This is a genomic window from Methylobacterium sp. Leaf87 (assembly GCF_001422775.1).
Classification (GTDB): Bacteria; Pseudomonadota; Alphaproteobacteria; order Rhizobiales; family Beijerinckiaceae; genus Methylobacterium.
The window spans coordinates 1-54,693 of record NZ_LMMI01000002.1; the positions used below are offsets into that span (position 1 = coordinate 1).

A 54,693-nucleotide genomic window follows, 5' to 3' on the forward strand; every position below is an offset into this window, starting at 1 on the left:
CGCACGGCTATGCTGCCGGCGAGTGGTCGGGGTCCACATGGCACGTCCAGATGAGGCTTCAGCACCCTTCTGGAATCACCGCCATCCCGGCCACTCAACCCCGGCCGGACATTATCGGACGGGCTCTAAGGAACGGTCACCACCGTCCGTCCGCGTACGCCGCCCGAAAGGATCCGTTCGGCGAGGCGATCCACCTCGGCCAGGGGCACCGTCGTGGTCATCGCGGCCAAGGCCGTGCGGTCGAGGTCGCTGGCGAGGCGCGCCCACGCCGCGCGGCGTTTCGGCAGCGGCGTGGTCACGCTGTTGATGCCGAGGAGCGACACGCCGCGCAGGATGAACGGTGCCACGGAGGTCGGCAGGTCCATGCCCTGGGCGAGCCCGCAGGCGGCGACGGCGCCGTCCGCCTTGGTCCCTGCGAGCACGTTGGCGAGGGTCACGGAGCCGACGGCGTCGACGGCGACGGCCCAACGCTCCTTCGCCAGGGGTTTGCCCGGGGACGAGAGTTCGGCACGGTCGAGGATCTCCGTGGCGCCGAGGCCGCGGAGGTAATCCTCCTCGCCGGTCCGGCCCGTGGAGGCGATGACCTGCCAGCCGGCCCGGGCGAGCAGCGCCACGGCGACGGAGCCGACGCCGCCGGATGCGCCGGTGACCAAGGCGGGACCGTCGCCGGGCCGAGCGCCGTGATGTTCAAGGGCCATGAGACACAGCATCGCCGTGTAGCCCGCGGTGCCGATGGCCATGGCGTCGGCTGCATCGAGCCCTTCCGGCAGGGGCACGAGCCAGTCGCCCTTCACCCGCGCCCGCTCCGCATAGGCGCCGAGATGGGTCTCACCAACGCCCCAGCCCGTGAGGATCACCGCATCGCCGGGGGCGTAATTCGGGTGATCCGACGCCTCGACCACACCGGAGAAGTCGATGCCGGGGATCATCGGGAAGCGGCGCACCACCGGCGAGCGTCCGGTCATGGCCAGTCCGTCCTTGTAGTTCACGGTGGAATGGGTGACCCGGACGGTGACGTCGCCGTCCATGAGGTCGGCCGCGTCGAAATCGCGGAACGTCAGGGCTTGCCCCGTCTCGGTCTTCTCGACCACCCACGCCTTGAACCGGTCCATGCGCACCTCCCGCGTCAGCAGGGAGGTGTGGCATGGCCGGGCGGAATCAACCGCCCCGGCCGGTCGGCCGGGGCGTCAGGCGTCTCAGTACCCGTCGTAGATGCTGCCCGTGGAGAAACCGAGGCCGACGCCGATATCCGCCGAGCTGGCGCCGGCGATGCCGACGGCATCCGGGATCGAGCCGATGCGGGGTCCGTAGACGCCCGGATAGCCGCCGCCGTTGCCGTAATTGGCCGGGACCCATCCGGCGCGGGCCGGCTGCACGAGGACGCGGCGGCGGATGCTTGCGTACTCGGCCGGGATCGTCTCGGGGATCGATTGGGCCGGCTGGACCAGCACCCGGCGATGGCGCACAGAGTATTGCGGCGGCACGTCGACCCAGCAGCCGACGAGCGCGCCGTAGGGATCGCGACGGGTCTGCCAGACACGGCCGCCCGGGCTGACGACGACGCGCTCGGACACGGTCTCGTAGATCGGCGGGATCGTGCGGTAGACGGTCTCGGCCGGGCGCACGAGGACGCGCTCGGACACGGCGCCGTAGACCGGCGGGGTCGAGACGTGGCGGTAGCATTCGGCACCGCCACAGCCGCCCGCCTGGGCGGAGGCTGCGAACAGAACGGCGCCGGCGATGGCGGAGGCAAACGGGATCAATCGGGTGACCGGCGCGGTCATGCGGGCTTCCTCGGGCTGTGACGCGGATACTGGCGGGATGGCGCCGTTGTGGTGCGCGCATCTCGACGTATCAGAGGCAGCCAAGTTGCCGCTCGGGCAAGCCGAATTCAGACTCAGGGTAAAATTAACCTAAGCTTAGGACTACTTAGATCTTCGCCTACTTAGGTAGAATTCGATGGAACCGGATCACTTTTGCTCATTGGTTTGCGCTCGACCGGCCTTCAGGTCTGCCCGCGCTTGAGCTGGTAGAAGATGTGCCGCCCGATGACGTCCATCTTGCGCAGGCGCCGCGACCAGCCGGGTTTCACGTAATCGGCATGGTAATGCGTCGCCCCGCCGACCTCGCTGAGGTACGTCCGTCCCTCGATCACCGCGCTGGCGATTCGGGTGGCCGATTGCCACGACGGCCCGTCGGTGATGCGCAGGGACTTGCCCTCGCAGGCGAAGGAGAACTGGCAGCCCATGTAGCGGTGGCGGTTCTGGTAGACCACACCGCAGACGTTGCTGGGGTAGAGCCCGCTCTTGACCCGGTTCAGCACCACCTGTGCCACGGCGGCCTGGCCGTCCTCGGGCTCGCTGCGGGCTTCGAAGTAAACGGCTTCGGCGAGGCAGCGCTGTTCGCGATCGAGGGCGTCGGGACCGATGAGGTCGGCGTAGCGATGGCGGGCGCTGTCGCCGACCAGCCCCTCGGCGTCGCGGCGCGGCGAGAACCCCGGAATGGCGAGCCCGCCCGGAATGGCGAGGTTCGCGGCCGCAACCTCGATGGGAGTCGCATCGGCCGGGGCCGGGGTCGTCGACGACAGGGCAACGGCGCGGGGGATCGCGGGCGTCGCACCGTCGCTCGTCTCGATGGTCTCCTCCCCGTCGGCCGGGGGCGGGACGAAGCCGAGATCCGGTTCGAGCTCCGGATTCCAGACGGCCGGTCCCGGCAGGAGGGCGCCGTTGGCCGAGCCGGAGAGGTTGGCATGCAGAACCGAAGCAGTGCCGCGGTCGAGCTCGGCAGGAAGCCCCGCCCGCATCCGCTCGGTGCTCACCCGTCCACCGATGAGGGGGACCCCGTGCGGCAAGGCCGAGGCGATCCGCACATCGTGCGCGAGTGATCGGGTCGTGCCGTCGGTGCCGGCGCTGGCCGTAAAGGAGACAAGGAAGCCCATGCCGGCGGCCCAAGGCGCCATGGCGGCGCTGAACCAGCGCAGGCTCGAATCGCGTCGTACCCGTTTCGTGCCCACGCCCAACCGATCCACGTTCCGCAACACCGTTCCGGTCGGCCGATCAGGTCACCCGAAGGGGTTCCCTATGCGGCAGCCGGTTCAGGCATATTTGCGTGGCATGGTTGCGGAGCGGTTAAGCCCGTTCCGCAACGGTTGGTTCAGAATGTGCCGGGGCGTCCGTGGGCGACGGCAAACGCCTTGACCAGGGCGGAGGGTGCGCTGTCGCCGCCCGTCCGCATCTCGGAGATCCGCTCCGCATCCGCACCGCTCTGGGTGGCGACGGCGAACACGAACAGCGCTAGGGTAGCGAGGCCGCCGAATGTCCAGAGGGAGGCCTGCTGGACCACCTTCGGGATCGGGGTGACGGCGGAATTTTCGTTGAGGTAGAGCGGGGTGGGCGTCGTATCGATCATGGCCGGCGTTCCCACGCGATGGCAGCCGCCCCAATGAGCTGGAATGCTCGCGCAATGGATCGGCACTAGCACTGAACGTGCCGGCACGAAATCGGTTCGCCGCGTTTTCGACAATTTGTTGAACGGATTTCGCCGCGACTCTCCCGGGCGGCGCGAAGCCACCCGGAAGAGTTCGGATCGAGCCTCCGGATCAGGCCTTGTTGACGGCGTCCTTGGCGGCGTCGCGGGCGGCCAGAGCCGCCTGTGCCGCAGCGAGGCGGGCGATCGGCACGCGGTAGGGCGAGCACGACACGTAGTCGAGGCCGACCTCCTGGCAGAAGCCGATGGAGGCCGGGTCGCCGCCGTGCTCGCCGCAGATGCCGAGCTTGATGTCCGGACGCACGGCCCGGCCGCGCTCAACGCCGATGCGCACGAGTTCGCCGACCCCCTCCTGATCGATGGAGATGAACGGGTCGGCCGCGAGAATCCCCTTCTGGGTGTAGGCCCCGAGGAAGGTCGCGGCGTCGTCGCGGGAAATGCCGAGCGCCGTCTGGGTCAGGTCGTTCGTGCCGAAGGAGAAGAACTCCGCCGTCTCGGCGATGTCGCCCGCCCGCAGGGCGGCGCGGGGCAGCTCGATCATGGTGCCGACCTGATAGTCGACCGCGCTGCCGGTCTCCTCGGAGACGGCCTTCGCCATGGCGTCGATGCGCGCCTTGACGATGTCGAACTCCATCTTGGTGAAGACCAGCGGGACCATCACCTCCGAGGTCACCGGGGCGCCGGTCTCCTTGGCGGCCTGGACGGCGGCCTCGAAGATGGCGCGGGCCTGCATCTCGGCGATCTCCGGGAACGCGATGGCGAGGCGGCACCCACGGAAGCCCAGCATCGGGTTGAACTCGTGCAGTTCCGTCATCCGACGGCGCAGCTTGTCCTCCGACACGCCCATGCTGCTGGCGACGTCCCGCACCTCCACGTCGGTATGCGGCAGGAACTCGTGCAGCGGCGGATCGAGCAGGCGGATCGTGACGGGCAGACCCGACATGATCGTGAACAGCTCGACGAAGTCCTGGCGCTGGTAGGGCAGGATCTTGGCCAGCGCCGAGCGGCGTCCTTCGGCGTCGTCGGCGAGGATCATCTCACGCACGGCGACGATGCGGTCGCCCTCGAAGAACATGTGCTCGGTGCGGCACAGGCCGATGCCCTCGGCGCCGAAGTTGCGGGCGGCGCGGGCGTCGGTCGGCGTGTCGGCGTTGGTTCGGACCTTCATGGTGCGGACCTTGTCGGCCCAACCCATCAGGGTCGCGAACTCGCCCGACAGGGACGGCTCCAGCATCGCCACCTCGCCCAGCAGCACCTGACCGGTGGACCCGTCGATGGTGATCTTGTCACCGGCCTTCAGAACCGTGCCGGCCACCGACAGGGTGCCGGCCTTGTAATCGACCCGGACGGTGCCGCAGCCCGAAACGCAGGGCTTGCCCATGCCGCGCGCCACCACGGCTGCGTGCGAGGTCATGCCGCCGCGCGTGGTGAGGATGCCCTCGGAGGCGTGCATGCCGTGGATGTCCTCGGGCGAGGTCTCCACGCGCACCAGGATACACTTGCGCTCGGCCTTGCGGGCGGCCTCGGCATCCTCGGAATTGAACACGATCTCGCCCGTGGCGGCGCCCGGCGAAGCGGGCAGGCCCGACGCGATCACCTTGCGCTCAGCCTTCGGGTCGATGGTCGGGTGCAGGAGCTGGTCGAGGGCCGCCGGTTCGATCCGGCCGATGGCCTCCTCCTGGGTGATCAGACCCTCCGCCGCGAGATCGACGGCGATGCGCAAAGCGGCCTTGGCCGTGCGCTTGCCGTTGCGGGTCTGAAGCATCCAGAGCTTGCCGCTCTCGATGGTGAACTCCATGTCCTGCATGTCGCGGTAGTGGTTCTCGAGGAGACCGTAGATCCGGACCAACTCGGCGTAGGATTCGGGCATCGCCCGCTCCATCGACGGCTTTTCGGACTTGGCCTCAAGCCGAGCCTTCTCGGTGATGTCCTGTGGGGTGCGGATGCCCGCCACCACGTCCTCGCCCTGGGCGTTGATCAGGAACTCGCCGTAGAGGGCGCGCTCGCCGGTGGACGGGTTGCGGGTGAACGCGACGCCCGTGGCCGAGGTGTCGCCCATGTTGCCGAACACCATGGCCTGGACGTTGACGGCCGTGCCCCAGCTCTCGGGGATGTTGTTCAACTCGCGATATTTCTTGGCGCGCGGGATCATCCACGAATCGAACACGGCACCGATGGCACCCCAGAGCTGGTCCTCCGCGCCCTGCGGGAAGTCGGAACCGTGCTCGGCCTTCACGATGGCCTTGTAGCGCCCGACGAGATGCTTCCAGTCGTCTGCCCCGAGTTCGGTGTCGAGGCTGACGCCCTTCTCCTCCTTGTAATGCTCCAAAGCCTCCTCGAAGGCGTGGTGCTCCACGCCCAGAACCACGTTGGAATACATGGTGATGAAGCGCCGGTAGGAATCGTAGGCGAAGCGCGGGTCACCGGCGCCCGTCGCCAGGGCCTCGACGGTGACGTCGTTGAGGCCGAGGTTGAGCACCGTGTCCATCATGCCGGGCATCGAGGCGCGGGCGCCCGAGCGGACCGAGACGAGGAGCGGGTTCTTCGGATCGCCGAAACCGCGACCGGTGAGCTTGCCGACGGCCTCCAGGGCTGCGGCCACCTCGGCCTTCAGCTCGGCCGGGTAGGTCTGCGCGTTGTCGTAGTAAGCGGTGCAGACTTCCGTCGTGATGGTGAAGCCCGGGGGCACCGGAAGGCCGAGATTGGACATCTCGGCGAGGTTCGCGCCCTTGCCGCCGAGCAGGTTGCGCATGGACGACTGGCCTTCGGCCCTGCCGTCACCGAAGGAATAGACCCACTTGCCCATCGTCACCCGTCCGGTTGCTGGAATGAAACGCGAATTGCGCGCCTATCGTACCCGGCGGGTTGGACCATCTCATGCTGCAACGCAAGATGAACGCCGCGCGGACTGGGGGCCCGCGTGACGGTTCTGTACCTCTGTCACCGACCGCCGTCGCGCCGGCTCACGATAGCGCGCGAAACACCCCGAGGCCAATCAGCCCGACGAGGATGAGGTAGGCCGCGACGATGAAATTCAGCAGCCGGGGGATCAGCAGGATCAGCACCCCGGCGCCGAGGGCGACGAGGGGCTGCAGGTGGGCGATGGTGATGGTCATGGCCGAACGGTCCTCGTCTTACACCCGATACTTGCCGTTGCGCTTCACCAGCACCTGGGTGCCGACGGGGACGCGCTCGTAGAGGTCGACGATGTCCTCGTTCAGCATCCGCACGCAGCCGGACGACAGTTGCTCGCCGATGCTCCAGGGCTCGTTGGTGCCGTGGATGCGAAACAGCGTGTCGCGGTTGCCCTGGTAGAGGTAGAGCGCGCGGGCGCCGAGCGGGTTGTCGAGGCCGCCCTTGCGGGTGCGCGGCAGATCGGGATTGAGCGAGACCATGGTGGTGGTCGGGCTCCAATCCGGCCACACGCCCTTGCGGGCGATGCGGGCCTCGCCCTTCCACGAGAAGCCGGCCTTGCCGACGCCGACGCCGTACTGAACGGCGGTGCCGTCCTCCTGCACCAGGGCGATCTGCCGATTGTCGATGTCGACCACGATGGTGCCGGGCTTCTCCGGCCCGGTGTAGCGCACGATCTGGCGCCGGTACTTCGGATCGAGGCGCGACTTGTCGACGATGGGCACGTCGAACGGCTTGTCCGGCATGGTGCCGGTGTACCAGGCGGCATCGTCGTCGGCCGCGACGTTGACGGGGCCGCGCGCGTTGCAGGCCGCCAGGGGGGCGATGAGGAGCAGGCCGAAGATGAGGCGGCGGGTGGACATGGCTGGCTCCGCGGGGTGTGGGTTGAGGAGGGCGGGTTGCAGGATTCTTCCCCCTGACTAGCCGTCCCGGACCGCCGAGGGTGTATCTTTCCCGCCGCAGGTGTGGGGAAGCGTCGCCCCCGCACCGCCATATTCAGGCGAGGCTGCGAGGCAACCGCGGCTCGATCAGGCGATCCGCGGTGTTGCGTCGGCGTCGCGCTTGATCGCATCATGAACGCCGCACGAGGATCCGCCCATGGCCGACACCCAGACCCTGCCCGTCTCCGACGCAGGCGACGTCCTCGACAACCTCGCCCCGGCGATCCATCTCGATCATTGCGTGATCCACGTCTCCGATTGGGCACGTTCGACGGCCTTCTACCGCGACGTGCTCGGGGCCGAGATCGTGGAGCGCCCCGTCGGGGCCGCCTTTCGCTTCGGTGGCGTGCAGCTCAATGTCCATGGTCCGGGCATCGAGGCGACGCCGCTTGCCGAGAAGCCGGTGATGCCCGGCAACAGCGACCTGTGCTTTCGCTGGTCCGGACCCATTGAGGGGGCCATGGCGCATCTCGCGACGCACGGCGTGCCGGTCGAGCGCGGGCCCGTGGAACGCGACGGTGCGGCCGGTCGGGGCCTCAGCGTCTATTTCCGGGATCCGGACGGATCGCTGATGGAGTTCATCACCTACCCGGAGTGAACGTCAGCTCCGGCTCTGCGCCAATTGCTGGTTGGTCTGCTCGAGGCGCAGGGCGAGTTCACGCATGACCGCGATGCCGATCTGCGGGAACTGGGCGAGGAGTTCGAGGAAGACAGTGCGGTCGATGCGCAGGGCCGTCAGGGGTGTCAGAGCCGCGACCGTGGCCGAGCGGGGCTGGTCGGCCAGGATTCCCATCTCGCCGAGGAGGGCGTTTGCGCCGAGGAGCGCCAGCCGAAACGGTCCCTGCGGCCCTTCGATGGAAACCTCGGCTTCGCCTTCGAGAATCAGATAGGCCGCATCGGCGGTATCGCCGCGCGCGAAAAGCTCTTGGGTGGCCTCGAAATGAACCCGCTCGCTGGTGAAGGCGAGGAGCTTCAGGCGCGACGGTTCGACGCCTCGAAACAGCGGCACCTGCCGTAACGACGAGACCTCGGTGTCGAGGGTCATTGGTGCACCCCAGCGTCGCGCGGCGGCATCGAACGGTTTTCCATGCCGCATCCATGCGGGTCGCACACGGATTGTCCAGTCCCGGCAAAGCCACGGGGCGGGAGAGCCGCCGCGCCTGAGGCCGTCGAAGTGCCCTGTACGCGAGCGTTTCCTATACCCATGCTTATAGCCACGCTTGCCCCGCTCTACGCTGATCAGCCCGGGTTTCCCTAAGGAACCATCGATATTGGTGAAGGTTGTCTTGGCAGTGAGAGCAAATCTGAGGAGGCGCTGATGGCATCGAACTCCACCTCGAAGCGGGGCTTTGCCTCGATGGATCTGGAGCGGCAGCGGGAGATCGCGAGCAAGGGCGGGCGCAGTGTGCCGGCCGAGAAGCGCTCGTTCTCCCAGGATCGCGAACTGGCGTCGTCCGCCGGTCGCAAGGGTGGTCAGTCCACCGGCACCGGTCGCCCAGGCGAGGACTGATACCGGTCATTGGAGCCCCTTCGGGGGTTCCAAGCTCAATCGAAACAAAAAGGCCTCGTCCGAAATGGACGAGGCCTTTTTCATGCTCCTTCAGCGTCTTCTCATCCAAGAATCGGTTCTTGGCGCTGTCGACCTATGCGCGACCATGACGAAGGTTGTGCTGGAGCGACTCCCGGTCGACGAAAATCAGGAAATGCAACGACCCGGGAGCATGCGGCGCGCCTCCGGTCCGGCCAGTGAGCTGATGGCGCCTTCGCAGCCTTCGCGCATCGAGCGGCGAACCTTCGGCTGATCCTTCTCACTCGCGGTCCGGCCGCTCTGTCCGAGTACACCGGGCTTCGGGGGGGATGACGGGCGGCTCACGGACGCGAAGCGCACCGGACTGATCGCCGTCGATGCCACGCGCTGCCCGGGAAGATCCGGTCCCGACAAGGTGACCTGAATGACGGTCGATGGTGCTGCCCGGAGTGCCCTCTGGTCGGCAGCCTGCTGGACGGTCGGCTGGATCAGCAATGTCAGGAGCGCTGCCGGTGCACTGACACTGAGGAGGAGGCCTGACCGAAACATCGTCGTAATCTCCGATGAGGAGCTTGACAGGATATCGAGCAAACGCGTCTCGCAGTCTCGGGTTCCTCGACTGTTTCGAATTGAGCAATCTCCAGTACAGCTCGAAGTACGGATCGTTACGATTTGACGGAAATCCTGCTTCCGCCGAGCTGCAGGTGTGGCGCAAAAACCGCTGTGCGCAAAAAATTCGAGCCGCCCATGCCGGGAGACGGAACGACAGCGAGGTCGGATCGTTGTCTTGTCACCCCGGCCGCCTGGTCCTCCCCCCGCATCCCCTTGTGCATAGGCCGGAACCTTTTCGACGGGCTGGAGAGCGATCTCCGGCCCGTTTTTTTGGTCCTTCAGCCGCCACGGGCCCGGTCCGAACAGGTCAGCAAAAAGGCCCCGGCATGTGACGGGGCCTTTCGTCGGTTGTTGCCGAGGATCGTGGGGTCGAGGGGCGTTCAGGCCGACTTGACCTCGCGGCGGCGTGCGCTCTGCTGGAAGAACAGCGCCTGGCTGATCACCGCGGAGACGTTCGCGGGCTGGAACGGCTTGGCGATGAGGAAGGCCGGCTCCGGACGCTCGCCGGTGAGGAAGCGCTCGGGGTAGGCGGTGATGAAGATCACCGGCACCTCGAAGGTCTTCAGGAGGTCGTTGACCGCATCGAGGCCCGAGCTTCCGTCGGCGAGCTGAATGTCCGCCAGGATGAGGCCGGGGCGGGTCCCCTCGGAGGCGATCTTGATCGCCTCCGTGCGGGTGCGGGCCACGCCGATGACGTTGTGGCCGAGCCCTTCCACCAGGGCTTCGAGGTCCATGGCGATGAGCGGCTCGTCCTCGATGATGAGGATCTCGGTCGCCATGTCGGCCGCGAGCTCACGGCCGGCCTCGTCGACGAGGTCGCGAACCTGGCTGACGTCGACGTCGAGGATGATTGCAGCGTCTTCCTCCGAGAACCCTTCGAGGCACGAGAGAAGGAAGGCCTGGCGCGGCAGGGGCGTGATCTGGCCGAGCCGGACTTCGGCCGGCAGGTCGTGCTGCACCTGCTCGCTCTGGCCGTTCACCGACAGGGAATTCCAGATGCGCGTGAACACGCGAAAGAGATCGGCCTTGACGTTGGCACTGCGGCCGAGCGTCTCGGGCTCGTTCACGAGGGTCTCGAGGGTGGCGGCGACGTAAGCGTCTCCGGCGACCTGACTACCCGTGAGCGCCCGAGCGTAGCGGCGCAGATACGGCAGGTGCTGCACCACGAGTTGGGCTGTCGACATACTATCCCCTTGGCTTTGCCGTTCTTGGCCGCGTGCCTTGGCCGCTTCCGCCACAACGCGGATTGGAGAGCTCCGTTCCGCCTGACGGGAACCGACTGATCGCATCGGCGTTGCAGCTGCAGCCATGACCTATGTCAAGCCGCAAAACAATCGCGGCGATGCCGGTGTCCGGCATCAAGGGGAATCGACGCATGAACACACACGACAAGGGCGATCCCGCCCTAGGGGATCGTACCGTGCGTGCCGACGAGGACACCCGTGGCCGTGGCCTCAGCGACCACACCCAGAAGCGCATCGGTCTGCACCTTCGGGCCATGTACGATACGGTCGTGCAGCAACCGGTACCCGACCGCTTCCGCGATCTCATTGCCCAGCTCGAAGCGTCCCCGCCGGACGAAGCGACGTCCTGAGGCGCCGATCCGGCGCCCGTACCATCCGAATCGATGAGAGCCGCACGGCAATGCGCCGGCGGCCCTCATCGATCGCTTCGGGCGGGCCGATGCCCACCCGGCCGGTGCCGTGCGGACCGGCGCCCGTCAGAGGGTCGGGGAACGTCCGCGCATCAGGCCGATGACGGCGGAGATGGCGAACAGAACGATGGCGACGAAGAACACGAGCTTTGCGGCTTCCATGGCGGTGCCGGCAATACCGCCGAAACCGAGCAGAGCTGCCACGAGGGCGACGACGAGGAATGTTACGGCCCAACCGAGCATCTGACTCTATCCTTCGAAAGATTTGGCGCAGCGTCAGGCTGCGACCTCATTGCAGCAATAACGCCAAGTTTTCGCCCCGGTTCCGGCGCTGTCCGGTCGGATTCACAGCGACCGCGAAGGATTTTCGCGCACGGCTCGTTTCAAACCTCAACGGCCGTGCGCCGCCTTGCCGGACCGGTGCTCGGCGTGCCAGATTTACCGTCAAGCTCACGGCCCAGGGGGCAGCTGAGGGCGCAGCGGCGTGATGGTGCGACGGATCGACCTCCGGTCCTGCGCAGGCACGACATCGCTCCTTACCTGTCTCTCAACCGTCATCGGAACCGGCCCGTCGCCGGTCGCGTTCGGTACTCGTCGCTGATCAAGGAGCCCGTCATGAGTACATCGTTCGTCGGATCGATCGTGCGGCGCCTCGTGAAGGCAGCGGGTTCGGTTGGCGAAGCCGTGTCCCGTGGACTCGGCGCCCTGGTGGAAGGGTCGGCCCCCGCGCCGCAGCTCGTACCCGTGCGCGTTCGCCCCACGCGTCGGCGGTCGTGATCGCCTCGATCCGGGACGCGTCCGGTCAGTAGACCAGGGTCGAACGCATCCCGAAGACGAAACCACCCTTGATCCGTGTGTTGGGGCGCTCGGGGTCCGCGAGTCCGCCCCCGGGGTTGAAGATGTACTGAAGATCCGGCTGCACGGTCCAGCCGGGTCTGATCTGGGCCTGATACGACAGTTCGAAGGTCGCTTCCGCCGTGCGGACCGGCTCCCCACTCGCCTGCAGGTCGACTCGGTCGCGGTCGAAGCCGCGCGCGGCCTCACTGATCCGGGCGTAGATCACGCTGGCGCCGAACAGATCGTCCGGCCGCCCCGGGATCAAGCCGGCGACGACGACACCGCCATCCGCCCACAGGTCGATCGGGTTGCGGTCCGAGGGGCTCGCCGAGACGCGGGCGTAGACCGACACACCGCTCGATGGACCGCCCCCGTCCGGGCGGTAGAGTTGCTGATCGGCGACGGCGTAGATCCCGCTGGTCCCGCGCAAGCGCCGCGCCGTCCCGAGGCTGGATCGATCCGCGAGGCGTAGGCCGTCCGCGCCGAAGCGCAGATCGTCGAACCGGCCGAAATGCCGGTATCCCCCGAGTTTCAGGGTTCCCGCGAACGCAGGTGTCTCCGTCTCCTGGTTCCGCCGCATCTGGATCTCGGCCATCACCAGGGGCGGGTCGCCGACGCGAAAGTTCGTTCCGTACCGGTTGACCACGCGCTGGTCGCCGGGATCGCCGTTGAACACCGCCACCAGAGCCGAGAGGTCCGCGCCGGCTTCGTAGCGCAGGCGGATGCCGGGGGTGGCCAGGGGATAGGCCGGTCCGCCGCTCGGAAGGTTGGCGCCGGTGATCGTCGGCCAGTCGTTGCTGAGAAACGGCTTGCCCGTCTCGGAGGCGAAGAACTCCCCGTCGGCGGCGAGCTGCCCGATTCGCAAGCCGAGCCCCGAGTCCCACCGCCGTTCGAGCCAGAGTTCCGACAGGCGGGTGGTGGGATACGCTTCGATGTTGCTGACCGTGATGAGCCGTTGAAAACTTCGGTCGCGCAGGCCGCCGGTGTCGTGAATCCGGAAGGCGTTGGCAAAAGCGCTCACGCCGTCGAGGCCCGCGAGGCGCTCGAGGTCGAGGCTGAGGATGGCCTCGACCTTGCCCGCGTAGATCGGGCCGGTGCGCACGCCGCCATGGGGATTCCCCAGCACTTCGTCGGTCGACAGCAGGGTCAGATTCACGCCGCGTGCGGCCCAGGCGGCGCGAAGGCCGCCGGGATCGCCCCACGGGCCGAGCGACGACCTGATCGAGACCGGGAAATCACCCTGCGGCTCGGCGGCGGCCGATTGCGGCGGCCGTTCGGGGATCTCGCCGAGAGCCTGCGCCAGGGCGAGCGGCGGGGTTGCGGAGATCATCAGGGAGACGAATGTCGCCCGCCAGGCGCGGGGTGGACCGGACATGATGAAGCCTCCGCTGGAAGAGTAAGCCACGGCTATGTTTTCGAGGTGTGTTTATCCGGCGGCGCCCTTGTGTGCCCCGGGTCCGTTTCCGTCGTGCGCTGGTTCGGAAAAGGCGGCCCGCGACCCTCTCGGGCTGCGTGCCGCCGGATCAGGCGCCCATGACGGTGTCGATCAGGAGCTTGACGTTGAGGACGACGATCAGCCCGGCAATGGCCCAGGACAGGACCTTCAGCCACCCGGGAATCACCAGGGCGCCCATCTTGCTCCGATCGGAGACGAAGCGGACCAGGGGGATCACGGCGAACGGCAACTGCATCGACAGTACCACTTGGCTCAGGACGAGGAGGCGGGCGGTGCCCTGTTCGCCGTAGAGCGCCGTGACGACGATCACCGGCACGATGGCGATGCCCCGGGTGATGAGCCGGCGCGCCCAGTCGGGGATGCGCAACCGCAGGAAGCCTTCCATGACGATCTGGCCGGCGAGCGTCGCGGTCACGGTGGAATTCAGCCCCGAGGCGAGGAGCGCCACGGCGAACAGGGTCGAGGCGATGCCGGCCCCGAGGAGCGGCGACAGCAGTTCGTAGGCCTGTTCGATCTCCTGCACGTCGGTCCGCCCGTTGGCGTGGAAGACCGAGGCCGCCAGGATGAGGATCGCCGCATTGACGAACAGCGCCAGCATCAGCGCGATGGTGGAATCCGTGAAGGCGAAGCGGAAGGCCGCGCACTTGCCCTCGTCGGTGCGCGGGTAGGCGCGGGTCTGTACGATGGAGGAGTGCAGGTAGAGGTTATGCGGCATCACCGTGGCGCCGATGATGCCGATGGCGATGTAGAGGGCCGCCGGGTTCGTCACGATCTCGGGCGTCGGCAGGAAGCCGCCGAGCACCGCCTGCAGGGGTGGGCTCGCCAGGGCGATCTGAAAGCCGAAGCAGACGAAGATCACGCCGAGCAGCGCGATGACGAACGCTTCGAGGGCGCGAAAACCGCGCCGCATCAGCAGCAGGATCAGGAACACGTCCAGCGCCGTGATGGTCGCCCCCAGCACGAGTGGGATGCCGAACAGGAGCTTGAGGGCGATGGCGGTGCCGATCACCTCGGCGAGGTCGCAGGCGATGATCGCCGCCTCGCAGGCGAGCCACAGGACGAGGCCGACGGGACGCGAATAGTGGTCGCGGCAGGCCTGGGCGAGGTCGCGGCCCGTGGCGATGCCGAGCCGCGCGGCCAGCGCCTGCAGCACGATGGCCATGAGGTTCGAGAGCAGGATGACGGAGAGCAGGGTGTAGCCGAACTGGGCCCCCCCGGCGATGTCGGTGGCCCAGTTGCCCGGGTCCATGTAGCCGACCGAGATCATGTACCCCGGCCCGATGAAGGCCAGGAGCCGGCGCAGCCACGTCCCGGTTGCGAGCACCGGAACGCTGCCGTTCATGGCGCCGAGGCTCGGCTGCTCCTGCGTGTCGCGGTGGAAGCGCCACGCCCCGTCCTGATAACCCATCGCTCCGTACGGTCCCTCGGTGACGGCGCGGCTCCGCGCCCAGCTTGCCTCCTCGCGATATAGCATTGGCTATAATGAAAATAAAAGGCTTCATTTTCGTGGCGTTGTCGCGCTCCCGGCGATCGCGTAGGGGCGGGGCATGTCCATGGACCTCCCCGGAGACCGCATGAGCGAAACGCGCGACGATCCGGTCTTCGACTCGGGCGCTCCTACGAGTGGCGAGACGCAGCGGCTGTCGGCCCTGATCCGGCGCCGCGTCTGCTCCAACGCGAGCCCGTTCACGGCGAGCGGCACCTGCACCTACATCGTCGGCAGCGGTGCCGTCGCGGTCATCGACCCCGGCCCGGAGGATGCGGCTCACATCGACGCGCTCCTGGCCTCGATCCCCGGCGAGCGGGTCGAGGCCATCGTGGTCACCCACACCCATCGCGACCATTCGCCGGGGGCGCGCCTGCTCCAGGCCCGCACGGGGGCGCCCATCGTCGGCTGCGGACCGCACCGGGCGGCGCGCGATCTGGCCGAGGGCGAGTTCCCGCACCTCGACGCGAGTGCGGACCGCGACCATGTCCCGGATCGCCTCATGCGCGAGGGCGATACCCTGACGGGGGATGGCTGGACCCTGGAGGCGGTGGAGACCCCGGGCCACACCATGAACCACCTCGCCTTCGCGCTGCCGCAAGAATCCGCCCTGTTCTCGGGCGATCACGTCATGGCGTGGTCGACGAGCATCGTGGCGCCGCCGGACGGCTCCATGCGGGCCTACATGGCCTCCCTCGACAAGCTCCGCGAGCGGACTGAGACCGTGTACTGGCCGGGGCATGGCGGTCCGGTTCGGGACCCGCGCCGGTTCGTCCGCGGGCTCAGCGCCCATCGCCGGCAGCGCGAGACGACGATCCGTGCGCGGATCGAGGCCGGCGACCGCGATATCCGCGCCATCGTCGGGGCGATCTACCAGGGGCTGAATCCAGCCCTCCGGGGCGCCGCCGCCCTCTCGGTCTTCGCCCATCTGGAGGATCTGGTGGAGCGCGGCCTCGTCGTCACCGAGGGGCCACCGCGCCTGGAGGGGCGCTACGCCCCCGCCTGACGCCTATTTGACGGCGATGGCGAGGTTGGCGACCTCGTCGAGATAGGCGCGGATGCGGTCGGCGTTGCCGCCGAAATCGTGGCTTCCGAGGCGGGACGCGGAGCGCACGTCGATCCGGGCACCGTCGGCCCGGGGATGGACCCGTACGGTGACGTCGTCGGCGAGGTTGAGCAGGAGGCCACGCGACACTGCCTCGATCCGGCCGTTGCCGATCCGGCCGCCGGGGCGGATCGCCTCGACGATCTGCCAGCGCCGGTTCACCGCCGCCTTGCGGGCGAGCTCGAACGCGACGTCGGCATCGAGGTCGAGGGTCAAGGGCGCGACCTGCGGATAGGCCGCGCGCTGGCTGGCCCGCGCCGCCGGTCCGGGGTCCGGCGGATAGCGCCCGTCCCGAGCCGCGAAGGCGGTGCGCGAGCGCGAGAATGCGGGTGGGTTGTCGATATCGGTGGAGATATCCGTGAGTGCGGGCAGGCGCAGGGCCCGCAGGCCCACGAAGGCCGGATAGGCGAGGATCAGGCAGGCCACGAACAGCCCGGCCAGCGCCGCGCCGAGGCCGCGCGCGCCCTCGCGCCAGACCCGTACGAAGGCGAACGTCGCGAGCCCCACGGCGGTGACGGCGAGGACCAGGCCGGCGCTGAGGGTCGCCAGGGCCGGACCGGCCTCCGCACGCGGATCGCGCACGAGCACGAGGGCGAACAGGCTGACGAACAGGGCGAGGCCGGCGACCGTGCGGGCGAGCGGGCCGGCGCGGGTGACGGGCTCCTCGAAGGGCAGACGACGCATGGGTTTGACGACGATCCCTGTCGGGCACGCTGCCCCTCGCGCGGCCGCGGGAGACTCCGAGGCGGCCCGCCGAGCTTTACCGGGCGTCGGCACCGCGCGCCACCCGCCCGTGCTTCCGCTGCCCACCGGTTCTGCTATAGCGAGGCGACCATGAGCGCGACCGCCCCAGACCGATCCGCGGCGTTGCCGGAGGCCGAGACCCCGGATCCGCTTCGGGTCTGGTTCCGGTTCATCCGCCTCAACCGCCGCGTCACCGCCGCCATGGGCGCGGAACTGCGTGGGCTGGGCCTCTCGATCCCGCAATTCGATGTGCTGTCCACCCTGACCGAGCGCGAGGGCGCCACCCAGCAGGATCTCGCGGCGCGGCTCTATGTCACGAAGGGGAATGTCTCCGGCCTGGTCGATCGCCTGGTGGAGGCCGGATGGGTCGAGCGCCGCGCGATCCCCGGGGACCGGCGCTCGCACGCCCTCCACCTCACGCGTGCCGGCGCGGATCTCGCCGCCCGCGGCATCGCGGCTCAGAAGGCCTACGTCGCCCGGACCCTCGGCCGTCTCGCTCCGGAGGACATCGCCGGGTTCGAGCGGCTGGTGCTGCGCTGGCGCGATGTCGCCCGCGAGGATGCGGCCGCTCCTCGGGGCTAGCCTTGAGTCTTCGCGCCTTCGATCTCGGCCAGCAGGGCGGGCAGGTCGTGGATGGAGCCGATGACGTGATCGGCCAGGGCCGCCATGGTCTCGCGGGCGCCCTCCCCCGCCGGTCCGCTGAGCACCGCGATGGCGACAGCCCCCGCGGCCCGTGCCGCCTGGGTATCGGCGGGCGTATCGCCCACCAGCGCGACGCGGGACGGGTCGACTCCGAGATGAGCGGCGAAGGCCAGAACCATGCCGGGCTCGGGCTTGGCCCCATGCCCGGAATCGTAACCGGCGAGGAATCCGAGATGCGGCATCAGACCCAGCACCGCGGACTGGGCCCGGGCGGACGCTTCCGCGTCGTTGGTGGCGATGCCGAGCGCGTAGCCTCCCCCGGCCAGATGCGCGAGAAGGTCCGCCGGTGCGCCGATGGGATGGAGCGAGCGCAGGGCGGCCTCGCGGAACAGCCGGTCCATCTCGGCGTACAGCTCCGGTCCGGCGGGACGGCCGAGCACCCGCGCCCAGAGCGGCCCGTAGATCGATGATGCACCGGCGAGGAGCGGCGACGTCGGCAGGAAGCGCCGCTCGGCCTCGACGTAGTGGCTCACGCGCATCAGATCTTCGAAGCGGCCGCGGTCCCCGCCCGTGAGGGTCGCCATCACCGCGTGGGCGGCGGGGCCCCAGGTGCGGTCGAAATCGACGAGCGTCCCGTCCTTGTCGAACAGGATGCCGCACAATCCCCCGCGCTCACGCCGCATGGGAAACTTTCTCGACCTCGATGACGATGCCGGTGGGCGTCACGCGCTCGCGGGCCACCATACGGTCGCCGGGCTCGAATACGCCGAGGTTCACGTCGCGGTCGGGCAGCACCACGGTGGTGACCTTGTTGAGATGGACCAGCACGTGGCGCTTCTGCGGCAGGGACGACGCGGCCCAGCGCTTGAGCTGGGTATAGTACGGCTCGCGCCGCCAGGCGTTGGGCTGGCCGGGATCGACCTGCACGTTCATGTGGCGCGACACGGGATCGAGGCTGAGCACCATCTTGGCGCGGTCCGGCTTCCATTCGGGGCCGAGCCAGGCCTCCGTCATCCAGAGGCAGTGGAAGGCCCGGCAATGGTCCGGCCGGCTGGCGTGGATGGCGCAGCCGCGGCCTTGGGCAGTGTGCCGGCACCATTGCCCGGCGGTGCTCTCGACGGCCGGCACATCGTAGACCTTGCAGCACAGGGTGCAGGGGCCGCAGGCCCGCCCGGGGGCGGGTGTGGCGATGACGCTCGCGGGGTCGAGGGTGGTGGGCGAGAGCATGACAGCGTGCGTCCGGTGCGACGGTGAGCGGGTTTATGCCCGGGCATCGGGCCGTTAGTGTGGCCGCTCCGATCAGGGCCCCGTGCGGCCCGCTTCATGGAACGGACACCCGATGCTCTCGAACCTGGCGGCCCGCGACGTCGAGACCCTCATCCACCCCTACACCAACCTCGCGACCTTCCGCGAGACCGGGGGGTTGGTCCTGGAGCGCGGCCATGGCGTCTGGGTCTACGACAGCGACGGTCGTCCGTATCTCGAAGGCATGGCCGGCCTGTGGTGCACGGCACTCGGCTATTCCAACGAGGAGCTGGTGGAGGCGGCGAAAGAGCAGATGTCGCGTCTGCCGTTCACGCACCTGTTCTCGGGCCGCAGCCACGACCCGGCCATCGAGCTCGCCGAGACCCTGAAGGAGCTGATGCCGGTCCCGACCTCGAAGATCTTCTTCACTTCGTCGGGCTCCGAGGCCAACGACACCCAGGTCAAGCTGACCTGGTACCTCAACAACGCGCTCGGCCGGCCGAAGAAGAAGAAGATCATCTCCCACGTGAAGGGCTACCACGGCGTCACGGTGGCCACCGCCTCGATGACCGGGCTGCCCGCCAACCATGCCGATTGGGACCTGCCCCTGCCGGGCTTCCTCCACACGGGCTGCCCGCACCATTACCGGTACGGCGAAGCGGGCGAGACCGAGGAGGCGTTCGCCACGCGTCTCGCCGCCGAACTCGAGGCCCTCATCCAGCGTGAAGGCCCCGACACGGTGGCGGCGTTCGTGGCCGAGCCGGTGCTGGGGGCCGGTGGCGCCATCGTGCCGCCGGCGGGCTACTACGCCAAGATCCAGGCGGTGCTCGACCGCCACGACGTGCGCTTCATCGCCGACGAGGTGATCTGCGGCTTCGGGCGGCTCGGCACCTGGTTCGGGTCCGAGGCCATGGGCATGCGGCCCGACAGCCTGTCCTTCGCCAAGGCGGTGACCTCCGGCTACATGCCGCTCGGCGGCATCTCCATCGACGAGCCGCTCTATCGGCACATGGTCTCGCAGAGCGCCAAGCTCGGCACCTTCGGTCACGGCACCACCTATTCCGGGCACCCCGTCGCCTGTGCGGTGGCCCTCAAGACCATCGCGATCTACCGCCGCGACGGGATCATCGAGGGCGTCGCCCGCAAGGCGCCGCATTTCCAGGCCCGCCTGTCGGCACTCGCCGATCACCCCATCGTCGGCGAGGCGCGCGGGCTGGGCCTCATCGGCGGTCTCGAAATCGTCGCCGATAAGAAGACGAGGCGGCAGTACGACCCCAGGCTGGGCGTTGCTGCCCGGTGCGTCGCGTTCGCTCAGGCCGAGGGTTTGATCGTCCGGTTCCTCGCCGGCGACCGCGTCGCCGTGTGCCCGCCCCTCGTCATCGCGCCCGACGAGATCGACACCCTGTTCGATCGCCTGACCCGTGCCCTCGACCGGACCCAGGCGTGGATCGCCGCGGAAGCGCTCGAAGCCATGTCCCACGCCCGTGGCTGACGGGCCACACGCCAGCTGTATTCAAGCAACGACCGCATTGCGGTGCGGGTTATTGCAATGCCGCAACGTCGATCATGGATCTGTTGCCTCGGCTGTCTGTGATGAGAAACAAGGCTGCCGTGATTTCGGGCATCCGCTTAGTCTTAATCCGCCATTCATATTACGACCACCTTTATGGTTGCTGTGAAGCTCGACACGCGTCCGGGTCGAACCGCGAGGTGCCCGCGAGCGTGGGGCGACCGGGCGGGTCAGGTCACCCCGGCGGCCGCCGTATGAGCGCAAAGCAGGACACCCGTTTCATGTACGCCCCCGATCAGACCCAGAGCGCCGCCCCCGAACTCGACCGTCGTACCCCCGCCTCCGGCTGGGTCGCGGAGAGCTTCCGGCCCGTGGCCCTTCCGGCGCTCGCCGCCGCGGTCCTCGTGTCGGCTCTGGCGGGCAAGGCGGTGGCGACCCGGGCAAAGGCTGCCCGGATGGCGGCGCGCTTCGAGCACGAGGACGCTCCGCAGGTCTGATGCTCGGGTGGTCCTTCGGTGGTGCGGGGACCGTCTGAATCGCCCTGCGCCGTCGTCAATTCGTCACCATTGGCGCCGAGGGAGACGGGATCGGCCCGTCACCCGAGGACCCTTTCGATGTTGATCCTGCCGAGTCGCAGGCAAGTGCTGGGCGGCCTCGGCGCGGCGGGCGTTCTCGGCCTGTCCACCGGCGCCTATGCCTTCGTCATCGAGCCGCGCTTCCGCCTCGTCGTGACCCGGTACAGCCCGGTGCTTCCACGCTGGACGCCGGGCTTGCGCCTGCGGGTCGCGGTCCTGGCCGATTTTCATGTCGGCGAGCCATTCATGCCCCTCGACCGCATCGCCGAGATCGTCGATGCGACCAACGCGCTGAAGCCGGACCTGATCCTGATGCTGGGCGACTATCCGGCGAGTCCGACCGTCACCTTCCGCAAGGTGCCGCTGATGGAGTTCGCCCAGGTGGTCGAGGGCCTGCGCGCACCCCTCGGCGTCCACGCCATCCTGGGCAATCACGATTGGTGGGATGACGCCGACACGCAGGCGGGCAGAAGCGACGTCACCGAGGCGCAGCGCGTGCTGGAGGCGCGCGGTATCCCGGTGATGGAGAACACCGTGCTTCGCTTGGAGAAGGACGGGCACCCGTTCTGGATCGCGGGCCTCGGCGACCAGGAGCCGTTCGTGAAGGTCGGCAATTACGAGGGTCGCGACGACCTGCCCGGCACCCTCGCGCAGATCACCGATCCGGCCCCGGTGCTCCTCATGGTGCACGAGCCCGACGTATTTCTCGATGTGCCCGACCGCGTCTCCCTCACCCTCGCGGGCCACACCCATGGGGGTCAGATCCGCCTGTTCGGCTACTCACCCGTGATTCCATCGCGAAAAGGCAACGACTTCGCCTACGGGCACGTGGTGCTGAAGAACCGGCACATGATCGTCTCGGGCGGCTTCGGCGTCAGCCGGGTCCCGGTGCGCTTCGGCGTTCCGCCCGAGATCGTCCTGCTCGAACTCGGTGGTGCGGCAGGACCCGGCATCGTCACGCCCGGTCACGCCGTGCAGGAAGACGCGCTCCGGCACGGCTGACGGTTCGCCGGACTGTTATTTCTTGGCGTTCTTCACCGCCGCGCTGACCATATCCTTGGTCGAGGCCGCCGCCGCGATGGTCTTGACCACGGGCTTTTTCGGCTTCTTCGCTTCGCGACTGCCGCGTTTGTTTTCGGTCGCCATGATGGTCTCCTCGATCGTCCGGGGGACGATCATGGCACGACTTTCTAAAACCACAGCACAGAAACTGAGAAATCCCCTGCACTACCTTGAATACGGGTATCTTCAACAGACGCTCACATCGTGGATAAGTCGTTTCCCGATCACGGGGATTTGACCATCTCCTCGGTCTGTGTTGCGCTCGTGTTCGACCCGATTCATCGTTCGCGGAGCATGTAGTTTGCCGATCCTCCTCCTTGCCTTGGCCATCGTGGCGGGCGTCGTGTTCTGGGTCTTGCGGGTGCACGGCACCGTCTCGCAACTCCGCGAGGTCGACCGGGACACGAAGGGGCTGCAGCGCCGCGCGCGAAGCGCCTTCACCGATTTCTTCGGATCACCCCTCCAGCGCGTCAACGATGTCAGGCTGGCCGCCGTGATCCTGCTGATCCAGATCGTGCGCACCGGCAGTCCGATCACCGCCGCGGAGAAGACACGCATCCTCGAAGTCATGGAGACGCCCCTGGAGATCGAGCGGATCTCCCAGATGTTCGAGCGGGCCTGGACCTACACGCAGCCACGCCACCCGTTCTCGCAAATCGCCGATCCCCTGGTGCCGCTGTTGAAGGCCCACCTGACGGAGGCCGAGCGGCTGCAGTTCGTCGAACTCGTGAGATCGGTCGCCTCCGCGCATTCGGCGCCGAGCGAGTTGCAGCGGGAGGCATTGATCCGTCTGAAACGGCGCCTCGTGGCGGATCGGCCAATCCTCGCGACCAGCCGAACCGACGGCCACGGCTGATGGATATCGAGAACGAAACCGCCGGCCCGGAGGTGTCGGGCCGGCGATTTCGGTCTGCCTCATGCGCAGCATGGGCCCGTGTCCGGCCTGCGCGCCCGGCGAGCGGGACTCCGGCTCCCTGCCCTCAGAGCGGGATGTTGTCGTGCTTCTTCCAGGGCTGCTCCATCTCCTTGGTGCGCAGCATGCCCAACGCCCGGGCGATGCGCTTGCGGGTGGAGTGGGGCATGATCACCTCGTCGATGTAGCCGCGCTCGGCCGCCACGAAGGGCGACAGGAAGCGATCCTCGTACTCGCTCGTCCGCTCCGCGATCTTCTCCGGGTCGCCGATTTCGCTCCGGAAGATGATCTCCACAGCACCCTTGGCGCCCATCACGGCGATCTGGGCCGTCGGCCAGGCGTAGTTGAGGTCGGCGCCGACGTGCTTGGAGGCCATCACGTCGTAGGCGCCGCCGAACGCCTTGCGGGTGATGATGGTGACCAGCGGCACGGTCGCTTGGGAGTAGGCGAACAGCAGCTTGGCGCCGTGCTTGATCAGGCCGCCGTATTCCTGGGCGGTGCCGGGCAGGAAGCCCGGTACGTCGACGAAGGTGACGATCGGGATCGAGAACGCGTCGCAGAAGCGCACGAAGCGGGCGGCTTTTCGCGATGCATCGGAATCGAGCACGCCGGCCAGCACCATGGGCTGGTTGGCGACGAAGCCGACGGTGCGGCCTTCGATGCGGCCGAAGCCCGTCATGATGTTGCGGGCGTAGGTCGCCTGGATCTCGAAGAAGTCGCCCTCGTCGGCCACGCGGCGGATGAGCTCGCCCATGTCGTAGGGCTTGTTCGGGTTGTCGGGGATGAGCGTGTCGAGGCTCATGTCGAGGCGCAGCGGATCGTCGAAGCTCTCGAGCTCCGGCACGCCGTCGATGTTGTTGGCGGGCAGGAAGTCGACGAGGCGGCGGATCTGCAGCAGCGCCTCGACGTCGTTCTCGAACGAGCCGTCGGCGATGGAGGACTTGGTTGTGTGGACCTTGGCGCCGCCGAGTTCCTCGGCGGTCACGACCTCGTTGGTGACGGTCTTGACCACGTCGGGGCCGGTCACGAACATGTAGCTCGTGTCGCGCACCATGAAGATGAAGTCGGTCATGGCCGGCGAGTAGACGTCGCCGCCGGCGCACGGGCCCATGATGACGGAGATCTGCGGGATGACGCCGGAGGCGGCGACGTTGCGGCGGAAGACCTCGCCGTAGCCGCCGAGCGCCGCGACGCCCTCCTGGATGCGGGCGCCGCCGGCATCGAAGATGCCGATGATCGGCGCGCGCATCTTCAGGGCCATGTCCTGGACCTTGACGATCTTGGCCGCGTGCGACTCCGACAGGGAGCCGCCGAACACCGTGAAGTCCTTCGAGAACAGGAAGACGGTGCGGCCGTTGATGGTGCCCCAGCCGGTGACGACGCCGTCGCCGGGGATCTTCTGCTTCTCCATCCCGAAATCGGTCGAGCGGTGCTGCACGAACATGTCGAATTCCTCGAACGACCCATGGTCGAGGAGGAGTTCGATGCGCTCGCGCGCCGTCAGCTTGCCGCGCTTGTGCTGGGCCACGACGCGGTTCTCACCGCCGCCGAGGCGGGCCTGGGCGCGCCGCTCCTCGAGCCGTTCGAGAATGTCTTTCATGCGGAGAACGCCTTGCCTTGGAGAGATGACGGGACCCGCGCCCATGGGCTCTCTCGCGAGAGCCCAACGGCTACGGTTTGAAGCGCACTTAGCACGCGGCGCTTTCAGCGAAAATGGATTTCAAGTCTTCGGCGAACCACGCTCCAGCTCTCGGCGCGCCAGTGCGGCGAGGTGGGCTGCCGCCTCGAACTCGGCCGTGCGCAGGGCGTGGCGCGCCGCCGCCTCGGCGTCCGTGCCCCAGACGCTCGCCTGATAGGTCTCGTCCACGTGGGCGGCGGCCCAGGCCTCGGCCGGCGTGAGATGCCCGGCGAGCACGGCCAGCGCCAGGACGAGGGAGCCCGTGAGGGTCGTCAGGGTGTGGAGGGCCGCAAGCCGGAACGGCCCGTCCGCCGCCGCGATGGCCCGGCGCAGGGCCGCGATGGTGTCCTCCGGCTGGGCGACGTGCATCACCCCTTCGCCGAGGATGAAGCGGGCGCCGAGATTCTCGCGGGCCCAGTCGAGCACGGGGTCCCAGGCGGCGGATTGCGCAGCCACGAGGCGATCCGGCTCACCGGCCCGGTAGGCGAGGAGGTCGGTGCCCGCATAGGCTGAGAGGTCGTCGATCACCGCGTCGCGCCGGGGGGCGACGCCGTCGATGGCTGTGTTGGCGAGCCGCGTCAGCGGCATGGTCGCGGGATCGATCACCCCGACCTGCGCCTCCCATTCCCTCGCCACGGCCTCGGCGAGCCCTCGGTTCGGCAGAACGAGGGGGTTGCGCGCCGGCGTGTGGGCAGGGCGGCCGTCGAGGGTCAGGCGCAGGCCGCCCTCGGCCTCGGCGAGTCCGGCGGCTGCATAGAAGCGCTTCGGCAGGGCCGGCTTGCCGGGGCCGCGGGCGGAGGCGGTGGGGTCGGCAGCGGGCTTCGGGGGCGGGGCATCGGCGCCACCGAGCCAGTCGGATTTGGGATCGTCGCTCATGGGCCGGGGATAGCGCATCGGCGCGGCGCCCGCGAGACCCGCCGCCATCCCGGATCCGGGGATCAGGGGTGGGCGGGGCCGGGAAACAGCTCGCCGAGGGCGGTCGCAGTGTCCACCACCGTCGCGGCACCGGCGTTGAACAGGGCACCGGCCGGATGGTAGCCCCAGCCGACCCCGATGGCGACGGCGCCGGCGCTCACCGCCATCTCCATGTCGTAGGTGGTGTCGCCGATCATCACCGTGGTCTCGGGCGTGGCGCCGGCCTCCGCCATGGCCTGGCGCAGCATGGTCGGGTCGGGCTTCGAGGGCGCGTCGTCGGCAGACTGGGTGGTGGCGAACCAGCCCCGCCAGCCATGGGTCTCGATGAGCCGGTCCACCCCGCGCCGGGCCTTGCCGGTGGCGATGCCGAGCCGGATGTCGCTTCGGGCGTGCAGGCGCTGGAGCAGCGCCTCCATACCGGGGAACAGCGGCTCCTCGTAGTTCGGGTCGAGGCGCAGAAGGTTGAAGGCGCGCCGGTAGCTTTCCGACAGGCCGTCCACCGGACCCTCATCGCCGACGAGGCGCCGGAACGCCTGCGGCAGGGACAGGCCGACGACGGAGAGGGACTCGGCCCGGCTCGGGGCCGCGAGGCCGTGCTCGGCGAAGGCGAGGCCCTGCGCCGCCACGATGAGGTGCTGGCTGTCGATGAGGGTGCCATCGACGTCGAAGACGATGAGCGTCACGGGGGGGCGCCCGTCACGGCTGGCGCGCCGGTGCGGACTGGGGCTGACGCGGACGTTCGTAGCCGAGCTTGCACCGGATGAGAAAGCGGCGTCGCGCCCCGCCGCGCAGGCCACGGGCATGGGCCTGCCGGTTGCAGCTCGCGTAGGACGCCCGAGCGCGCCGGCCCGCACCCGCCGCGCGTCCGCCCGGCGCCTGGGCCGCCTGGGTCGGGGGCTGGCCGGGGTTGGCCTGTCGTGGAGCGGGCGTCGATTGCGGCGCCGTGGCCTGGTTCGGATTGGATTGGCCGGCGCCCGCTTGTCCAGGGTTCGCTTGTCCAGGGTTCGTCTGTCCAGGACCGGTCGTACCGGAGGTTGCCGGGCGCTGCTGGGCGGGGGACGGGGGCGTGGGCGCCGGTCGCGCCTGCGGAGCCGTCGGCGCCGTTTGCGCCAGGGTGCCGGACGCGAGTGTCAGCAGGGACAGGGACAGGAGCGCGCTACAGGCGACAGTCGCGGGGTTCATGGACGTGACCTTCGAGACGGCTTGCGAGACGACCCGCAGGCCAGCTTGGCGCGGTTGAGGTCCCGCCGCGGCGCGGCGGAGCCTTCAGGTTGCACGAGAGGATAAGGCATGCGGTCGGATTGCCAAGGTCGCCGCGTGCGGCACCGTCGCCTTGTCCGCCTCCGCAGTGGTCTTCCCGGCCGGATGCCGGTGGCCGCGCCTCAGGCCTCGGGTGCCTCGACGATCGGATCGTAGCGCGACGCGTCGAAGCCGAGGAGGTTCCAGCTCTGGGCCATGTGGGGTGGCAGGGGGGCCGTCACGTCCACGGGCTTGCCCGTGCGCGGATGCGGAATCACGATGCGGCGCGCGAGCAGGTGCAGGCGGTTCTGGATGCCGCCGGGCAACTCCCAGTTCTCGATGCTGAAGTATTTCGGATCGCCCACGATGGGATGGCCGATATGTGCCGCGTGCGCGCGCAACTGATGCGTGCGCCCCGTCACCGGTTTGAGGGACAGCCATGAGAGCTTCTGGGCCGCGTTGTCCACCATGGCGTAGTAGGTAAGCGCGTGCGCCGCCCCGTCGTCGCCGTGCTGGGCCACCCGCATGCGGGCATCCGCGTCGGTGGGCTCCTCCTTGGCGAGGTAGGTCGAGATCCGGCCCTGCGGCACCCGCGGCACCCCGGCGGTGAGGGCCCAGTAGACCTTGCGGGCCGAGCGGGAACGAAAGCTCTTCGCCAGCGTCGCGGCGGCGAGCCGGGTCTTGGCCACGATGAGGCAACCGGCCGTGTCCTTGTCGAGGCGGTGGACCAGACGCGGCTTCTGCCCGTCCGCGCCGGCCAGGGATTCGAGCAGGCCGTCGACGTGCCGCACGGTGCCCGACCCGCCCTGGACCGCGAGGCCGAAGGGCTTGTTGAGGATCATCATCTCGGCATCCTCGTAGAGGATCAGCGAGCGGATGAAGTCCGCATCCGTGGCGTCGCGCTGAGGGCTGCGCGGCCGCTCGCCGACGGCATCGAGCTTGAGGGGCGGCACCCGCACGCTCATGCCGGGCAGGAGCCGGTCGTTGGGCTTGGCGCGACGGCCGTCGACGCGGAGCTCGCCCTTGCGGACGATGCTCTGGACGCGGGTGAAGGGCAGCTGCGGAAACCGCGTGGTGAGGAAGCGGTCGATCCGCATCTCGGCCTCGTCCTCCTCGACCACGAGGGTCTGGACCCCCGACGCCAGGGTGGCGGAGGCGGCGGCGCGCTGCTCGCGCCGGGTCGGGCCTTCGACGGGGGCGGCCGTCTCGGCGCGCGGCGCACGGGCGCGGCGCGGCGCGTCCTCAGGGGTCGCCTCGGGCTTCTGCGGCCGGGGGCTGCGGATGCGGCTCGGCAGCTCCTGCTGATCGCGCTGCTCGGCTTGCGGATCCGGGGCGTCGCCGGGGCGCCAGGGCGCACGCTTGTCGGCCTCGCCGCGCATGGACGCCGCCCGTTGGGCCGCGTCGAGGGCGCTGGTGCGCGGCCCCGTGCGTTCGCGATCGGGGTCCTTGGCGTTGCGGAACGGGCGCTTGCCGCCGAACGCGCTTTTCGGGCCGAACGGACTCTTGCCGGCGGGGCCGGGTCCGCGCCCGGGGCGCTTGGTCGCTCCGGCCCCGGAGCCCTTGCGTCCGGCGCCGCCGCGTGAAGGTGGTCGTGTGGTCATGCCCCGCTCGTACCACCGGCACCCGCCGGGGCATAGCGCAGGCCGCGCAAGGCCCAGCCGACCAACAGGAAATCAGGCGGCGCGCCGGGCCGCCTCGATGGTGAGACCCGTGCCGACGGAGCCGAAGGTGTCGCCGTCGACGATCCGGGCGTTGGGCACCGCCGCCGTCAGGGCCGCGCGGACATGCGGCAGCCCGGTGGACCCGCCCGTGAGGAACAGGGCGTCGATCCTGTCGGCGGTGAGTCCGGCCTGGGCGAGGCAGCGGCCGATCCGCTCGGCGATGCGCCGGGCGAGTTCGTCGGTGTGGGCGACGAGGCCGGTGCGGTCGATGTCGGCGACGAGCCCGCGCTCGACCCAGTCGAGATCGATGCTGCCGCGGCCCGCATCCGACGTGGCGATCTTGGCGCCCTCGACTTCCATGGCCAACGAATGCCCGCGCTCGGCCTCCACCACCGCGTAGAGCCGGTCGATGAGCTCGGGTCGGCGGGCGTCGCGGCGTACCTCCTCGATCTCCCGCAGGGTCCGGGGATTGTAGAGCCGGTTGATGCTCGACCACGTGGCGAGGTCGTGGAAATAGGCGTTGGGCACGTTGATGTCGCCCCGGCTCATGGGGCTGCCGAGGCCGAGCAGCGGCATGACCGTGCCGAGGCTGAGGCGCCGGTCGAAATCGGTGCCGCCGATGCGCACGCCATCGTTGGCCAGGATGTCGTCCGCCCGCTCGGTCTTGGCGTGGCGCTCGGGCGACAGGCGCACGATGGAGAAATCCGAGGTGCCGCCGCCGATATCGGCGATGAGGGCGATCTCCTCGGCGCGAACCTGTTGCTCGTAGTCCAGGGCCGCCGCGATGGGCTCGAACTGGAAGGAGACGTGCTTGAAGCCGATGCCCCGGGCGATCTCCCGCAGGGCGTCCTCCGCGCGGGCATCGCCCTCCGGGTCGCCGTCGACGAAGTGGACCGGGCGGCCGTGCACCACCGTGTCGAGGGAGGCGCCGGTGGCGGTCTCGGCCCGACTTTTCACGGCGGCGAGGTAGCGGCCGATGACGTCGCGGAACTTGATGCGCTCGCGGCCGACGGGCGTGGTCTCTTCCAGGAGGGACGAGCCGAGCACGGATTTGAGGCTGCGCATGAGGCGCCCCGGCGTGCCCTCGACGTATTCCATCATGGCGGCGCGTCCGACGAAGGCGGTCTGGCCCGGCGGAAAGAAGATCGCGCTCGGGATCGTGACGTGCCGGTCTTCCAGGGGGACCAGGGCGGGCGCCTGCCCGGTGACAAGGCCGAGGGTGGTGTTCGAGGTACCGAAATCGAGGCCGCAGGCCGCCATGGTGGGTCTCCGGCGATGGATCGGTTGCGCTGGGCCGGCTCCCCTACAGGCTCGACCGTCTCCGGTCCACGGAATTTTGTGCAGCGCGGCGACGCGGCACGCCACGCCGACGCAACGGAGCGGCCGCCGCGACGACGCGCCTCGCAGCCACCAGCGCCCCGCCGAAACCGCCGACGCGCCGCCCCGTCGTCACTCCTCGACCGTCACCCGTCCGCGTCGCGCCGCGCCTGCCGCAGGCGTTCCCAATGGGCGAGGCGATCGGTGTAGCGGCTCTCCATGCCCCGGTCGGTGGGTTCGTAGAAGTGCTGGCGGCCGAGTTTCTCCGGCCAGTAATCCTGGCCCGAGAACGCGTCCGGTTCGTCGTGGTCGTAGCGGTAGCCCTCGCCGTAACCGATCTTGCGCATCAGCTTGGTCGAGCCGTTGAGGATGGTGCGCGGCGGCGGCAGGGAGCCGTGCTCTTTCGCGACCCGCGTCGCGGCCTTGTAGGCGTTGTAGACCGCGTTCGATTTGGGCGCGCAGGCGAGGTAGACGGTGACCTGCGCGAGCGCCAGTTCACCCTCCGGGGAGCCCAAGAAATCGAAGGCGTCCTTGGCGGCGGTCGCGACCACGAGGGCCTGCGGGTCGGCGAGCCCGATATCTTCCACCGCCATCCTGACGAGACGGCGCGCGATGAACAGGCGGTCCTCGCCCCCGTCGAGCATCCGGCAGAGGTAGTACAGGGCCGCGTCCGGGTCGGAACCCCGCACGGTCTTATGCAGGGCGCTGATGAGGTTGTAGTGCCCCTCCTGGGACTTGTCGTAGATCGGCGCCCGGCGCTGGATGATGGTCTGCAGCGCCTCGGCGCCGAAGACCTCACCGGGTTTGGCCGAGCGCCAGACCTCCTCCGCCAGGGTCAGGGAGGCGCGCCCGTCGCCGTCAGCCATCCGCACCAGCACGCCGCGCGCCTCCTCGTCCAACGGCAGCGGCCGGCTGGTCAGGGCCTCGGCCCGAACCATCAGCTTGGCGATGGCGGCGTCGTCCAGCGCCCGGAACAGCAGGACGCGGGCGCGCGACAGCAGGGCGGCGTTGAGCTCGAAGGACGGGTTCTCGGTAGTGGCGCCGACGAGGGTGACCGTGCCGTCCTCCATCACCGGCAGGAAGGCATCGAGCTGCGAGCGGTTGAACCGATGGATCTCGTCGACGAACAGCAGGGTCCCCTGCCCCAGGGTCCGCCGCTGACGCGCCGCCTCGAACACCTTCTTAAGGTCGGCGATGCCGGAGAAGATCGCCGAGATCTGCTCGAAATGCAGGCTGGTCTCGTGGGCGAGCAGGCGCGCCACGGTGGTCTTGCCGGTGCCGGGCGGCCCCCAGAACACCAGGGAGCCGAACGACTTGCCCGCGAGCAACCGGGTCAGCGCCCCGTCCGGCCCCGTGAGATGCTCCTGGCCCACCACCTCGGCCAGGGTCTGGGGGCGTAGCCGGTCGGCGAGCGGACGCGGCGCGGCGTTCTGGAGGCCGGCGGAGACGAAGAGATCGGACATGGCCGCATCAAGACGCGGGGGCGCCGGCTTCGCAACCCGGAACGCCGCGCGAACCCCGCCCGCGGGATTCGCGCCGGCTGTTATCCCCCGAACACCGAGGTGAGCACCTCGCCGCCGCGGTTGATCGAGACCTCCCACATGTTCAGGCTGTTGCGGGTGATCCGCTCCAGGTCCTTCGTGGTCGAGATGGGGGCGCCGTTGATGGCGACGATGATGTCGCCCTTCTGAAGTCCGGCGCGGGCCGCGATGGAATTCTCCTCCACCCCCGCCACGGCGACGCCCTCGGCGGGCAGGTCGACCTGGATCTCTTCCGCCACGGCCGGCGAGGTGTTGACCAGGGTGGCGCCGAGGAACGGCGAGCGGGTGCGGACCTTGAGGGTGTCGCGCGGCCGGGTCTCCGGCGCGGGGCCGAGCTTCACCAGCACGTTGGTCCGGCTGGTGCCGCGCAGGATGCCGAACTTCGTGGTGCCGGTGAGCCCCTTCAGGGCGAAACGGTATCCGAAGGCCTCCGGGTCGTCGACGGTCTTGCCGTCGACGCTGAGGATGAGGTCGCCGCGCTTGAGGCCGGCTTCCTCGGCCGGGCTCTTCGGCTGCAGGCTCGCCACCAGGACGCCGGTGGGGTGGTCGAGCCCCATGCTGTCGGCGATGTCCGGGGTCACGCTCTGCACCCGAGCGCCGAGCCAGGGCCGGCGCACGGAGGTGGCCCCGCCCTTGGCGGTCTCCACCACGGCGCGGACCATGCTCGCCGGAATGGCGAAGCCGATGCCGTGGCTGCCGCCCGATTGCGAATAGATGGCGGTGTTGACGCCCACCAGCCGTCCGTTGAGATCGACCAACGCTCCGCCGGAATTGCCCGGATTGATCGCCGCGTCGGTCTGGATGAAGAACTGGTAGTCCGACGAGCCGACCTGGGTGCGGGCGAGCGCCGAGACGATGCCCTGGGTCACCGTCTGGCCGACGCCGAACGGGTTGCCGATGGCCATGACGAAGTCGCCGACCTCGAGGGCTTCCGAATCGCCGAACGGCATCGCCACGAGGCCGCCCGTCGGGCTCTTGATCTTGACCACGGCCAGATCCGTGCGCGGGTCGCGCAGCACGATGGTCGCCTCGAACTCGCGCCGGTCCGCCAGGGCGACACGAACCTCGTTCATGTTCTCGATGACGTGGTTGTTGGTGATGACGAGGCCGGATTCGTCGAGGATCACACCGGATCCGAGCGATTTCTGCGCCCGCTCGCCCGGTGCTCCACCCCGGCCGCGACCGCCGCCGTTCTCCCCGAAGAAGCGCCGCATGAACTCGTCCATGGCGCTGCGGCTGGCCCCCCGCGTCTCGACATGGGAGGCGTAGACGTTGACCACGGACGGCGCGGCCCGCTTCACCACGGGCGCGAACGAGAGATGCACCTGCCCCTTGGATTGCGGGACCGTCTTCTCGGCGCTGTCCGGGCTCGCCTTCTCGGGCGCGGATCTGTCCGGCGCGATCTTGTCCGGCGCGATCTTGTCCGGCGTCTGCGCCATCTGCGCGACGGCCGGCCCGGTGGCGAGCCAGGTCGCCACGAGGGGAACGAGCAGGGGGTACGAGCGCGGCATCGAGGACTCCCGGGAGAACGAACCGCGTGCCCCCCGTCGGCAACGGGTGATGTGGGGCGAGGCGGCGATCTCGGGTTATCTAGACGGGCCGGGGGCTCGGCGCGAGGGGCCCCGTCAGACCCGGCCGATCCCCGCTGCGAGACGGCCGGCCCGGCGGGCCAGGACGCTGAAGCAGGTCAGCGACGCATCGGCGGCCCGCTGCATCTCGTCCACCTGGATGCGGATGGCGTCGGCCGGCGTCCTGGCGCCGGACAGGCTGTGCCAATGCGCCATGGCGGCGCTGCCCTCGCTCCGCAGGAACGCCAGGATCGTCGCGTTCGCCTGCGAGATCTCGCCGATCATGTCGAAGGAGGCCTCGGTCGGACGGGTGAGCGCGGGTTGGGCCATGGCCACGGCCTGCGCGACCGATGCGGTTTCCATCACCGCGACGGGGAGCGTCGCCACCGCCGGAGCGGTCTCGGGCGCGACGTCCGGAATGGTGACGGTATCCGGGGCGGCCTCGAGGGCTTCGGGCGGCTGCATGACGGCGGCCGGCTCGGTCGCGTCGTCGGCGGGCTCCGCGGGCACGGCCGCATCCACCGGCTCGGCCTCGGCCGGTCGATCGGACACGGGCTGCCCCGCCGCAGCTTCGAGGGCGTCGGCGGAGACCGTCTCCAGGAGGGCGTCGTGGACCGACGGCACGTGAGCCTCGGTGCAGAGGGCGGACGCCTCCGCGGACTCCGGCGCGATCTCGGGCTCGGAGAGCGTCTCGGGGAGACGGGATTCCGCGACCATTTGAGCTTCCTCCGGATTGCGCCGCACCGCGCTCGACCGCGCGGGCGGCCCCTTACGCCGTTTCACCATGGTCATGTCTCCTCGAGCCGTTCGGACGCATCCTACCCGAATCGGAGCACTCCGCCGAAATCCCGTCCTCGCGCCGCTGGCGGAGGGGACGGGCCTCGATGGAATGCGCCGAAGGGGTGAAGCGATCCGTTCCGGAGCCGTGCCCGAATCGGTCGGATCACACCTCCGGCGCTTGTTTCATCCGACCGTCCCGCGGCGCGCCGATACGGGCGGCGCCGTCGGGGTAGGGAGCGGATCAGGCCGACGGGCGCAGGGTGTTCTGCGCGAGGGCGCCGAGATCCTTGGCCTGGTTCTGCAGGCTGGCGATCTGGCTGCGCAGGAACTCGGACTGCAGCTCGAAGGCCTCGCGCAGGTCGCGGGTCCGCACCAGCTTCTGGGCGAAGTCGAACGTCGCGGTGGCGTTCTCCTGGGCGTGGTCGAAGCTCTTGGCGAGGGCGGTCTGCATCGACTCCTGCACGGTCTTCGACTGGGTCTGAAGCTGTTCGGAGGTCTTGATCGCAGTTCCGATGAGGTTGCCGACGGCGCTGCGGGCCTGATCGACGCTCTTCTCGGCGAAGGCGCGCATCTCGGTCGGGATCTCGAAGGTCTGGCCGGTCATGGCGTATCTCTCTCTTGCGGGAGCGCGCTCCAAAACGTCGCGCCGCGAAGGCTTTATGTTGCAGTGCAACATAGACGTCAAGATCGTCGCGGAAGGAAAATGCCGGCCGTCGGAAATCGTTCGCCGGACCGCAGGACGCGCGTCAGGCGGCCCGTCCACTGCCCGACTGTCCCGCCACGGCCCTCGCCGCGATGACGCGTCCATAGACGGCCTCGAGCGACGCGGCGTGGGCGGCCGGAGTCGTCGGTGTCGCCCAGTACCGCTCGCTCGCCGCACGCCCGAGGCGGCGCAGCCCCGAATCCTCGGACAGGCGCCGCATGGCCCCCGCCAGAGCCTCGATTTCGGGTTCCACGGTGAAGCCGGTGACGCCGTCGACGATCCGCTCGGCAGCACCCGCCCGAACCGAGGCGATCACCGGAATGCCGTGGGCCAGGGCCTCGTAGACCGTGAGCGGACCGGTCTCGTACCAGCGCGACGGCGCCACGAGGGCCCGGGCCCGGGCCCGCACCGTCTCCCAGACCGCCTCGGGGCTGCGCCAGCCCAGGATCTCGACGTGGGGATGGGCGCCGAGTTCGGCTTCCAGGGGGCCGGCGCCGATGAAGACGGCCGGCAGGCCGGCACGGGCGGCCGCCGCGGCCACGAGGTCGGCCCCCTTCTCCCGGGTGAGGCGGCCGACATACACCACGGCGTCGCCCTGCGCCGGATCGGCGGGCTCGGTGCGCGCCACCCGCACGGGGTTGTCGACGCGGTGGTGGGTCAGATCGAGATGGCCGAGGAGGCGGCCCATCCGCGTGACGCTGGCGTCGCAGACATGGATCACGTCGAGGGCATGCCCCCGCAGGGTGGTGCGCAGAACGGCGTTGCGCCCGACCCGGACGAGCTTGTGCAGGCGGCTCCGGCCGTCGCAGGGGGCGGCGAGGCACCCCGTCGACAGGGGGGTGAGCGCGCAGGGCGCGGCGCGGTCGAACCGGTAGTAGACCCCGTTCGGGCAGGCCATGAAGTAATCGTGCAGGGTGACGACCACGGGCACGCCGCGGGCGAACAGCGGCGGAAACACGCTCGGCGACAGGCTGCGGGTCCATTGGTGCAGGTGCACGAGGTCCGGCCGCACCGGCAGGGCGTCGAGGGCGGCACCGAGGCGGGCGGCCGACGGCCCGTCCCAGATGCCCGAGACGGCGGCCCGGTGCGCCGGTCTGTCCCAGATGTCGCGATTGTGCAGGGTCAGGCGGGTGATGCCCGGATGGTCGAGGAGCGCGTCGGCCGGCCCGTCGATGGCCTGAAGATAGGTGACGCTGTGTCCGGCCTCGGCGAGGCCGCGGGCGGATTCCACCGCCACCTTCTCGGCGCCTCCGCTCGCCACGGCGAATTCGGCCAGGATCGCGATGTGCATGGCGTCGGCCGAGTCCCCGGGGCGAGCACGCCCGGACCTCGGTTTACCGGAGATCAACGCACGAGCGGTAAACGTTGCCGACGCATCGTCTTCGACGGAAACGCCCGCCATGCACGTCGTTCTCGTCGTCGATCACGCCTTCATCAATGGCGGGCAGGCCAAGGTGGCCCTCGATGCGGGGCTCGGCCTACGGGCACGGGGACACGAGGTGACGGTGTTCGCCGCCGTCGGTCCGGCCGATCCACGCCTGGAGGCCGCCGGCATCCGGGTGGTCTGTCTCGGCCAGGACGATATCGCCTCCACTCGCAACAAGCTCGCGTTCGCCGTGCAGGCGATCTGGAACGCAAAGGCCGCGCAGCGCCTGTCCGAGGTCCTGGCGGGGCTCGACCCGCGCGAGACGGTGGTCCACGTCCACGCCTTCGCCAAGGCCCTGTCGCCCTCCATCGGGGTGAGCCTGCGGGCCTCCGGCCTGCCGCTACTCTACACCATGCACGAGTTCTTCCTCGTCTGCCCCAATGGCGGCTTCTACGAGTACCCGGCGCAGAGCATCTGCCACCGCACGCCGATGTCGCGGGACTGCCTGACGACGAACTGCGATGCGCGGAGCTATCCCCGCAAGCTCCTGCGGGTGGTGCGTCATGCCGCCCTCGACCACGTCGCCGGGATGCGGCGGCTGTTCCCCCACATCGTCACCATCAGCGCCCTGCAGGAAGCGGTGATCCGGCCGCACCTGCCGGCCACGACCCTGTTTCATCGGGTCGACAACCCGATCGCCGTCGCGAAGGCAGCGCCGCGTTCCGAACCGCCGGGGGATTTCCTGTTCGTCGGGCGCATCTCCACGGAGAAGGGCGCGCCGGTCTTCGCCGAAGCCGCGCGCCGCGCCGGGGTGCGCCCGGTCTTCGTCGGCGACGGTCCCGCCGCCGCGGATCTCGCGGCGCGCTACCCCGAGGCACGGATGCTCGGGTGGAAGGACGAGGCCGCCGTGCACGCCCTGATGCGCGAGGCCCGCGCCCTCGTGTTCCCGAGCGTCTGGTACGAGGGCCAGCCGCTGACGGTCTACGAAGCCCTGGCCTGCGGCGCGCCCGTCATCGTCAGCGATGCCTGCGCCGGTCGCGAGGCGGTGGAGGACGGCGAGACCGGATTCTGGTTCCGCTCCGGCGATGCCGAGGCCCTGGCCGCCCATCTCGTCCGGTTGAAGGACGACGCCTGCGCCGCGCGGATGAGCCGGGCCGCCCACGGGCGCTACTGGGCCGCCCCCCTCACCCTCGACGCCCATCTCGACCGGGTGAGCGAAGTCTACGAGACCGTTCTGCGCGAAGCCGCATCCCGGGTGCCGGTGCCCGGACGTCGGGGCAGTGCCGCCGTGGCCGCCCTGCCCCGCCGTGGCTCGGCGGTGGATACGGGGGCGGGTCACCCGCGTTGATCCCGCGAGGTTCGCCCGATGCGGCGGACCACGGGAATCGGAGAAACGCCGCCATGGCCGAGGACACCAAGTCACCGGAGACCGACACGATCTCCACCACGGGCCAACCCGCGCCGAAGGGGTCCGACAAGAGCCGGCCCGAGAACCAGCAGGGTGAACTCAGCGAACGCCTCGACGAGGCCCTGGAAGAGACTTTTCCGTCGAGCGATCCGGTCTCGGTGAAGATCACCAAGTAGCACCTTCCCGGGCAAGCGGCGCTTTCCCAGGCAAAAGTGGCGCCTTCGCGGAGCCGAAACGAAGAACGCCGGGGCCATGGGCTCCGGCGTTCTTCGTTCGGCGGCTCGAACGTGCCGCTCCGCGAAGGGAGCGATACGGGTGTGGGGATCAGGCGGCTTCGAGCAGCCGGCGGGCGATGACCTGGGCCTGGATCTCGGCCGCGCCCTCGAAGATCGAGAGGATGCGGGCGTCGCAGAGCACGCGGCTGACCGCGTATTCGAGCGCGAAGCCGTTGCCGCCGTGGATCTGCAGGGCGTTGTCGGCCGCAGCCCAGGCGACGCGGGCGCCCAGCAGCTTGGCCATGCCGGCCTCGAGATCGCAGCGCTTGCCCTCGTCCTTCTCGCGGGCCGAGAAGTAGGTGAGCTGACGGGCGATGTTGATCTCCACCGCCATCATGGCGATCTTGTCGGCGACGCGCGGGAAGTTGATCAGGGCCTTGCCGAACTGCACCCGGTCCTCGGCGTAGCGCAGGCCGAGGTCGAGGGCGTTCTGCGCCACACCGATGGCGCGGGCGGCGGTCTGGATGCGGGCCGACTCGAAGGTCTGCATGAGCTGGGTGAAGCCCTTGCCCTCGACTTCGCCGAGCAGGTTGGCGCCCGGCACCTCGAAATTGTCGAAGGCGAGCTCGTATTCCTTCATGCCGCGGTAGCCGAGCACGTGGATCTCGCCGCCGGACAGGCCCGCGACGGGGAAGGGCTCGGCGTCGGTGCCGCGCGGCTTCTCGGCTATGAGGAGCGACAGGCCCTTGTGGCCCTTCTCCTCGGGCTTGGTGCGCACGAGACAGGTCATGATGTCGGCGCGCACGGGGTGGGTGATCCAGGTCTTGTTGCCCGAGATCTTCCAGACGTCGCCGTCCTTGACCGCCTTGGTGCGGAGCGAGGCCAGGTCCGAGCCGGTGTTCGGCTCGGTGAACACGGCGGTGGGGAGCGTGTCGCCGGACGCGATGCCGGGCAGGAAGCGGTGCTTCTGCTCCTCGGTGCCGCCGCACAGGATGAGTTCGGCGGCGATCTCCGAGCGGGTTCCGAGGGAGCCGACGCCGATATAGGCGCGCGACAGCTCCTCGGAGACCACGCACATGGAGATCTTGGGCAGGCCCATGCCGCCATACTCTTCCGGGATCGTCAGGCCGAAGACGCCGAGCTCGGCCATCTTCGTCACGATCTCCATCGGGATGTAGGCGTTCTCGCTGTGCCACGCGTGGGCGTGCGGCACGACCTCGGCCAGGCCGAAGCGGCGCATCTCGGAGCGGATCGCCTCCATGTCCTCGTCGAGGCCGGACTTGCCGATGGTGGCCGAGCCGCCGTTGTCGCGAATGCGGGCGACGAGCGCCGCACGGTTCTCGGCCGTGTTGCCGTCGGCGATGAGGGCCTCGACGGCGTCGTTGCGGAACTGGGCGACTTCACGGGCGCCGAGGCCGAGGGACCCCGTCGGGCGCACCATTTCGCCCTGGCTCATGGGAATGCCGGAAAACATCTGGTCGAGGTATTCGCCGAGCCCGATCCTGACGAGGAGCGCCTCTGTCTCGCCGAACTCGCCCGACTCCGTCAGGCGGGCGGCGTAGGCACCGAGTTCGCGCACGCCCTCGGCGTAGGTGGCGATCCAGGCGAGCCCGTGGGTGGCGTGCTGCTCGAGCTCCATCTTCTCCGCCGAGATCTTGCCCTCGGGCGAGAGCACGCGGGTGCGGACCCGGCGGGTGGCCTCGGCGACGAGCGCCTTGGCCGCCTCGGCGGCCTCGCGGGCGAGGGTCAGCAGATCCTGCGGTTCGGAGGTCGTGACGGGAGAAGCGGACATGCGGCAACTCTTTCCAGAAAAGAGGATGGGTTGCCGCTCATTATAGGCAGGTTCGGCGCGTCTGTAGAGGCGTCTCGCCGCAGAGTGGCACTTTCCCGCTTGAATTCATTATTTTACGAGAGAAGAATCCCACTTGTCCTTCGCGCGCGGCAGGTTCGCTAATTTAATTGCCGGTCGCATCAAAGAAAAACATCAACCGCGGCTCGCCAGGGCGACCCCGGCGGCGGCGAGCGCCATGCCGGCGAGCTGCACCGGCGCGAGGGATTCGCCGAACAGGCCGTAGGCCATCAGGGCCGAGACCGGGGGGACGAGGAACAGCAGGGAGGCGACGCCCGCCACCGCCCCGCGCCGGATCAAGAGCAGAAGCAGCAGGATCCCCGCCACGGAATTGACGAGGACCGACCAGGCGAGGCCGAACCAGGCCGGAAGGGTGGCGTCGAACCGGCCGGTCCCGATGAGAAGCGCCACGGGGATCGCCAGGGCGGCGGCACCAACGAATTGGATCGCGGCGTTGGACAGGAGGTCGGCGGACCCGCCCCGGCTCTTCTGCCACAGGGTCCCGCCGGTCATGGCGACCATGGCGGCGAGACAGGCGGCGAGCGCCGGCACCGGAATGCCCGAGGTGCCGCTTGCCCCGACCTTGGGGGCGAGCACCAGGGCGGCGCCGGCAAAGCCCAATCCAATGCCGGACCAGCGCCGCGGGCTCACCCGCTCGCCCAGTACCGGCCCGGCGAGGAGCGCCGTAAGAAGGGGCTGAAGACTGCCGACGAGGGCGGCGATGCCGGCCGGCAGACCGTTCTGCACCGACCAGAATACGCCGATGACGTAGATGCCCTGCATCAGGATGCCGGCCACGAGGGCGTCGGCCCAGCCCCGGCGCCCGCGCGGCCAGCGCGCGCCGAGCATCGCGGCGAGGACCGCCAGGACGCCGGCGACGCAGACGACGCGCAGGGCCACGAAGGTCACGGCATCGGCATGGGGCGCCACGAAGCGCGCGGCGACGAAGCCCGTCGCCCAGATGAGCACGAAGACGGCCGGCACGGTGGCCGTGGATCCGGGGGAGGATGGGCTGGTCATGCTGGTGGCGCAGGCACCACAGTGCGGCCTGGAACACAAGGCACGCCGGATCGATGCACCACCCAAACGCCCCTTCCGCGTTGCGCCGGACCCCGGCGTCGCGTTTAGAGGACGGCCGATCCGTCGACCGACGATGCATCAGCAGAGGACAAGCCCGCCCCCGTGAGCCGCCTGACGAAGCCCCTCGAGATCGGAAGCGTCGCCGCCCGGCGCTTCATCGCCCATGACGGCTGGGCCATCGCCAGCCACATCGCCCTCTCGATCCTCATCGCGCTGTTCCCGTTCCTCATCCTGCTGGCCGCGCTGGCCGGCCTGTTCGGCACCAAGTCGCTTGCCGATGAAGCCGGGGTGCTGATCTTCGACGCCTGGCCGCGCGAGATCGCAAAGCCCGTGGTCAACGAGATGCACCGGGTGCTCACCGAGCAGCGCGGCGGCGTCCTCACCGTCGGTGCCGTGCTGGCCCTGTACTTCTCCTCGGCCGGGGTCGAGAGCCTGCGGGTCGGGCTCAATCGCGCGTACGGCCTGCGCGAGCAGCGGCCGTGGTGGCTCACGCGGCTGGAATCCATCGCCTACGTGATCTGCGGCGCCCTCGCGATGCTGGCCTTCGCCCTGCTGGTGGTTCTCGGACCCCTGATCTGGCGCAACGTCATCAACGTCGCCCCCGGCCTGGAACCCCTGAGCCTGACGGTGGCCATCGGGCGCATCGGCATCACGGCCTTCCTGCTCGTGAGCGTCCTCGTCATCGCCCACAAATTCATCGCCACCGGGCGGCGCTCGTTCCTCGCCGTGATTCCGGGTGTCGCCGTGACCCTGCTGCTGTGGTTCCTCGCCGGCCTCGGTTTCGGCTACTATCTCGACCGGTTCTCCAACGCCTACGTCTCGACCTACGGGAGTCTGGCCACCGCCATGGTGGCCCTGGTGTTCCTGTACTGGCTCGCCGCGATGTTCCTCTTCGGCGGCGAGATCAATGGCACCGTCATTGCAGCGCGGCGTGTGCGGCTCCAGGCGCGGATGCGGGAGAAGCAGGCTCGGGCCCACGGTCTCTAGGGGTTCACTCGGCTTCGACGACCCGGACGCTTCATCTGCGCACAGGGGACGCAATGACATGCGCGTGTGACTTGCGCGGCCTATTCCCTCCCACCAGGGCCGGGCATAGGGCGAAGGTCGGCGCGGCGGCCGGCCGGAGAGGGCTTCCATGCGGATCAGGTTCGGTTGCGAGATGGGCTACGAGTTTTCCCATCCGACCCCGCTGATCGCCCGTCTCAACACCTATCCGGTCAAGGGGCTCGCGGCCGTCCCGCCCGACGTGCTGCAGCTCGATCCGCCTGTGCCGACCAGGACCTTTCGCGATGCCTTCGGCAATCGCACCGTGCGCTTCCTCGCCCCGGCGGGCTCCATCACCCTCAGCGTTCACGCCGAGATCCCCGACGACGGCGCCCTCGACGCGATCGTGCCCGACGCCGTGGAGCACCCAGTCGAGCAGTTGCCCGAGGAGGCCCTGCCCTTCCTCGTCGCGAGCCGGTACTGCGAATCCGACCTGCTGTCCGACGAGGCCTGGGACCGGTTCGGGCACCTCGAACCCGGCTGGGCGCGGGTGCAGGCGGTGTGCGACTTCGTCCACCACCACATCACCTTCGGGTACGCCTTCTCGCATGTGGACCGTACGGCGGTGGACGCCATGGCGGGCGGGCGCGGCGTGTGCCGGGATTACGCGCACCTGTTCGTCGCGTTGTGCCGGGCCCTGAACGTTCCGACGCGCTACTGCACCGGCTATCTCAGTTTCATCGGCGAGCCCGAGCCGCACGGGCCGGGGGATTTCGCCGCCTGGACGGAATGCTATCTCGGCGGCGCCTGGCACGTGTTCGATCCGCGCAACAACGCCCCGCGCCGGGGCCGCATCCTCGTCGCCCGCGGGCGTGACGCGGCGGACGTACCCCTCACACACACCTTCGGCGGCAACCGCCTGACCAAGTTCCGGGTGTGGGCAGAGGATGCGGCGACGCCGCATCGGGAATAGCGCGCCCGGCGCGCAGCGCCACCGCGACCCAGCCGAGCGCCCTCCCCGATCCCGTCCGAGCCGGAGATCGGGGAGGGCCTTTTCGTTCAGGCCGCGAGTTGCATCGCGACAGGCTCTTCCGCCGCCATGAACTGGGCTCGGGCCAGATCGGCGAAGCGGCCGTTCTGCTCCACGAGGCTGTCGAAGGTGCCAGACTCGACGATCCGGCCCTCGTGGAAGACGAGGATGCGGTCGGCGTTGCGGATGGTCGCGAGGCGGTGGGCGATGACGAAGGTGGTGCGGCCCTCCATCACGGCTTCGAGGGCGCCCTGGAGCTTGCGCTCGGTGGTGGCGTCGAGGGCCGAGGTTGCCTCGTCGAGGATCAGAACCGGCGGATTCTTGAGCAGGGCGCGGGCGATCGACAGGCGCTGGCGCTCGCCGCCGGAGAGCGAGCGGCCGCGCTCGCCGATGACCGTGTCGAGGCCGTCGGCCTGACGGGCCATGAATTCGGTGGCCTGGGCCCGCTCCAGGGCGTCGATCATCTCGGCATCCGTCGCATCCGGCCGGCCGACGAGGAGGTTCTCGCGGATCGAGCGGGCGAACAGCATCGGCTCCTGGAACACCACGCCGATGTTGTGGCGCAGGGAGGACAGGCCGATGTCGCGGATGTCGGTACCGTCGATGCGGATTGCGCCGTGGTCGGGGTCGAAGGCGCGGTGCAGCAGGCCGAGGGTCGTGGACTTGCCCGAACCCGTGGTGCCGACGAGCGCGATGGTCTCGCCGGCCTGCGCCGTGAACGACACGTCCTCCAGGGCCTTGCGGCGGGAATTGTAGGAGAAGCCGACGGCGTCGAACGAGACGGCGCCGTCGAAGCGTGCGACCTGAGCCGCACCGGGACGGTCGTGCACCGCCGGGGTGGTGTCGAGGATCTCGAAATACTCGGCGATCTTCGGCATCTGCTGGAACAGGCCGTTGATGCAGGTGGCGACCTGATCGAGGCGCGAGACCAGCATGGTGGCCAGACTCATGAAGGCGACGACCTCGCCGACGGTGGCCTGGCCGTGCTGGTGCAGGGCGATGCCGGTGATGAAGATGGCCGTCATGGTCAGGGTCGCGGAGGCGCGGGTGGCGACGTTGGCGAGCGCCCACCAGGACAGGACCGGGATCTGGGCCGCGAGCAGGTTGCGGATGATGTCGTGCATGGCGTCCTTCTCCGCCTTGGCGCGGGTGAAGGACTGGATGACGGCGACGTTGCCGAGCGCGTCCGAGGCGTGCTCGGCGAGGCCCGACTGATACTCCTCGACCCGACCCTGGAGGGTCTCGGTGCGGCGCATGACCAGGGTGGTGAGCACCGTGAAGGCCAGCACCAGCACGACGAGGATCGAACCGAGCTGCCAGTTCACGAACAGGGTCATGGGCAGGAGGACGGCGAGCGACACGAAGGCGACGAAATGGTCGCGGAAGAAGCCGAGCCACAGCCAGAACATGCCGTTCGAGCCTTCCAGCATCGCCTTGAGGACGCGGCCGGAATGGTTCGAGGAATGGAAGGCGAGCGGCAGTTCGAGGACGTGCTCGAAATAGTTCGCCATGGACGACAGGCGGTTGCGGTGGGCCAGCCGGTCGGCGTGGAGCGCGATGGTCACGCCTGCCGCGATGGTGAACAGGCCGAAGGCCACCCAGGCGCCGATGAGGGGCGCCAGGGTCGCGAAGGCGTTGGACTTGGCGTTCAGGTGGGTGAGCTGGTCGATGATCCGGCCCATGAGCAGGGGCTCGGCGAAGGCCGCGACGGCGAGGGCGACGTTCGCCGTCGCCAGAACCACCGCCAGGCGCTTGTCGGCCCCGAGGAGGCCCATGACGCGGGCATAGAGACGAATCAACGACATGATACCGTTCGCTCCGAGTGCCGATCCTGGCGCGGCCCGCATGGGGTTGGATGCGCCGTGACGCGTCGCCGGTCCGGTCTCCGCCCGCCGCGTGCGGGGTCGGCCAAATCCTTGACGTGACGCGCTTATGGCGTTCGCTCCCTGAACGGCGAATGACACGATCGGCCAAGCCGCGCGAGGTCTTTTACGGTTCGTTCACGCTGAATCCGCCAACGTGGGGACGGCGCCTCGTCCCGGGGCGCTCTCGCGGCCCCCGACGGCCGCCGAAGGCTCGGTGATCATGGACCTCGCAACCGGTATCGGGCTCATCGGCGGCTTCCTCACCGTCTTTGTCCTGATCATGATCGATGGCGGCAACTTCGCCGCCTATTTCGATAAGCACGCGGTCATCGTGATCTTCGGCGGCGCCACCGCCGCGACCATGATGCGTTTTCCGTTCTCGACCATGATGCACGGCCTGCCCATGGGCCTGCGCTACGCGTTCTCCATGCGGGCCATCAAGCCGCGCGAACTCATCGAGGAGATCACCCGGATCGCCGACGTGGTGCGCAAATCCGGCCCGATGGCCCTCGAAAGCATGGAGATTTCCGACCCGTTCCTCGCCCAGGGCGCGCGCTACATCGCCGACGGCTACGACCGGGACTTCATCCGCGACACCATGGAGCGGGACCGCGACAACTTCCTCATGCACCTCGACGAGGGCTCGAAGATCTACCGGGCCTTCGGGGATTGCGCGCCGGCCTGGGGCATGATCGGCACCATCCTCGGGATGGTCACCATGTTCGCCAACATGTCGGACCCGTCGAAGCTCGGGCCCGCCATGGCGACGGCCCTGCTCGCCACCCTGTACGGCGCGCTCCTCGCCAACATGGTCACTCTTCCGCTCGCCGACAAACTCCACGTCAAGCTGGAGGAGGAGGACGTCTCGCGCTCGCTCATCATCGACGGCATCCTGCTCATCCGCGATTCCAAGAGCTCCTCGCTCGTGCGCGAAATGCTGATCGCATACCTGCCGCACAATCACCGCGACGAAGTCGGGGCCGAGGCGGCCTGACGGGCGCGACCGGTCCGACGGGCGAGAGGGAGACCAAGTCGTGGCCAAGAAGAAGCGCGGCGCGCATGGCGGCCACGGCTGGTTCGTGACCTTCGCCGACCTGATGGCGCTGCTCATGAGCTTCTTCGTGATGATCGCCGCCTACTCGACGCAGGACCAGAAGAAAATGCAGGCGGTGGCCGGCTCCATGCGCGACGCCTTTGGCGTCAACAAGGAATCGCGCTTCGCCGGCATCATCGAGAAGGACGGCTTGCCGACGGCGAACTTCGTCAAGCACAAGCGCGACATCCCGCCCGAGCAGTCCACCGACCACACCAATCCGCCGGACGTCGAGGGGACGGCGGACGACGGCGCACCGGACACCGGCATGCCGGAGGCGTACGGCCTCGCCGCCGCCAGCCTGCGCCAGGCCCTGCAGGACATGCCGGAGATCGCCGAGGCCTCGAAGAACATCATGGTCACGCCGACCGCCAAGGGCCTCGACATCGCCATCGTCGATCAGGACGGCGCCTCGATGTTTCCGGACGGGTCGAGTCGGCCGAACGACCGCACCCGGCGCCTGCTGGAACGTTTGGCGCCGACCTTGCGCAAGATGCCAAACCGCATCGCCATCGCGGGCTTCACCGCCTCGGAGCGTCCCGGCGCGCGGCCCGCCGCTCCGCCCTGGGAGCTCTCGGCCAACCGGGCCATCTCGGTGCGGGAGATCCTCGCCGGCAGCGGCGTGCCCGACGATCGCTTCGCCTCGGTCACGGGCAAGGCCGACACCGAGCCGCTGTTTCCCGACAACCCGTTTCTCGCGGCCAACCGCCGGGTGACGGTGACGCTCCTGTCGGAGGCGCCGGTGGTTTCGCGGAAGATGAAGTTCCCCTGACGGGGACGCTACTTCGACACCAGCAGCGCCCAGTAGACCCGGTATTTCGAGTTCGGCGCGTAGGCCGTGGCGATGCCCATGCGGGTGGCGTCGGGCGCCAGCATCACGGCATTGTGGGCCGGGCTGTCGCGCCACCCCGAGAACGCCTCCGCCAGGGTGTGGTAGCCGGCCGACAGATTGGCGCCGGCCGACGGGTGGCCGAGGCGCTCCATGGCGACCCGCACGGTCTGGGCGCGGCTCGGCCGATCGGCGGCCGCCATGGCGGCGGCCTCGGCTTCGGCGAGCTTCTGCAGTTCGGGGTCGAGGCGCAGCGCCGTGCCGCCGGTGCGGGCGCGGTAGGCCGAGATCATGTCGCGGGCCGTGGCCGCGTCGACCTGCGCCGCGGCGGTGGTCATCGGCCAGTACAAGCTCGGCAGGGCCGTGGCGGTCTCGAGGGGCTGCTGCGTCGCGCACCCCGTGAGCGTCGCTCCGGCGACGAGGCAGGCTCCGAAACACACGCCCCGGACACCCGAAAATCCCTGGCCCACCTGCTCACCCCTTCGGCATCTCGGCCTCCCGCCGGCCCGCCGATCCGTTCGCGTCGCCCCTCGGCTCCGCGAACGAACTGGCGATCCGGCCCATGGCCTCCTGGAACGGTTCGAGCCCCTGCACGACGACGTTGCTGGAGCCCGGACCCATGGCCGGGATCATTCCGACCTCGGACAAGGACTTGAACACGGCAAAGTTCAAATCGTTCTGCACCTTCAGGCCGAAACTCACGTCGATGATCATGGCGATGAGCTCGAACTCGAGGAACGGGTCGCCGATCTTGCGGAAGACCACCCGGGGCGGAGGCTCCTTCAGCACGTCCGGGTGGGCGCTGGCGCAAGCGACCAACATCTCGGCGGCGCGCACGGGGTCCTGGTTGCGCAGGACGTTGACCGTGATGGAGACCCGGCCGGTACGGTCGCCCCGGACCCGGTTCTTGACGATGCCGGAGATGAGGTTCGAGTTCGGCACGATGACGGCGGAGCGGTCGAAGGTCTGGATCTCCGTGGAGCGCACGGAAATGCGCTTCACGATGCCCTCGCTGTCGCCGATGAGCACCTGGTCGCCGACGCGGATCGGGCGCTCCCACAGGAGCAGCAGGCCCGAGACGAAGTTGTTGACGATGGATTGCAGGCCGAAACCGATACCGACCGACAGGGCGCCGGCCACGATGGTCAGTTTCTCGAGACTCAGGCCGAGATACGAGAACGCGAGCGCCAGGGTGAGCAGGAAGCCGCAATAGCCCGCGATGGTCGAGATCGAGTTGCGCAGGCCCGCATCGAGGTCGGTGGCCGGCAGGTAGGTGTTTTCGAGCCAGCGCTGGATCGCCCGGGTGACGGCCATGCCGAGCACGAGCAGGCCGACGGCCAGCGCGATGGTGGAGAGCGAGATGGTGACGTCGCCGACCTTGAATCCGAAGAAGGCGCTGCGCACGGAGGTGAACACGTCCGTCGAATCGAGGCCCCAGGGGGCGAGCGCCAAGAGGGCCGCGACCAGGATGAGGACGACGCGGGCGAAGCCCGTGGCCAGCACGGCGATCTGGTTCAGGGAGCGTTTGCGCAGGCCGGTGTTGGCCTGGAGCGCGGTCGCGATCTTGGTGTCGTCGCGCAGGGTCCCGCCGATGAAGGTGTCGGCGCTGCCGATGAACAGGAACAGCAGCACGAACAGGCTGGCGGTCCAGACGAGCTGGTCGATGAGGAAGGTCGAGAACGCGACGTAGCCGACGAGCGCGGCCGCGCCGATGACCGCCACCGCAGCCCAACCGAGGAGCCGGGCCGGGCCGCCGATGCCGGTGGCGGCCTCGGGGGCCACGTAGGGCCCGAAGCACGCCTCCTCCTTCTCCGCCGTGTCGGCGAAGCGGTGCAGGCCGATGGCGAGGATGAGGGCGGTGGCAATGGCGCCGAGGCCGCGCGTGGCGATGGAGATCGGCAGGGCCGCGGAGATCGCGGAGTTCAGGGCTTCGACGGATTTCACCACGGTGATCACCACCGCGATGCTCACCGCCAGGGTGGTGATCCGCGAGGCGGCCGCATCGGTCATCGTCGTGGTGCGCCAGGACGGCTTGTCGGGCGACAGCAGGGCGTCGGCCAGGGCCTCGACGAAGGCGATGAAGGCGAGCCCGATGAGGATCGCCCCGGCCACCGGCAGCAGCCGCATGGGCAGGAGGTTGGTGACGTCGAGGGCGTAGTAGACCGCATAGCTCCCGAGCACCGCCGGCACGGTGCCGAGGAGGAAGACCCGCCAGGCGGCCAGCAGCTTCTTGCGCTGTGACGGATCCGTGGCCTTGGCGTCGCGCCGACCGAGGCGCGGGGCGATGTTGCGGCGACCGAAATACAGGGCGATGGAGATGCCGAAGGCGATCCCGAGGAAGAGCAGGTTGGTGAGGGTGCCGTTGCGCGCGAACAGGTCGGCGGTGTCCGAGACGGCGTTCTGGAGTGCACGGACGTCGCGCGGGATGTCGGCGGCGATCCGCATCCACAGGTCCGGGGTGACCAGGGCGGTGGAGCGCTCGAACAGGCCGCGGGTGAAGGCCGCGCGGCGCTTGTTGGTGACCTGATCGACGATCTGGTCGCTCTGCACGAGGAGGGATTTCGCGAGGCGCTGGGTCTCGTCGATCTCGGCCACCGCCTGTTCGCGCTCCGTGCGCTCGCGGGCGACGTCCTCGCCCTCCGCCCCCTCCTTCGGCTTGGGGCCGAGCTGCGTCAGGCGTTCGCGGGCCGCCTCCAGGCGCGGCGTGGTGAGATCGATCACGTGGCGGATGCGGTCGGCGATGGCGTCGACGCCATCGCGCGCGCGGGTCAGGTCGCCGCTGCCGACAGTCTCGCCGGCGAGGATCTTTTCGCGGTGTTCGAGGTCGTCCTTCGCCTTGTCGAGGGTGTCGCGGACGGTCTTGATCTCCTCCGACACCACGGGCTTCGGGGCCGGGGGCTTGGCGGGTGCGGCCGGCTGGGCGACGGGTGGAGCAGCCGGCGCGGCCGGCTGGGCGGCGGGTGCCGCCGGCTGGGGCGCCTGTCCGAAGACCGCGCCGGGAACGAAGCTCGCGAGGCCGAGCCATCCCGCTGCCAGGACCGGGACGAGACGCAGCCTGCGCCCGGTCCCGCCGGGCATGCGACGCACCCTCCCCTCGGTGGGCCGATGAGCGGTCGGGGCGTTCGTCTCGTGCAAGGTGCCGTCCTTCGTGTCGGGGGCCCTGCCCGCTCGGAATGGCGCGGCGTGCCGGGGCGACGCTGCGGGATCGCACGAACGAGGCCAGGGCGATCAGGGTCGGGAGACGCGGCAATCGCCGAGCAATGGGGCGAAAGGCTGACCGTGCCCCGCCCCGGCCGCATCGCTGGCGTGCGGATCGCGGGCAGACGACCTGTGGGGAAACGAGCTGCCGGCCCGGCGACCCGTGGGCATCGCTCCTTGTGGGCATCGCTCCTTGTGGGCATGGCGTCGCGCGCATGCGGGGCGACCTTCACAAGCGTGTCATGCTGATATTAGACTAACCCGCGATGGACTTTGCCTTTTCGTATCGGTGCGAGGAGGTGGTGACGGTCGTCCGCGTCGAGGGACGTTGCCACCAGCCGGGCGCTTTCGCCCGATGCGACCGCTTTTGGCCTAAGCCTTCCGTGATTTCCGCCGCGCCTGCGCCGCTCCGACGGCGCCTTCTGCGCGCGCCCGCCCACGGGACGCACCGGTCCAAACTCCGAAAACGTTTGATCTTTCATCCGACAGGGGCAGCGCGCCGGGCGATTCCCGCGCGTTGTCCCCGTGTCGACCCGCCGAGAGGGGTGCGCCATGCTGGATCTCCAAACGCTCGTGCTGAACGCCGATTACCGGCCGCTGTCCTACAATCCGCTCTCGCTGTGGTCCTGGAAGGACGCCTTCACCGCCCTGTTCCTCGACCGCGTCACCCTGGTGGCGAGCTACGACGTCGAGGCACGTAGCCCGAGCCGCTCCCTGCGGGTGCCGAGCGTCGTCGCCCTCAAGAGCTACGTGACCCTGGCGCGCAGCCCGGCCTTCACCCGCTACAACATCTACCTGCGCGACACGTTCTCGTGCCAGTATTGCGGCCTGCGCCTGCCGTCCGGCGGGCTCACCTTCGATCACGTGGTGCCGCGCTCGCGCGGCGGGCTGTCGAGCTGGGAAAACGTGGTCGCGGCCTGTTCGCCGTGCAACCTGCGCAAGGCCAACCGCACCCCGGCCGAGGCCGAGATGCCCCTCTTGCACGAGCCGCACCGCCCGACCCGGTACGAGCTGCACCGCCGCCAGCCGGAATTCGACCACCGGCAGTACCACCACACCTGGGTGGACTACCTCTACTGGGATTCCGAGCTGGAGAGCTGATCAGAACCGGCGCGGCGGCTCGTTGTAGAGGGGCAGATTGAGGGAGCGCGGCACCCGCACCACGGGCAGAGGTGGGGGCGGCGGCAGGTAGGCCGGATCGCGATAGGCGATCTCGGGCGGCGGCAACGGCCGGTGACGGAGTTCTCCCCCCGCCTGTGCCGGGCCGAGACCGGCGAGGACGAGGCTGGCCGAGGCCAGTCCGGCGCTGAGGACGAGGCGGATCATGGTTCGGGCGTTTCCGGCATCGGTGAAATCGATCGGGTGCGGCACCCCTATCCTACCCCGCCAAAAGCGAGTGCCGCCTTAACAAGCCCGCGCGTGTTCCGTCCCATTGCGCAGCGGCCGGCCATCCACCGGAGACGGTGTCGAGGCACAATCAGAACTTCACGGCCGCACCGCCGCGCACGGTGTTGAGATTGACCTTGTGGCCGTCGAAATCGTTGAACAGCACGTACTGATATTCGGCCCGCAGGAGAATGTTCTGCGTCAGGGCGTATTCCATGCCCGCGCCAAGGGCGATGCCGCCGACGATCTTCTCCGTCGGCCCCTTGGAAATCGCAACTGGAGCCGCGGGGACGGTCTGCAACGCTCCGTTGGGGGATGATTGAACGCCAGGATAAGCCGGGTTGAAGCTGAGGTAATCGTGACGGGACACGTAAGCCGGTGCTCCCGCAGTCAGAGCTTGGTTGGCTGCATAAGTTCTGGCATCGTATCCATAGTTCTGTACCAGGACTTGGTCCGTAACGATGGCGCGGCCGATCGCAACGCCGCCTGTGACGAAGGGAAGAAAGCTGCCAAAACTCCAGCCACCACGCGCACGAATAGTTCCATAATCTTCGATTTTTGTGGTGGATTCACCAAAGAGATTGACCGTTTCCGCAATGCCGCCGGATGTCATCATAATTCGGCCGATGCCGTTCGATGCGACGCCCGTGCGATTGAAACGCGTGTAGTCCGCTTCGATGCCGACGACGGCTTCGTCGAACTGATAGTTGAATCCGGCGAACGCACCGTAGCTCGTTCCTTCGATACGCGTCGAAGGTATCGCTAGCAGATTCGAGGCCGAGAACTGGCTTTCGATATCGCGTGCTCGGAATTGGAGGGCCAGGATATCCTGGAAGACGTTCTTCTGCTGGAGCGCGGCCGACGTATAGCCGCCATGCCCACCGACATACACGCCATTCCAATCGATGATCGGGGCCGCCGGCTCGTAGTCCGGGCCGCGCAGGACGCCGTAATCGAGGTCGGCGGCGCCGGCGGTGGAGCCGGCGCCGAGGGCGAGCGTCGTCAGGAGCGCGAGGGTCAGGGTCCGCATCGATGTCGTCCTCAAGGCGTCAGATCGACTGGGTTTTTACTGAGCCTGTTCTGGAATGTGTACTTGAGTAACCTTAACGGAGCGTTTCGGTCTCCGAAGCCGGCCGGGCCTACTCGTAGGGGTTTCCGCTGCTCCACACCGTGGGCAGTCCCTGCAGGCTCGGAATGCCGTCGCGGAAGGCATAGCGCAGGCCGACGCGGACTTCGTTGGCGGCGAGATCCTTGAGGCTGCTGCCGGACCGGAAGGCGTCGAGGCCGGATTCGGCGCGCCCGAGATCGACGTAGCGGTAGCTCGCATCCAGGCTGAAGCCGGCGCCGAGCTCGTAGGCGACGCCGCCCGTGAGCGCCCAGGCGAGGTTGGTGACGGAGCGGTTGGGCCGGATCACCGCCGGGCGTGGGCCCGCGCCCGGCCCGCCGTCGCAGGCGTCGATGAGGCAGGTGGTCTGGGTGTAGCCCCGGCGAAACTCGTTTCGTGCGAAACCGACGCCGGCGCCGATATACGGGGTCAGGCCCCACCAGGTCCCGAGGTCGGCGTAGACGTTGACGAGGCCCGTGAGTGCGCCGAGGCGCCCGGCCTCGACGTTGTAGCCCGTGGCGAAGTTGGTGCGCGACGAGTACGCGCTGTAGGTCGAATCCTGGCGCTGGTCGAAGGTGGCGTCCACGCGCAGCCAGGGATTTATGCGGTAGCCGACGCCGCCGCCGTAGCCGGCCTCGCGGCTCAGGGTCCGCCGCACCAGGGGCGGCATGCCCGGATCGTTGGGATCGGGCAGCGTCGCGTCCGTCGGGCGCAGCGGAAAGCTCTCGGTGAAATCGGCGCGGAGATACCAGCCGCCGCCGATGGGCACGGGGGCGGCCTCCGGCGGCGGGGGCGGCAGCAGGTCGGCGCCCCACGCGGGCACGAGGGCTGCGAGCGACATCAGGGTCAAGGCCGATCCGGCGACCGCGGCGCACGTCCGCCCATGGGCGCGATGCGAAGGGCGCGTCTGCTGTGTCATGCTGTCCCCGAACCGTTTGCACCCTGTCCCGGGCGGCACGCACCCGTAGGGACCGACCTGGCTGTCGTCATGTGCGCGAGTATCGGAGAGGAAGGTTAGGAGCGGATTAAGCTTAACGCGATTGCGGCGAAGGTTTGCTGTCGCAAACCAAGACGGCGCGAACCGGAGGGTTCGCGCCGTCTTGGTCATGGGCGCTGTGACGCCCAAGGGTGTGTCAGTACTTGCGGATCAGCGGAACCGGCTCGGGCTGGTAATCGGCGATGACCGGAGCGGCGACGATACCGCCGAGCATCCAGCGCATGCCGATGCGCACATCGTGGGAGGTGACTTCCTTGAGCTTGTAGGAGGCGCCGGCACAGCCCGGATCGTTGAAGCAGCTCACCGAGCCGGTGCCGACATGGCCGAGGTTCATGTAGCGGTAGCCGAGTTCGAGCTTGAGGTTCGGCGTGACGCTGTAGCCGAGGCCGGCCATGGCCGCCCAGGCGAGGTTGGTGGTGCGCTTGGTGGCGGCGATGCCGAAGCCGCCGGCGGCCGAACCGGCGCCGGTGTCATTGAAGCCGTGCACCGTGTGGAAGGCCGAGCCGACGCCGCCGCCGATGAAGGGCGTCACGCCGTACCAGCTGCCGAGATCGACGTAGCCGTTGGCCATGGCGACCACGGTGGAAAGGTTGCCCTGGTCGTAGTCGATCCCCTTGGCCGGAACGCCGTTGCCGTAGGGCAGATCGAACTTCTCGACGAAGGAGAAGCGGCCGCCGCCCCGGAATTCACCGGTGATGTCGCCACGCAGGAAGCCGTTGAACTGGTAGCCGACGCCGCCGCCGCCGAAGAACTGGTCGCCCATGCTCTTCTGGTGGATCTCGTAGTTCGGCGGCAGTGCCTTGCCCGGCACGGTGGTCACCACCTTCTCGTAGCTCGCGGCACCCACGCCGATATCGCCGCGCAGGTACCAGCCGCCGCCGATCTCGACGGGCGGGGGCAGCGGCTCGGGCGGCAGGGGGGGAAGCAGGTCGGCGGCGTATCCGAGGCTGGGCGCTCCCACGCTCGCAAGGAGCGTGAACGAGCGCACCAAGGCAGACAGCTTGGAGCGGCGCATGGAATTCAGTCCTTCACTCGACCGTTTGCCGGGAGCGACGAGGCGCCGGCTCGGATGACGAAGGCATGATTGGCGCAACGGGGTTAAATCAGGCTTAACGTTAAATCTTATCCTTGCCGGACTATCACGAGACAAGTGGAGACTCCGGGTCAAGTCAGGCGGGCAGGCCGGCGTCGATCCGGACCGGTGCATCTGAACCTGCACCTGTGTAGACACGCGGCGATGCGCCCCGAGGATGTCCGTGCCCTTGCCCTGTTGCTCCCCGGCGTGGTCGAGGCCGCGCATCAGGGGCATCCCGATTTTCGCATCGGCGGCCGGATCTTCGCGACCCTGTGGGTCGAGGAGGAGCGGGTCGTCCTGAAGCTCACGCCCGGCGACCAGGAACACCTGCTGGCCGAGGCGCCGGACCTGTTCGCGCCCGTGCCGGGGGCATGGGGGCGGCGCGGCTGGACCAACCTCGACCTGTGGGACGCCGACGAGGCGGTGCTGCGCGACGCCCTGCTGGCGGCGTGGCGCAACGTGGCGCCGGCGGCCCTCGACGGGGATTGAGGGCGATCAGGCCGCGGCTTTGGCCACGGCGTCCACGACGGTGTCGACCACCTCCGATACCAGGGCGCGGTCGTCGCCCTCGGCCATGACGCGGATCACCGGCTCCGTGCCCGAGGCGCGGATGACGAGGCGACCGTCGTTGCCGAGGCGCTCGCGGGCCTGCGCGATGGCGGTCACGACCGAATCCGCCCGCAACGGCTCGCCTGCGCGGTAGCGGACGTTGCGCAGGATCTGCGGCAGTGGATCGAAGCAGTGGCAGACCTCGCTGACCGGCCGGTCGGAGCGCTTGACCACGCTGAGGAGCTGCAGGGCGGCCACCAGACCGTCGCCGGTGGTGGCGTAGTCGGACATGATGATGTGTCCGGATTGCTCGCCGCCGAGGTTGTAGCCGTGCTCGCGCATGTGCTCGAGGACGTAGCGGTCGCCCACCGCCGTGCGCGCCAGGGACAGGCCGATGCCGCCGAGGTAGCGCTCGAGGCCGAGGTTCGACATGATCGTCGCGACCAGCCCCGGCTGGGTCAGGCGGTCGTCCTCCTTCCACGAGCGGGCGACGACGGCCATGAGCTGGTCCCCATCCACCGACTGGCCCTTCTCGTCGACGATGAGAACCCGG

The 54,693-nt window shown here is 69.1% G+C and carries 55 protein-coding genes (1 of these 55 only partly in view); 18 read left to right on the forward strand and 37 right to left on the reverse strand.

What is annotated here, in order from left to right:
* Positions 1-125: 125 nt before the first annotated feature.
* The 7 genes from ASF22_RS01890 to ASF22_RS01915 form a co-directional block, all read right to left on the reverse strand.
* Positions 126-1,112 (reverse strand): MDR family oxidoreductase, encoded by a 987-nt coding sequence (locus ASF22_RS01890; protein WP_056260953.1) that lies wholly within the window; start codon positions 1,110-1,112, stop codon positions 126-128.
* 84 nt (positions 1,113-1,196) lie between these two features.
* Complete coding sequence (locus tag ASF22_RS01895) at positions 1,197-1,784, reverse strand: hypothetical protein (RefSeq protein ID WP_056260955.1); 588 nt, start codon at positions 1,782-1,784, stop codon at positions 1,197-1,199.
* 221 nt (positions 1,785-2,005) lie between these two features.
* Positions 2,006-2,959: a cell wall hydrolase gene (locus ASF22_RS01900; RefSeq protein WP_082483473.1), complete on the reverse strand. Its 954-nt coding sequence runs from the start codon at positions 2,957-2,959 to the stop codon at positions 2,006-2,008.
* 194 nt (positions 2,960-3,153) lie between these two features.
* The gene (locus ASF22_RS01905; protein ID WP_056260958.1) at positions 3,154-3,408 is read right to left on the reverse strand and encodes a hypothetical protein; all 255 of its coding nucleotides are present in this window, start codon (positions 3,406-3,408) and stop codon (positions 3,154-3,156) included.
* Between the two features lie 190 nt (positions 3,409-3,598).
* Positions 3,599-6,292: a pyruvate, phosphate dikinase gene (gene ppdK, locus ASF22_RS01910; RefSeq protein ID WP_056260960.1), complete on the reverse strand. Its 2,694-nt coding sequence runs from the start codon at positions 6,290-6,292 to the stop codon at positions 3,599-3,601.
* Between the two features lie 157 nt (positions 6,293-6,449).
* Complete coding sequence (locus ASF22_RS22755; RefSeq protein ID WP_082483460.1) at positions 6,450-6,602, reverse strand: DUF3096 domain-containing protein; 153 nt, start codon at positions 6,600-6,602, stop codon at positions 6,450-6,452.
* A gap of 18 nt (positions 6,603-6,620) precedes the next feature.
* Positions 6,621-7,262, reverse strand: a complete 642-nt coding sequence (locus tag ASF22_RS01915; RefSeq protein WP_056173418.1) for a L,D-transpeptidase — start codon at positions 7,260-7,262, stop codon at positions 6,621-6,623.
* A gap of 235 nt (positions 7,263-7,497) precedes the next feature.
* On the opposite strand from ASF22_RS01915, the gene ASF22_RS01920 reads away from it, so the two are divergent.
* The gene (locus ASF22_RS01920; RefSeq protein ID WP_056260962.1) at positions 7,498-7,938 is read left to right on the forward strand and encodes a VOC family protein; all 441 of its coding nucleotides are present in this window, start codon (positions 7,498-7,500) and stop codon (positions 7,936-7,938) included.
* A 3-nt stretch (positions 7,939-7,941) separates the two neighbouring features.
* Here the strand turns inward: ASF22_RS01920 and ASF22_RS01925 are convergent, their stop codons facing one another.
* Positions 7,942-8,385 carry a Crp/Fnr family transcriptional regulator gene (locus tag ASF22_RS01925; protein WP_056173412.1) on the reverse strand — a complete coding sequence of 148 codons (444 nt, stop codon included), beginning with the start codon at positions 8,383-8,385 and terminating at the stop codon, positions 7,942-7,944.
* 270 nt (positions 8,386-8,655) lie between these two features.
* Here ASF22_RS01925 and ASF22_RS01930 point away from each other — a divergent pair, with 270 nt between their 5' ends.
* Positions 8,656-8,850, forward strand: coding sequence for a general stress protein (locus tag ASF22_RS01930; RefSeq protein ID WP_056173408.1), 195 nt, complete (start codon positions 8,656-8,658; stop codon positions 8,848-8,850).
* An 82-nt stretch (positions 8,851-8,932) separates the two neighbouring features.
* A complete protein-coding gene (locus ASF22_RS23570; protein WP_156647586.1) occupies positions 8,933-9,142 on the forward strand; it encodes a hypothetical protein in 210 nt (69 codons plus the stop codon).
* A 718-nt stretch (positions 9,143-9,860) separates the two neighbouring features.
* Here ASF22_RS23570 and ASF22_RS01940 read toward each other — a convergent pair.
* On the reverse strand, positions 9,861-10,664 hold the full coding sequence (locus ASF22_RS01940) for a response regulator (RefSeq protein ID WP_056173403.1): 804 nt from the start codon (positions 10,662-10,664) through the stop codon (positions 9,861-9,863).
* Positions 10,665-10,855: 191 nt separating this feature from the next.
* Here ASF22_RS01940 and ASF22_RS01945 point away from each other — a divergent pair, with 191 nt between their 5' ends.
* The gene (locus tag ASF22_RS01945; protein ID WP_056261221.1) at positions 10,856-11,074 is read left to right on the forward strand and encodes a NepR family anti-sigma factor; all 219 of its coding nucleotides are present in this window, start codon (positions 10,856-10,858) and stop codon (positions 11,072-11,074) included.
* 126 nt (positions 11,075-11,200) lie between these two features.
* On the opposite strand, the gene ASF22_RS22765 is transcribed toward ASF22_RS01945, so the two are convergent.
* The 3 genes from ASF22_RS22765 to ASF22_RS01955 all read right to left on the reverse strand — a co-directional run bounded on the left by ASF22_RS22765 (position 11,201) and on the right by ASF22_RS01955 (position 14,835).
* Positions 11,201-11,377 carry a DUF1328 domain-containing protein gene (locus tag ASF22_RS22765; protein WP_003599466.1) on the reverse strand — a complete coding sequence of 59 codons (177 nt, stop codon included), beginning with the start codon at positions 11,375-11,377 and terminating at the stop codon, positions 11,201-11,203.
* A gap of 559 nt (positions 11,378-11,936) precedes the next feature.
* Positions 11,937-13,346 (reverse strand): carbohydrate porin, encoded by a 1,410-nt coding sequence (locus tag ASF22_RS01950; RefSeq protein ID WP_244474182.1) that lies wholly within the window; start codon positions 13,344-13,346, stop codon positions 11,937-11,939.
* Positions 13,347-13,494: 148 nt separating this feature from the next.
* Positions 13,495-14,835, reverse strand: a complete 1,341-nt coding sequence (locus ASF22_RS01955; RefSeq protein WP_056261228.1) for an Nramp family divalent metal transporter — start codon at positions 14,833-14,835, stop codon at positions 13,495-13,497.
* Between the two features lie 166 nt (positions 14,836-15,001).
* On the opposite strand from ASF22_RS01955, the gene ASF22_RS01960 reads away from it, so the two are divergent.
* Positions 15,002-15,919 carry an MBL fold metallo-hydrolase gene (locus tag ASF22_RS01960; RefSeq protein ID WP_056261231.1) on the forward strand — a complete coding sequence of 306 codons (918 nt, stop codon included), beginning with the start codon at positions 15,002-15,004 and terminating at the stop codon, positions 15,917-15,919.
* A gap of 3 nt (positions 15,920-15,922) precedes the next feature.
* Here the strand turns inward: ASF22_RS01960 and ASF22_RS01965 are convergent, their stop codons facing one another.
* Positions 15,923-16,702 carry a DUF1499 domain-containing protein gene (locus ASF22_RS01965; RefSeq protein WP_056260966.1) on the reverse strand — a complete coding sequence of 260 codons (780 nt, stop codon included), beginning with the start codon at positions 16,700-16,702 and terminating at the stop codon, positions 15,923-15,925.
* A gap of 150 nt (positions 16,703-16,852) precedes the next feature.
* Between ASF22_RS01965 and ASF22_RS01970 the strand changes: the two genes are divergently transcribed.
* Positions 16,853-17,344, forward strand: coding sequence for a MarR family transcriptional regulator (locus tag ASF22_RS01970; RefSeq protein ID WP_056260969.1), 492 nt, complete (start codon positions 16,853-16,855; stop codon positions 17,342-17,344).
* On the opposite strand, the gene ASF22_RS01975 is transcribed toward ASF22_RS01970, so the two are convergent.
* Complete coding sequence (locus ASF22_RS01975) at positions 17,341-18,087, reverse strand: HAD family hydrolase (RefSeq protein ID WP_056260970.1); 747 nt, start codon at positions 18,085-18,087, stop codon at positions 17,341-17,343. The genes ASF22_RS01970 and ASF22_RS01975 overlap by 4 nt on opposite strands.
* Positions 18,077-18,631: a hypothetical protein gene (locus tag ASF22_RS01980; RefSeq protein ID WP_056173385.1), complete on the reverse strand. Its 555-nt coding sequence runs from the start codon at positions 18,629-18,631 to the stop codon at positions 18,077-18,079. Before ASF22_RS01980 ends, ASF22_RS01975 begins: the two co-directional genes overlap by 11 nt.
* A 112-nt stretch (positions 18,632-18,743) precedes the next feature.
* Here ASF22_RS01980 and ASF22_RS01985 point away from each other — a divergent pair, with 112 nt between their 5' ends.
* From ASF22_RS01985 to ASF22_RS01995, 3 genes are all read left to right on the forward strand, one after another.
* Positions 18,744-20,141 carry an aminotransferase gene (locus ASF22_RS01985; protein ID WP_056260972.1) on the forward strand — a complete coding sequence of 466 codons (1,398 nt, stop codon included), beginning with the start codon at positions 18,744-18,746 and terminating at the stop codon, positions 20,139-20,141.
* Positions 20,142-20,440: 299 nt separating this feature from the next.
* On the forward strand, positions 20,441-20,656 hold the full coding sequence (locus tag ASF22_RS01990) for a hypothetical protein (protein WP_056260974.1): 216 nt from the start codon (positions 20,441-20,443) through the stop codon (positions 20,654-20,656).
* A gap of 117 nt (positions 20,657-20,773) precedes the next feature.
* Positions 20,774-21,736 (forward strand): metallophosphoesterase, encoded by a 963-nt coding sequence (locus ASF22_RS01995; RefSeq protein ID WP_056260976.1) that lies wholly within the window; start codon positions 20,774-20,776, stop codon positions 21,734-21,736.
* Positions 21,737-21,751: 15 nt separating this feature from the next.
* Here the strand turns inward: ASF22_RS01995 and ASF22_RS25150 are convergent, their stop codons facing one another.
* Positions 21,752-21,880: a hypothetical protein gene (locus ASF22_RS25150; protein WP_274533103.1), complete on the reverse strand. Its 129-nt coding sequence runs from the start codon at positions 21,878-21,880 to the stop codon at positions 21,752-21,754.
* Between the two features lie 217 nt (positions 21,881-22,097).
* On the opposite strand from ASF22_RS25150, the gene ASF22_RS02000 reads away from it, so the two are divergent.
* A complete protein-coding gene (locus tag ASF22_RS02000; RefSeq protein ID WP_056173371.1) occupies positions 22,098-22,652 on the forward strand; it encodes a TerB family tellurite resistance protein in 555 nt (184 codons plus the stop codon).
* 124 nt (positions 22,653-22,776) lie between these two features.
* Here the strand turns inward: ASF22_RS02000 and ASF22_RS02005 are convergent, their stop codons facing one another.
* From ASF22_RS02005 to ASF22_RS02050, 11 genes are all read right to left on the reverse strand, one after another.
* A complete protein-coding gene (locus ASF22_RS02005) occupies positions 22,777-24,309 on the reverse strand; it encodes an acyl-CoA carboxylase subunit beta (protein ID WP_056260978.1) in 1,533 nt (510 codons plus the stop codon).
* Between the two features lie 120 nt (positions 24,310-24,429).
* Positions 24,430-25,263: an ATP12 family protein gene (locus tag ASF22_RS02010; RefSeq protein ID WP_056261234.1), complete on the reverse strand. Its 834-nt coding sequence runs from the start codon at positions 25,261-25,263 to the stop codon at positions 24,430-24,432.
* 62 nt (positions 25,264-25,325) lie between these two features.
* A complete protein-coding gene (locus tag ASF22_RS02015; RefSeq protein ID WP_056260980.1) occupies positions 25,326-25,985 on the reverse strand; it encodes an HAD-IA family hydrolase in 660 nt (219 codons plus the stop codon).
* Positions 25,986-25,998: 13 nt separating this feature from the next.
* Positions 25,999-26,484: a hypothetical protein gene (locus ASF22_RS24310; RefSeq protein WP_162239518.1), complete on the reverse strand. Its 486-nt coding sequence runs from the start codon at positions 26,482-26,484 to the stop codon at positions 25,999-26,001.
* A gap of 200 nt (positions 26,485-26,684) precedes the next feature.
* Complete coding sequence (locus tag ASF22_RS02020; RefSeq protein ID WP_056260982.1) at positions 26,685-28,142, reverse strand: RluA family pseudouridine synthase; 1,458 nt, start codon at positions 28,140-28,142, stop codon at positions 26,685-26,687.
* Between the two features lie 72 nt (positions 28,143-28,214).
* Positions 28,215-29,462, reverse strand: a complete 1,248-nt coding sequence (locus ASF22_RS02025) for an Hsp70 family protein (protein WP_056173360.1) — start codon at positions 29,460-29,462, stop codon at positions 28,215-28,217.
* A gap of 203 nt (positions 29,463-29,665) precedes the next feature.
* On the reverse strand, positions 29,666-30,982 hold the full coding sequence (locus tag ASF22_RS02030; protein WP_056260984.1) for a replication-associated recombination protein A: 1,317 nt from the start codon (positions 30,980-30,982) through the stop codon (positions 29,666-29,668).
* Positions 30,983-31,062: 80 nt separating this feature from the next.
* Positions 31,063-32,571 carry a Do family serine endopeptidase gene (locus tag ASF22_RS02035; RefSeq protein WP_056260986.1) on the reverse strand — a complete coding sequence of 503 codons (1,509 nt, stop codon included), beginning with the start codon at positions 32,569-32,571 and terminating at the stop codon, positions 31,063-31,065.
* Between the two features lie 114 nt (positions 32,572-32,685).
* The gene (locus ASF22_RS02040) at positions 32,686-33,414 is read right to left on the reverse strand and encodes a hypothetical protein (protein ID WP_156647587.1); all 729 of its coding nucleotides are present in this window, start codon (positions 33,412-33,414) and stop codon (positions 32,686-32,688) included.
* Positions 33,415-33,649: 235 nt separating this feature from the next.
* Entirely contained in the window at positions 33,650-34,012 is a 363-nt protein-coding gene (locus ASF22_RS02045) for a phasin (protein WP_056173349.1), read from the reverse strand.
* 142 nt (positions 34,013-34,154) lie between these two features.
* Positions 34,155-35,402 (reverse strand): glycosyltransferase, encoded by a 1,248-nt coding sequence (locus ASF22_RS02050; protein ID WP_056260989.1) that lies wholly within the window; start codon positions 35,400-35,402, stop codon positions 34,155-34,157.
* A gap of 109 nt (positions 35,403-35,511) precedes the next feature.
* Here ASF22_RS02050 and ASF22_RS02055 point away from each other — a divergent pair, with 109 nt between their 5' ends.
* On the forward strand, positions 35,512-36,825 hold the full coding sequence (locus ASF22_RS02055) for a glycosyltransferase family 4 protein (protein WP_056260990.1): 1,314 nt from the start codon (positions 35,512-35,514) through the stop codon (positions 36,823-36,825).
* A gap of 53 nt (positions 36,826-36,878) precedes the next feature.
* Positions 36,879-37,061 carry a hypothetical protein gene (locus tag ASF22_RS02060; protein ID WP_056173340.1) on the forward strand — a complete coding sequence of 61 codons (183 nt, stop codon included), beginning with the start codon at positions 36,879-36,881 and terminating at the stop codon, positions 37,059-37,061.
* Positions 37,062-37,209: 148 nt separating this feature from the next.
* Here ASF22_RS02060 and ASF22_RS02065 read toward each other — a convergent pair whose 3' ends face one another.
* Positions 37,210-38,892, reverse strand: coding sequence for an acyl-CoA dehydrogenase family protein (locus ASF22_RS02065; protein ID WP_056173337.1), 1,683 nt, complete (start codon positions 38,890-38,892; stop codon positions 37,210-37,212).
* A 192-nt stretch (positions 38,893-39,084) separates the two neighbouring features.
* Positions 39,085-39,969, reverse strand: coding sequence for a DMT family transporter (locus ASF22_RS02070; RefSeq protein WP_056173334.1), 885 nt, complete (start codon positions 39,967-39,969; stop codon positions 39,085-39,087).
* Between the two features lie 162 nt (positions 39,970-40,131).
* Between ASF22_RS02070 and ASF22_RS02075 the strand changes: the two genes are divergently transcribed.
* Complete coding sequence (locus tag ASF22_RS02075; RefSeq protein WP_056173331.1) at positions 40,132-41,016, forward strand: YihY/virulence factor BrkB family protein; 885 nt, start codon at positions 40,132-40,134, stop codon at positions 41,014-41,016.
* 148 nt (positions 41,017-41,164) lie between these two features.
* Complete coding sequence (locus ASF22_RS02080; protein WP_056260992.1) at positions 41,165-41,986, forward strand: transglutaminase family protein; 822 nt, start codon at positions 41,165-41,167, stop codon at positions 41,984-41,986.
* An 86-nt stretch (positions 41,987-42,072) separates the two neighbouring features.
* Here the strand turns inward: ASF22_RS02080 and ASF22_RS02085 are convergent, their stop codons facing one another.
* Entirely contained in the window at positions 42,073-43,848 is a 1,776-nt protein-coding gene (locus ASF22_RS02085; protein WP_056260994.1) for a glucan ABC transporter ATP-binding protein/ permease, read from the reverse strand.
* 280 nt (positions 43,849-44,128) lie between these two features.
* Between ASF22_RS02085 and ASF22_RS02090 the strand changes: the two genes are divergently transcribed.
* Together ASF22_RS02090 and ASF22_RS02095 are read left to right on the forward strand one after the other, a co-directional pair.
* Positions 44,129-44,902 (forward strand): MotA/TolQ/ExbB proton channel family protein, encoded by a 774-nt coding sequence (locus ASF22_RS02090; RefSeq protein ID WP_056173321.1) that lies wholly within the window; start codon positions 44,129-44,131, stop codon positions 44,900-44,902.
* A gap of 40 nt (positions 44,903-44,942) precedes the next feature.
* Positions 44,943-45,773, forward strand: a complete 831-nt coding sequence (locus ASF22_RS02095) for a flagellar motor protein MotB (protein ID WP_056173318.1) — start codon at positions 44,943-44,945, stop codon at positions 45,771-45,773.
* An 8-nt stretch (positions 45,774-45,781) separates the two neighbouring features.
* Here the strand turns inward: ASF22_RS02095 and ASF22_RS02100 are convergent, their stop codons facing one another.
* Positions 45,782-46,270 carry a CAP domain-containing protein gene (locus ASF22_RS02100; protein ID WP_056174116.1) on the reverse strand — a complete coding sequence of 163 codons (489 nt, stop codon included), beginning with the start codon at positions 46,268-46,270 and terminating at the stop codon, positions 45,782-45,784.
* Positions 46,271-46,304: 34 nt separating this feature from the next.
* Positions 46,305-48,908 carry a DUF3772 domain-containing protein gene (locus tag ASF22_RS02105; protein ID WP_056260995.1) on the reverse strand — a complete coding sequence of 868 codons (2,604 nt, stop codon included), beginning with the start codon at positions 48,906-48,908 and terminating at the stop codon, positions 46,305-46,307.
* A gap of 672 nt (positions 48,909-49,580) precedes the next feature.
* Between ASF22_RS02105 and ASF22_RS02110 the strand changes: the two genes are divergently transcribed.
* Positions 49,581-50,129: an HNH endonuclease gene (locus tag ASF22_RS02110; RefSeq protein WP_056260997.1), complete on the forward strand. Its 549-nt coding sequence runs from the start codon at positions 49,581-49,583 to the stop codon at positions 50,127-50,129.
* Here ASF22_RS02110 and ASF22_RS02115 read toward each other — a convergent pair whose 3' ends face one another.
* The 4 genes from ASF22_RS02115 to ASF22_RS02130 all read right to left on the reverse strand — a co-directional run bounded on the left by ASF22_RS02115 (position 50,130) and on the right by ASF22_RS02130 (position 53,531).
* Positions 50,130-50,354, reverse strand: a complete 225-nt coding sequence (locus tag ASF22_RS02115) for a hypothetical protein (protein ID WP_156398881.1) — start codon at positions 50,352-50,354, stop codon at positions 50,130-50,132.
* 151 nt (positions 50,355-50,505) lie between these two features.
* Positions 50,506-51,444 carry an outer membrane beta-barrel protein gene (locus tag ASF22_RS02120; RefSeq protein ID WP_056173308.1) on the reverse strand — a complete coding sequence of 313 codons (939 nt, stop codon included), beginning with the start codon at positions 51,442-51,444 and terminating at the stop codon, positions 50,506-50,508.
* Between the two features lie 109 nt (positions 51,445-51,553).
* A complete protein-coding gene (locus ASF22_RS02125) occupies positions 51,554-52,360 on the reverse strand; it encodes an outer membrane beta-barrel protein (RefSeq protein ID WP_244474186.1) in 807 nt (268 codons plus the stop codon).
* Positions 52,361-52,652: 292 nt separating this feature from the next.
* Positions 52,653-53,531 (reverse strand): outer membrane beta-barrel protein, encoded by an 879-nt coding sequence (locus ASF22_RS02130; protein WP_056261000.1) that lies wholly within the window; start codon positions 53,529-53,531, stop codon positions 52,653-52,655.
* Positions 53,532-53,753: 222 nt separating this feature from the next.
* On the opposite strand from ASF22_RS02130, the gene ASF22_RS02135 reads away from it, so the two are divergent.
* Entirely contained in the window at positions 53,754-54,080 is a 327-nt protein-coding gene (locus ASF22_RS02135) for an MmcQ/YjbR family DNA-binding protein (RefSeq protein ID WP_056173299.1), read from the forward strand.
* A 6-nt stretch (positions 54,081-54,086) separates the two neighbouring features.
* On the opposite strand, the gene glmM is transcribed toward ASF22_RS02135, so the two are convergent.
* Positions 54,087-54,693, reverse strand: the 3' portion of a protein-coding gene (gene glmM, locus ASF22_RS02140) for a phosphoglucosamine mutase (RefSeq protein ID WP_056173296.1). 737 nt of this gene lie beyond the right edge of the window; the window shows 607 of its 1,344 coding nt (coding positions 738-1,344); its start codon lies off the right edge, out of view; the stop codon is at positions 54,087-54,089.

Bases quoted from the DNA above. Each gene is read 5' to 3' on its own strand.
- ASF22_RS23570 (WP_156647586.1), top strand. From the start codon at position 8,933: ATGCTCCTTCAGCGTCTTCTCATCCAAGAATCGGTTCTTGGCGCTGTC.
- ASF22_RS02045 (WP_056173349.1), bottom strand. From the start codon at position 34,012: ATGACCGGCCAGACCTTCGAGATCCCGACCGAGATGCGCGCCTTCGCC.
- ASF22_RS01995 (WP_056260976.1), top strand. From the start codon at position 20,774: ATGTTGATCCTGCCGAGTCGCAGGCAAGTGCTGGGCGGCCTCGGCGCG.
- ASF22_RS02080 (WP_056260992.1), top strand. From the start codon at position 41,165: ATGCGGATCAGGTTCGGTTGCGAGATGGGCTACGAGTTTTCCCATCCG.
- ASF22_RS02125 (WP_244474186.1), bottom strand. From the start codon at position 52,360: ATGTCGCTCGCAGCCCTCGTGCCCGCGTGGGGCGCCGACCTGCTGCCG.
- ASF22_RS22755 (WP_082483460.1), bottom strand. From the start codon at position 6,602: ATGACCATCACCATCGCCCACCTGCAGCCCCTCGTCGCCCTCGGCGCC.
- ASF22_RS01965 (WP_056260966.1), bottom strand. From the start codon at position 16,702: ATGCGTCGTCTGCCCTTCGAGGAGCCCGTCACCCGCGCCGGCCCGCTC.
- ASF22_RS01980 (WP_056173385.1), bottom strand. From the start codon at position 18,631: ATGCTCTCGCCCACCACCCTCGACCCCGCGAGCGTCATCGCCACACCC.
- ASF22_RS01945 (WP_056261221.1), top strand. From the start codon at position 10,856: ATGAACACACACGACAAGGGCGATCCCGCCCTAGGGGATCGTACCGTG.
- ASF22_RS01940 (WP_056173403.1), bottom strand. From the start codon at position 10,664: ATGTCGACAGCCCAACTCGTGGTGCAGCACCTGCCGTATCTGCGCCGC.
- ASF22_RS01985 (WP_056260972.1), top strand. From the start codon at position 18,744: ATGCTCTCGAACCTGGCGGCCCGCGACGTCGAGACCCTCATCCACCCC.
- ASF22_RS01900 (WP_082483473.1), bottom strand. From the start codon at position 2,959: ATGGCGCCTTGGGCCGCCGGCATGGGCTTCCTTGTCTCCTTTACGGCC.
- ASF22_RS02065 (WP_056173337.1), bottom strand. From the start codon at position 38,892: ATGTCCGCTTCTCCCGTCACGACCTCCGAACCGCAGGATCTGCTGACC.
- ASF22_RS02005 (WP_056260978.1), bottom strand. From the start codon at position 24,309: ATGAAAGACATTCTCGAACGGCTCGAGGAGCGGCGCGCCCAGGCCCGC.
- ASF22_RS01905 (WP_056260958.1), bottom strand. From the start codon at position 3,408: ATGATCGATACGACGCCCACCCCGCTCTACCTCAACGAAAATTCCGCC.
- ASF22_RS02120 (WP_056173308.1), bottom strand. From the start codon at position 51,444: ATGCGGACCCTGACCCTCGCGCTCCTGACGACGCTCGCCCTCGGCGCC.
- ASF22_RS02055 (WP_056260990.1), top strand. From the start codon at position 35,512: ATGCACGTCGTTCTCGTCGTCGATCACGCCTTCATCAATGGCGGGCAG.
- ASF22_RS02060 (WP_056173340.1), top strand. From the start codon at position 36,879: ATGGCCGAGGACACCAAGTCACCGGAGACCGACACGATCTCCACCACG.
- ASF22_RS01955 (WP_056261228.1), bottom strand. From the start codon at position 14,835: ATGGGTTATCAGGACGGGGCGTGGCGCTTCCACCGCGACACGCAGGAG.
- ASF22_RS01970 (WP_056260969.1), top strand. From the start codon at position 16,853: ATGAGCGCGACCGCCCCAGACCGATCCGCGGCGTTGCCGGAGGCCGAG.
- ASF22_RS02025 (WP_056173360.1), bottom strand. From the start codon at position 29,462: ATGGCGGCCTGCGGCCTCGATTTCGGTACCTCGAACACCACCCTCGGC.
- ASF22_RS22765 (WP_003599466.1), bottom strand. From the start codon at position 11,377: ATGCTCGGTTGGGCCGTAACATTCCTCGTCGTCGCCCTCGTGGCAGCT.
- ASF22_RS02050 (WP_056260989.1), bottom strand. From the start codon at position 35,402: ATGCACATCGCGATCCTGGCCGAATTCGCCGTGGCGAGCGGAGGCGCC.
- ASF22_RS02085 (WP_056260994.1), bottom strand. From the start codon at position 43,848: ATGTCGTTGATTCGTCTCTATGCCCGCGTCATGGGCCTCCTCGGGGCC.
- ppdK (WP_056260960.1), bottom strand. From the start codon at position 6,292: ATGGGCAAGTGGGTCTATTCCTTCGGTGACGGCAGGGCCGAAGGCCAG.
- ASF22_RS01950 (WP_244474182.1), bottom strand. From the start codon at position 13,346: ATGTCCGGTCCACCCCGCGCCTGGCGGGCGACATTCGTCTCCCTGATG.
- ASF22_RS01960 (WP_056261231.1), top strand. From the start codon at position 15,002: ATGAGCGAAACGCGCGACGATCCGGTCTTCGACTCGGGCGCTCCTACG.
- ASF22_RS01895 (WP_056260955.1), bottom strand. From the start codon at position 1,784: ATGACCGCGCCGGTCACCCGATTGATCCCGTTTGCCTCCGCCATCGCC.
- ASF22_RS02030 (WP_056260984.1), bottom strand. From the start codon at position 30,982: ATGTCCGATCTCTTCGTCTCCGCCGGCCTCCAGAACGCCGCGCCGCGT.
- ASF22_RS02020 (WP_056260982.1), bottom strand. From the start codon at position 28,142: ATGACCACACGACCACCTTCACGCGGCGGCGCCGGACGCAAGGGCTCC.
- ASF22_RS02105 (WP_056260995.1), bottom strand. From the start codon at position 48,908: ATGCCCGGCGGGACCGGGCGCAGGCTGCGTCTCGTCCCGGTCCTGGCA.
- ASF22_RS02135 (WP_056173299.1), top strand. From the start codon at position 53,754: ATGCGCCCCGAGGATGTCCGTGCCCTTGCCCTGTTGCTCCCCGGCGTG.
- ASF22_RS02070 (WP_056173334.1), bottom strand. From the start codon at position 39,969: ATGACCAGCCCATCCTCCCCCGGATCCACGGCCACCGTGCCGGCCGTC.
- ASF22_RS02090 (WP_056173321.1), top strand. From the start codon at position 44,129: ATGGACCTCGCAACCGGTATCGGGCTCATCGGCGGCTTCCTCACCGTC.
- ASF22_RS02040 (WP_156647587.1), bottom strand. From the start codon at position 33,414: ATGGTGAAACGGCGTAAGGGGCCGCCCGCGCGGTCGAGCGCGGTGCGG.
- ASF22_RS01975 (WP_056260970.1), bottom strand. From the start codon at position 18,087: ATGCGGCGTGAGCGCGGGGGATTGTGCGGCATCCTGTTCGACAAGGAC.
- ASF22_RS02130 (WP_056261000.1), bottom strand. From the start codon at position 53,531: ATGCGCCGCTCCAAGCTGTCTGCCTTGGTGCGCTCGTTCACGCTCCTT.
- ASF22_RS02010 (WP_056261234.1), bottom strand. From the start codon at position 25,263: ATGAGCGACGATCCCAAATCCGACTGGCTCGGTGGCGCCGATGCCCCG.
- ASF22_RS02035 (WP_056260986.1), bottom strand. From the start codon at position 32,571: ATGCCGCGCTCGTACCCCCTGCTCGTTCCCCTCGTGGCGACCTGGCTC.
- ASF22_RS01925 (WP_056173412.1), bottom strand. From the start codon at position 8,385: ATGACCCTCGACACCGAGGTCTCGTCGTTACGGCAGGTGCCGCTGTTT.
- ASF22_RS25150 (WP_274533103.1), bottom strand. From the start codon at position 21,880: ATGGCGACCGAAAACAAACGCGGCAGTCGCGAAGCGAAGAAGCCGAAA.
- ASF22_RS01920 (WP_056260962.1), top strand. From the start codon at position 7,498: ATGGCCGACACCCAGACCCTGCCCGTCTCCGACGCAGGCGACGTCCTC.
- ASF22_RS01990 (WP_056260974.1), top strand. From the start codon at position 20,441: ATGTACGCCCCCGATCAGACCCAGAGCGCCGCCCCCGAACTCGACCGT.
- ASF22_RS24310 (WP_162239518.1), bottom strand. From the start codon at position 26,484: ATGAACCCCGCGACTGTCGCCTGTAGCGCGCTCCTGTCCCTGTCCCTG.
- ASF22_RS02115 (WP_156398881.1), bottom strand. From the start codon at position 50,354: ATGATCCGCCTCGTCCTCAGCGCCGGACTGGCCTCGGCCAGCCTCGTC.
- ASF22_RS01890 (WP_056260953.1), bottom strand. From the start codon at position 1,112: ATGGACCGGTTCAAGGCGTGGGTGGTCGAGAAGACCGAGACGGGGCAA.
- ASF22_RS02110 (WP_056260997.1), top strand. From the start codon at position 49,581: ATGCTGGATCTCCAAACGCTCGTGCTGAACGCCGATTACCGGCCGCTG.
- ASF22_RS01915 (WP_056173418.1), bottom strand. From the start codon at position 7,262: ATGTCCACCCGCCGCCTCATCTTCGGCCTGCTCCTCATCGCCCCCCTG.